General features: G+C 60.2%; 51 protein-coding genes, 1 tRNA gene and 2 pseudogenes (2 of these 54 running past the window's edge). 23 read left to right on the forward strand and 31 right to left on the reverse strand.

The window, feature by feature from the left end:
- From ACP7BE_RS02620 to ACP7BE_RS02645, 6 genes are all read left to right on the forward strand, one after another.
- A protein-coding gene (locus ACP7BE_RS02620; RefSeq protein ID WP_150628375.1) for an amino acid ABC transporter permease crosses the window boundary here: on the forward strand, positions 1-170 show its final stretch. 985 nt of this gene lie to the left of the window's left edge; the window shows 170 of its 1,155 coding nt (coding positions 986-1,155); the start codon falls outside the window, past its left edge; the stop codon is at positions 168-170.
- A 2-nt stretch (positions 171-172) separates the two neighbouring features.
- On the forward strand, positions 173-1,270 hold the full coding sequence (locus tag ACP7BE_RS02625; protein ID WP_095000505.1) for an amino acid ABC transporter permease: 1,098 nt from the start codon (positions 173-175) through the stop codon (positions 1,268-1,270).
- Positions 1,267-2,043: an amino acid ABC transporter ATP-binding protein gene (locus tag ACP7BE_RS02630; protein WP_095000504.1), complete on the forward strand. Its 777-nt coding sequence runs from the start codon at positions 1,267-1,269 to the stop codon at positions 2,041-2,043. The genes ACP7BE_RS02625 and ACP7BE_RS02630 overlap by 4 nt, the downstream gene beginning before the upstream one ends.
- Complete coding sequence (locus ACP7BE_RS02635; protein WP_095000503.1) at positions 2,040-2,999, forward strand: isoaspartyl peptidase/L-asparaginase family protein; 960 nt, start codon at positions 2,040-2,042, stop codon at positions 2,997-2,999. The genes ACP7BE_RS02630 and ACP7BE_RS02635 overlap by 4 nt, the downstream gene beginning before the upstream one ends.
- Before the next feature lie 65 nt (positions 3,000-3,064).
- Positions 3,065-3,370 (forward strand): NIPSNAP family protein, encoded by a 306-nt coding sequence (locus ACP7BE_RS02640; RefSeq protein ID WP_426104611.1) that lies wholly within the window; start codon positions 3,065-3,067, stop codon positions 3,368-3,370.
- Positions 3,371-3,399: 29 nt separating this feature from the next.
- Complete coding sequence (locus ACP7BE_RS02645; RefSeq protein ID WP_095000501.1) at positions 3,400-3,810, forward strand: SRPBCC family protein; 411 nt, start codon at positions 3,400-3,402, stop codon at positions 3,808-3,810.
- A gap of 557 nt (positions 3,811-4,367) precedes the next feature.
- On the opposite strand, the gene gudD is transcribed toward ACP7BE_RS02645, so the two are convergent.
- Both gudD and ACP7BE_RS02655 read right to left on the reverse strand, forming a co-directional pair.
- Positions 4,368-5,717, reverse strand: coding sequence for a glucarate dehydratase (gene gudD, locus ACP7BE_RS02650; protein ID WP_426104613.1), 1,350 nt, complete (start codon positions 5,715-5,717; stop codon positions 4,368-4,370).
- A 13-nt stretch (positions 5,718-5,730) separates the two neighbouring features.
- Entirely contained in the window at positions 5,731-7,071 is a 1,341-nt protein-coding gene (locus ACP7BE_RS02655; RefSeq protein WP_130871596.1) for an MFS transporter, read from the reverse strand.
- Positions 7,072-7,391: 320 nt separating this feature from the next.
- Here ACP7BE_RS02655 and ACP7BE_RS02660 point away from each other — a divergent pair, with 320 nt between their 5' ends.
- Complete coding sequence (locus tag ACP7BE_RS02660) at positions 7,392-8,102, forward strand: FadR/GntR family transcriptional regulator (RefSeq protein ID WP_095018091.1); 711 nt, start codon at positions 7,392-7,394, stop codon at positions 8,100-8,102.
- Between the two features lie 6 nt (positions 8,103-8,108).
- Here the strand turns inward: ACP7BE_RS02660 and ACP7BE_RS02665 are convergent, their stop codons facing one another.
- From ACP7BE_RS02665 to ACP7BE_RS02725, 13 genes are all read right to left on the reverse strand, one after another.
- A complete protein-coding gene (locus ACP7BE_RS02665) occupies positions 8,109-10,442 on the reverse strand; it encodes a tetratricopeptide repeat protein (RefSeq protein ID WP_426104615.1) in 2,334 nt (777 codons plus the stop codon).
- A 24-nt stretch (positions 10,443-10,466) separates the two neighbouring features.
- Positions 10,467-12,953 (reverse strand): fused MFS/spermidine synthase, encoded by a 2,487-nt coding sequence (locus tag ACP7BE_RS02670; protein WP_426104617.1) that lies wholly within the window; start codon positions 12,951-12,953, stop codon positions 10,467-10,469.
- A gap of 144 nt (positions 12,954-13,097) precedes the next feature.
- Positions 13,098-14,684: an arylsulfatase gene (locus ACP7BE_RS02675; RefSeq protein WP_426104619.1), complete on the reverse strand. Its 1,587-nt coding sequence runs from the start codon at positions 14,682-14,684 to the stop codon at positions 13,098-13,100.
- A 51-nt stretch (positions 14,685-14,735) separates the two neighbouring features.
- Complete coding sequence (locus ACP7BE_RS02680; RefSeq protein WP_426104621.1) at positions 14,736-15,821, reverse strand: HAD family hydrolase; 1,086 nt, start codon at positions 15,819-15,821, stop codon at positions 14,736-14,738.
- Complete coding sequence (locus ACP7BE_RS02685; RefSeq protein WP_426104623.1) at positions 15,818-16,870, reverse strand: hypothetical protein; 1,053 nt, start codon at positions 16,868-16,870, stop codon at positions 15,818-15,820. Before ACP7BE_RS02685 ends, ACP7BE_RS02680 begins: the two co-directional genes overlap by 4 nt.
- The gene (locus ACP7BE_RS02690; RefSeq protein ID WP_426104625.1) at positions 16,867-18,444 is read right to left on the reverse strand and encodes a VWA domain-containing protein; all 1,578 of its coding nucleotides are present in this window, start codon (positions 18,442-18,444) and stop codon (positions 16,867-16,869) included. Before ACP7BE_RS02690 ends, ACP7BE_RS02685 begins: the two co-directional genes overlap by 4 nt.
- A 1-nt stretch (position 18,445) precedes the next feature.
- On the reverse strand, positions 18,446-19,438 hold the full coding sequence (locus tag ACP7BE_RS02695) for a vWA domain-containing protein (RefSeq protein WP_095026862.1): 993 nt from the start codon (positions 19,436-19,438) through the stop codon (positions 18,446-18,448).
- The gene (locus ACP7BE_RS02700) at positions 19,425-19,913 is read right to left on the reverse strand and encodes a DUF4381 domain-containing protein (RefSeq protein WP_095000491.1); all 489 of its coding nucleotides are present in this window, start codon (positions 19,911-19,913) and stop codon (positions 19,425-19,427) included. The genes ACP7BE_RS02695 and ACP7BE_RS02700 overlap by 14 nt, the downstream gene beginning before the upstream one ends.
- A complete protein-coding gene (locus ACP7BE_RS02705; protein WP_426104627.1) occupies positions 19,910-20,860 on the reverse strand; it encodes a DUF58 domain-containing protein in 951 nt (316 codons plus the stop codon). The genes ACP7BE_RS02700 and ACP7BE_RS02705 overlap by 4 nt, the downstream gene beginning before the upstream one ends.
- A complete protein-coding gene (locus ACP7BE_RS02710; protein WP_426104629.1) occupies positions 20,860-21,840 on the reverse strand; it encodes an AAA family ATPase in 981 nt (326 codons plus the stop codon). Before ACP7BE_RS02710 ends, ACP7BE_RS02705 begins: the two co-directional genes overlap by 1 nt.
- A gap of 24 nt (positions 21,841-21,864) precedes the next feature.
- A complete protein-coding gene (locus ACP7BE_RS02715) occupies positions 21,865-22,356 on the reverse strand; it encodes a hypothetical protein (protein ID WP_426104631.1) in 492 nt (163 codons plus the stop codon).
- Positions 22,353-23,114 carry a DUF2092 domain-containing protein gene (locus tag ACP7BE_RS02720; RefSeq protein WP_426105342.1) on the reverse strand — a complete coding sequence of 254 codons (762 nt, stop codon included), beginning with the start codon at positions 23,112-23,114 and terminating at the stop codon, positions 22,353-22,355. Before ACP7BE_RS02720 ends, ACP7BE_RS02715 begins: the two co-directional genes overlap by 4 nt.
- A gap of 11 nt (positions 23,115-23,125) precedes the next feature.
- Positions 23,126-24,034, reverse strand: a complete 909-nt coding sequence (locus tag ACP7BE_RS02725) for a transporter (RefSeq protein WP_095000488.1) — start codon at positions 24,032-24,034, stop codon at positions 23,126-23,128.
- A 375-nt stretch (positions 24,035-24,409) separates the two neighbouring features.
- On the opposite strand from ACP7BE_RS02725, the gene ACP7BE_RS02730 reads away from it, so the two are divergent.
- Positions 24,410-24,763: a hypothetical protein gene (locus ACP7BE_RS02730; RefSeq protein WP_165446478.1), complete on the forward strand. Its 354-nt coding sequence runs from the start codon at positions 24,410-24,412 to the stop codon at positions 24,761-24,763.
- Between the two features lie 7 nt (positions 24,764-24,770).
- A complete protein-coding gene (locus ACP7BE_RS02735; protein ID WP_095023539.1) occupies positions 24,771-27,134 on the forward strand; it encodes a DNA polymerase II in 2,364 nt (787 codons plus the stop codon).
- Here the strand turns inward: ACP7BE_RS02735 and ACP7BE_RS02740 are convergent.
- The 3 genes from ACP7BE_RS02740 to ACP7BE_RS02750 form a co-directional block, all read right to left on the reverse strand.
- Positions 27,131-27,412: a hypothetical protein gene (locus ACP7BE_RS02740; protein ID WP_016781210.1), complete on the reverse strand. Its 282-nt coding sequence runs from the start codon at positions 27,410-27,412 to the stop codon at positions 27,131-27,133. The two genes, ACP7BE_RS02735 and ACP7BE_RS02740, sit on opposite strands and share 4 nt — an antisense overlap.
- A gap of 84 nt (positions 27,413-27,496) precedes the next feature.
- Positions 27,497-27,865: a helix-turn-helix domain-containing protein gene (locus tag ACP7BE_RS02745; RefSeq protein ID WP_095025844.1), complete on the reverse strand. Its 369-nt coding sequence runs from the start codon at positions 27,863-27,865 to the stop codon at positions 27,497-27,499.
- A gap of 3 nt (positions 27,866-27,868) precedes the next feature.
- Entirely contained in the window at positions 27,869-28,171 is a 303-nt protein-coding gene (locus ACP7BE_RS02750) for a type II toxin-antitoxin system HigB family toxin (protein WP_426104635.1), read from the reverse strand.
- Positions 28,172-28,419: 248 nt separating this feature from the next.
- Here ACP7BE_RS02750 and crcB (ACP7BE_RS02755) point away from each other — a divergent pair, with 248 nt between their 5' ends.
- Both crcB (ACP7BE_RS02755) and crcB (ACP7BE_RS02760) read left to right on the forward strand, forming a co-directional pair.
- On the forward strand, positions 28,420-28,800 hold the full coding sequence (gene crcB, locus ACP7BE_RS02755) for a fluoride efflux transporter CrcB (RefSeq protein WP_095000485.1): 381 nt from the start codon (positions 28,420-28,422) through the stop codon (positions 28,798-28,800).
- 15 nt (positions 28,801-28,815) lie between these two features.
- Positions 28,816-29,220, forward strand: coding sequence for a fluoride efflux transporter CrcB (crcB, locus tag ACP7BE_RS02760; protein WP_426104637.1), 405 nt, complete (start codon positions 28,816-28,818; stop codon positions 29,218-29,220).
- A gap of 59 nt (positions 29,221-29,279) precedes the next feature.
- Here the strand turns inward: crcB (ACP7BE_RS02760) and kch are convergent, their stop codons facing one another.
- The 11 genes and pseudogenes from kch to ACP7BE_RS02815 form a co-directional block, all read right to left on the reverse strand.
- A complete protein-coding gene (gene kch, locus ACP7BE_RS02765; RefSeq protein ID WP_095000483.1) occupies positions 29,280-30,455 on the reverse strand; it encodes a voltage-gated potassium channel protein in 1,176 nt (391 codons plus the stop codon).
- 90 nt (positions 30,456-30,545) lie between these two features.
- Entirely contained in the window at positions 30,546-31,604 is a 1,059-nt protein-coding gene (locus ACP7BE_RS02770; protein ID WP_095000482.1) for a HoxN/HupN/NixA family nickel/cobalt transporter, read from the reverse strand.
- Positions 31,605-31,631: 27 nt separating this feature from the next.
- Positions 31,632-32,612 (reverse strand): urea transporter, encoded by a 981-nt coding sequence (yut, locus tag ACP7BE_RS02775; protein WP_095018079.1) that lies wholly within the window; start codon positions 32,610-32,612, stop codon positions 31,632-31,634.
- A 190-nt stretch (positions 32,613-32,802) separates the two neighbouring features.
- On the reverse strand, positions 32,803-33,765 hold the full coding sequence (locus ACP7BE_RS02780) for an urease accessory protein UreD (RefSeq protein WP_095000480.1): 963 nt from the start codon (positions 33,763-33,765) through the stop codon (positions 32,803-32,805).
- Positions 33,762-34,409, reverse strand: coding sequence for an urease accessory protein UreG (ureG, locus tag ACP7BE_RS02785; protein ID WP_016781201.1), 648 nt, complete (start codon positions 34,407-34,409; stop codon positions 33,762-33,764). The genes ACP7BE_RS02780 and ureG overlap by 4 nt, the downstream gene beginning before the upstream one ends.
- 65 nt (positions 34,410-34,474) lie before the next feature.
- Positions 34,475-35,161, reverse strand: a complete 687-nt coding sequence (locus tag ACP7BE_RS02790; protein ID WP_095000479.1) for an urease accessory protein UreF — start codon at positions 35,159-35,161, stop codon at positions 34,475-34,477.
- A gap of 21 nt (positions 35,162-35,182) precedes the next feature.
- Positions 35,183-35,854: a hypothetical protein gene (gene ureE / locus ACP7BE_RS02795; protein WP_095018078.1), complete on the reverse strand. Its 672-nt coding sequence runs from the start codon at positions 35,852-35,854 to the stop codon at positions 35,183-35,185.
- Between the two features lie 80 nt (positions 35,855-35,934).
- A pseudogene (locus tag ACP7BE_RS02800) lies at positions 35,935-37,588 on the reverse strand (urease subunit alpha).
- A gap of 269 nt (positions 37,589-37,857) precedes the next feature.
- Positions 37,858-38,154 (reverse strand): annotated as a pseudogene (locus tag ACP7BE_RS02805) (urease subunit beta); the annotation flags it as partial.
- 159 nt (positions 38,155-38,313) lie between these two features.
- Positions 38,314-38,616 carry an urease subunit gamma gene (locus ACP7BE_RS02810; protein WP_016781195.1) on the reverse strand — a complete coding sequence of 101 codons (303 nt, stop codon included), beginning with the start codon at positions 38,614-38,616 and terminating at the stop codon, positions 38,314-38,316.
- 431 nt (positions 38,617-39,047) lie between these two features.
- On the reverse strand, positions 39,048-40,148 hold the full coding sequence (locus ACP7BE_RS02815; protein WP_095000476.1) for an FUSC family protein: 1,101 nt from the start codon (positions 40,146-40,148) through the stop codon (positions 39,048-39,050).
- 315 nt (positions 40,149-40,463) lie between these two features.
- Between ACP7BE_RS02815 and ACP7BE_RS02820 the strand changes: the two genes are divergently transcribed.
- The 8 genes from ACP7BE_RS02820 to ACP7BE_RS02855 all read left to right on the forward strand — a co-directional run bounded on the left by ACP7BE_RS02820 (position 40,464) and on the right by ACP7BE_RS02855 (position 51,370).
- Positions 40,464-41,372 (forward strand): LysR family transcriptional regulator, encoded by a 909-nt coding sequence (locus ACP7BE_RS02820; protein ID WP_095018077.1) that lies wholly within the window; start codon positions 40,464-40,466, stop codon positions 41,370-41,372.
- Positions 41,373-41,684: 312 nt separating this feature from the next.
- Positions 41,685-43,223 carry an MFS transporter gene (locus tag ACP7BE_RS02825; protein ID WP_095039068.1) on the forward strand — a complete coding sequence of 513 codons (1,539 nt, stop codon included), beginning with the start codon at positions 41,685-41,687 and terminating at the stop codon, positions 43,221-43,223.
- Positions 43,220-44,284 carry an HlyD family secretion protein gene (locus tag ACP7BE_RS02830; RefSeq protein WP_095000473.1) on the forward strand — a complete coding sequence of 355 codons (1,065 nt, stop codon included), beginning with the start codon at positions 43,220-43,222 and terminating at the stop codon, positions 44,282-44,284. Before ACP7BE_RS02825 ends, ACP7BE_RS02830 begins: the two co-directional genes overlap by 4 nt.
- Positions 44,281-45,711, forward strand: coding sequence for an efflux transporter outer membrane subunit (locus ACP7BE_RS02835; protein WP_426104644.1), 1,431 nt, complete (start codon positions 44,281-44,283; stop codon positions 45,709-45,711). Before ACP7BE_RS02830 ends, ACP7BE_RS02835 begins: the two co-directional genes overlap by 4 nt.
- 182 nt (positions 45,712-45,893) lie before the next feature.
- Positions 45,894-47,213, forward strand: coding sequence for an MFS transporter (locus ACP7BE_RS02840; protein ID WP_095000471.1), 1,320 nt, complete (start codon positions 45,894-45,896; stop codon positions 47,211-47,213).
- 84 nt (positions 47,214-47,297) lie between these two features.
- On the forward strand, positions 47,298-47,792 hold the full coding sequence (locus ACP7BE_RS02845; protein ID WP_095000470.1) for a sigma-70 family RNA polymerase sigma factor: 495 nt from the start codon (positions 47,298-47,300) through the stop codon (positions 47,790-47,792).
- 23 nt (positions 47,793-47,815) lie between these two features.
- Positions 47,816-48,793, forward strand: a complete 978-nt coding sequence (locus tag ACP7BE_RS02850; RefSeq protein ID WP_095000469.1) for a FecR family protein — start codon at positions 47,816-47,818, stop codon at positions 48,791-48,793.
- Positions 48,794-49,021: 228 nt separating this feature from the next.
- The gene (locus ACP7BE_RS02855) at positions 49,022-51,370 is read left to right on the forward strand and encodes a TonB-dependent siderophore receptor (RefSeq protein WP_426105344.1); all 2,349 of its coding nucleotides are present in this window, start codon (positions 49,022-49,024) and stop codon (positions 51,368-51,370) included.
- A gap of 50 nt (positions 51,371-51,420) precedes the next feature.
- Here the strand turns inward: ACP7BE_RS02855 and ACP7BE_RS02860 are convergent, their stop codons facing one another.
- Positions 51,421-52,572: an MFS transporter gene (locus tag ACP7BE_RS02860; protein ID WP_095000468.1), complete on the reverse strand. Its 1,152-nt coding sequence runs from the start codon at positions 52,570-52,572 to the stop codon at positions 51,421-51,423.
- Positions 52,573-52,718: 146 nt separating this feature from the next.
- Here ACP7BE_RS02860 and ACP7BE_RS02865 point away from each other — a divergent pair, with 146 nt between their 5' ends.
- Positions 52,719-53,141, forward strand: a complete 423-nt coding sequence (locus ACP7BE_RS02865) for a RidA family protein (RefSeq protein ID WP_095000467.1) — start codon at positions 52,719-52,721, stop codon at positions 53,139-53,141.
- Positions 53,142-53,254: 113 nt separating this feature from the next.
- Here ACP7BE_RS02865 and uvrB read toward each other — a convergent pair whose 3' ends face one another.
- Positions 53,255-55,270, reverse strand: a complete 2,016-nt coding sequence (gene uvrB, locus ACP7BE_RS02870; RefSeq protein WP_095020062.1) for an excinuclease ABC subunit UvrB — start codon at positions 55,268-55,270, stop codon at positions 53,255-53,257.
- Between the two features lie 323 nt (positions 55,271-55,593).
- Between uvrB and ACP7BE_RS02875 the strand changes: the two genes are divergently transcribed.
- The 3 genes from ACP7BE_RS02875 to ACP7BE_RS02885 form a co-directional block, all read left to right on the forward strand.
- Complete coding sequence (locus ACP7BE_RS02875) at positions 55,594-56,790, forward strand: amino acid aminotransferase (protein WP_095023547.1); 1,197 nt, start codon at positions 55,594-55,596, stop codon at positions 56,788-56,790.
- A 65-nt stretch (positions 56,791-56,855) separates the two neighbouring features.
- Positions 56,856-56,931: transfer RNA gene (locus tag ACP7BE_RS02880), tRNA-Asn, on the forward strand.
- 301 nt (positions 56,932-57,232) lie between these two features.
- Positions 57,233-57,331, forward strand: the beginning of a protein-coding gene (locus ACP7BE_RS02885; RefSeq protein ID WP_426104649.1) for an HpcH/HpaI aldolase family protein. The gene runs 612 nt beyond the window's last position; the window shows 99 of its 711 coding nt (coding positions 1-99); the start codon lies at positions 57,233-57,235; its stop codon lies beyond the right edge, outside the window.

Here is a 57,331-nt window from a genome sequence, read left to right on the forward strand (position 1 = left end):
TCATCGGTTTTATGGAACTGGTGTCGTCCACCGGCGGAACAACCCTGAACCAGACCGGCCAGGCCATTGAATGCATCGCGCTGGTGATGGGCACTTACTGCCTGATCAGCCTGGTGATCTCCCTGGGGATGAACATCTACAACCACCGTATCGGCCAGAGGGGGCACTGAACATGACCGCAATGAATCAGGCACTGGCAGTCCCGCTGGCACCGCCGCGCTTGCCCTGGGTACAGCGCGCCGCAGCCTGGAGCCGCAGCCAGTTGTTCCCCAGCGTGGGCCACAGCCTGCTGACCCTGGGCGTGCTTGCGCTGCTGTGCTGGTGCATTCCTGCTGCGCTGAACTGGCTGGTATTCGATGCCACCTTCATCGGCAGCAGTGCCAAAGACTGCAACCCCGGCGGCGCCTGCTGGTTGCCGATTACCCAACGCTGGAACCTGTTTGTGTACGGCTTCTATCCGCAAGCCGAACAGTGGCGGGTAAGCCTGGCGCTGGTGCTGGCAGGGGCGGCGTTTGTCTTGCTGTTTTTCAAGCGCCTGGACCGTCGCCTGCTGCTGGCGTATCTGGCGTTGCTGCCGATCGTGATGTGGTGGCTGCTCAAGGGCGGTGCCGGTTTGCCCGAGGTGTCTTCGACCAAGTTCGCCGGGATGCTGGTGACAGTATTTCTGGGCACCGCCGGGATGATTTTCGCGCTGCCGCTGGGGATTTTGCTGGCGCTGGGCCGACGTTCGAAACTGCCGGTGGTGCGCATGCTTTGCGTGCTCTATATCGAGCTGGTGCGCTCGGTGCCGGTGATTTCGCTGCTGTTTATGGCTTCGCTGATGATTCAGCTGTTCCTGCCGCCGGATTCGGCCTTCGACATCCTCTTGCGGGTGCAACTGGTGCTGATCCTGTTTACCGCCGCCTATATGGCTGAAACCCTGCGCGGCGGTTTGCAGAACCTGCCCAAGGGCCAATACGAGGCGGCCATGGCGCTGGGTTTTGGTTACTGGAAAACCATGGGCCAGATCATTTTGCCGCAAGTGCTCAAGCAATCCATTGCGCCCTTGCTCACGCAGTTTATCGGCCTGTTCAAAGAGACCACGCTGGTGATGATCGTCGGCGTACTGGACATCGTCGGTATCGCCATGAGCACCGCCGTCGCCCCGGAATGGGTTGAGTACGGCCACGAAATCTACGTCTTCCTGGCGATCTACTTCTTCGTCATCTGTTTTGCACTGTCGCGCTATGCCCGACACCTTGAACAACGTATGGAGCAAAGTCGCTCATGATCAGCAAACCCAAGGCTGATGCCGCCGCAATGGTACGCATCGAACAATTGAACAAGTGGTTCGGCAATGCCCATGTGCTGAAAAACATCTCGCTGAATGTCCATGCCGGGGAAAAAGTAGTGATCTGCGGGCCTTCGGGCTCCGGCAAGTCAACTCTGATCCGCTGCATCAACCAGCTGGAACAACACCAGCAGGGCCTGGTTGTCGTGCTGGGCGAGGAACTTGACGGCAACCTCAAGGGGCTTGAGCGCATCCGCCGCCAGGTGGGCATGTGCTTCCAGCACTTCAACCTGTTCCCGCACCTCACGGTGCTGAAAAACTGCACGTTACCGCAGACTTCCAACCTGGGCGTGCCCGAGGCTGAGGCCATTGAACGAGCGCTGGGCTTGCTGGACAAGGTCAAGATGCGCGACCACGCCAACAAGTTTCCGTCGCAGTTATCCGGTGGCCAGCAGCAACGAATCGCCATAGCCCGGGCGCTGTGCATGCAACCCAAGGTCATGCTGTTTGACGAGCCGACCTCGGCCCTGGACCCGGAAATGATCGCTGAAGTGCTGGACGTCATGACCGGCCTGGCCCAGGAAGGCATGACCATGATCTGCGTGACCCACGAAATGGGTTTTGCACGCAAGGTAGCCGACCGCATTGTCTTTATGGATCAGGGTGAAATCATTGAAGAGGCCCCCCCGGAGCGGTTTTTCTCAGCCCCTGAATCACCTCGAACCCAACGTTTTTTGAGCCAGATCATCAATCACGGAGTGCATGCCCAATGACCCAATCCATTGCGATGGCCTTGCATGGCGGTGCCGGTGTGCTGATGCCCGGTGTTTTGACCCGCGAAGACGAACAGGCGATCCACGCAGCACTGCTGCAGGCGCTCAAGGCGGGTGTCGATGTCCTGGAAAAGGGCGGCAGCAGTCTGGATGCGGTACAGGCCAGTGTGGTTGAGCTTGAAGAGTGCCCCTGGTTCAACGCCGGCAAAGGCGCGGTGTTTACCCACAGCGGTGACCACGAACTGGACGCCGCGATCATGAACGGGGCCAACCTGGAAGCCGGAGCCGTAGCCGGCGTGCATCATGTGCGCAACCCGATATGCGGTGCGCGGGCGGTGCTGGAGCATAGCGAGCATGTGCTGCTGGCCGGTGCCGGGGCGGACTTGTTCCTGTCCGAACAGGCGGGTCTCGAACATGTCAGCAATGACTGGTACGACACGCCTTTGCGTCGTCGCCAGTGGGCTGCGCAACAGCAGCAACCGGAGACGGTGTTGCTGGAGCCGGGAGGTGTGGAGAAAAAATTCGGCACTGTGGGGGCTGTCGCCCTGGACCGTCACGGCCATGTAGCAGCAGCCACCTCCACCGGGGGCATCACCAACAAACGCTACGGCCGGGTGGGTGACTCGCCACTGATTGGCTCCGGCACCTGGGCGGATGACCGCAGCGCGGCGATTTCGGCGACCGGCCACGGCGAGTTCTTTATGCGCACCGTGGTGGCCCACAATATTGCATCGCGCATTCGCCTGGTGGGTTCGAGCCTGGCAGACGCCTGCGAGCAAGTTGTACAGGGCGAGCTCAAGGAGCTCGGTGGTAACGGCGGCGTGGTCGCCGTGACACCGGGCGGGGAGACCGTGCTGAGCTTTAATACGCCGGGCATGTACCGCGCCTGGCTGGATACTGACGGCGGCCTGCACACCGCCATTTATGCCGAGGACGACTGCCTGCATCGACTTTGAGTGAATTGACCCGCGGGGCGGCTGGAGATTAGTCTCGATCTCCTTTCGCCCCGTGGAATGCATCGATGATCACCTGCTACCTGCGTTACGTGATTGACCCTTACCAACTGGCCGAATTCGAGGCCTATGCCAAAGTCTGGATCCCGCTGGTAGCCAAATTTGGCGGCCAGCATCACGGTTACTTCCTGCCCTCGGAAGGTGCCAATAACATTGCTCTGGCCATGTTTACCCTCCCCAGCCTCGCAGCCTATGAAGACTACCGCGAACGCTCAAAAACGGATGCCGAATGCATTGCCGCGTTCAAACTGGCTGAAGATAATCGCTGTATCCTGAGTTACGAGCGCAGCTTTTTCAGGCCGGTTTTCGACTAACCCCCACTTCTTCAAAGAGGCATGCCCCTATGGCAACTGCATCCGCATTTATTGATATTCCCGCTTCACCCGATCAGGTCTGGCAATTGATCGGTGGTTTCAACTCGCTGCCGGACTGGTTGCCCCTGGTTGCCGTCAGCGAAGCTGGCGAAGGCGGGCGCTTGCGCCATCTGCAGACCGTGGATGGCACGGTGATCGTTGAGCGCCTGCAAACATTCGACAATGCCGGCAAGACCTACAGCTACTCCATTGTCGAGGCGCCGTTTCCGGTGACCGACTACCTGGCGACCTTGCGCGTTGAAGCGCTGGGCGACGGCGCCCGTGTGACCTGGTCGGGGCAGTTCACCCCGGCAGGTGTAAGCACTGAAGCTGCCGAAGAGCTGTTTACCGGGGTCTATCAGGGTGGGCTGGCGGCGCTGAGCGGCAATTTCGCAGGCTGATTTGTTGTGGGAGCGGGCTTGCCCGCGATGGTATCGACGCGGTTCGACGGGCACACCGCAGCGCCTGAATCGCAGGCAAGCCAGCTCCCACAGGGCATGTTGTGCTCACATAAATGAGGTTTGCCTGATCATTATTGTGGGAGCGAGCCTGCTCGCGAAGGTATCGATGCGGTCTACCAACTGAACCGCGTCGCCTGAATCGCTCGAGCCCAGTTCCCACATTAAATGCAAGCGCAAAAGTGGGTTGAAAATACCCGTTATCCGTGCCGTGATGGCCATTTCAAATCAACTAAATCTTAAAAAGTGTGGCTATTTAATGACTTAGGTCAGTATTGCCTTGAAATAAAATGTGCAGAATCACTTGTTACTGATTGTTACGATAGGGTAAGATCGCCCTGCGTTCACCTACCACGGTTTATGCATTTTTAAGCCCCAAGTTTCCATCAGCTACTTGGGCTTTTTTTTGCCTGAAATTTGATATTGGATCCAATTTTCGGGCAATAAAAAGGCGCCAATCGCTGGCGCCTTGTGGCAGTTGCCACGCTCTAATAAGCGACTCAGCGCACCAGGCAGGGTTTTTTGTTGTCGTATTTCCAGCCGGGAATCATGTACTGCATGGCCACGCTGTCATCCCGGGCACCCAGGCCCATGCCTTTGTACAGTTCGTGAGCCTTGGCCACGGCGTCCATGTCGATGTCCACGCCCAAGCCAGGCTTTGTCGGAACCTTGATATGGCCGTCGACAATTTTCAGCGGTTCACGGGTCAGGCGCTGGCCGTCCTGCCAGATCCAGTGGGTATCAATGGCGGTGATGTCCCCCGGCGCTGCAGCCGCAACCTGGGTGAACATGGCCAGGGAAATGTCGAAGTGGTTGTTGGAATGCGAGCCCCAGGTCAGGCCCCATTCGTGGCACATCTGCGCAACGCGTACCGAGCCCTGCAGGGTCCAGAAGTGCGGGTCGGCCAATGGGATGTCCACGGCCTGCGATTGAATCGCATGGCCCATTTCGCGCCAGTCGGTGGCAATCATGTTGGTGGCGGTGCGCAGGCCCGTGGCGCGGCGGAACTCGGCCATGATTTCGCGCCCCGAATAGCCGTTTTCGGCGCCGCAAGGGTCTTCGGCATAGGCCAGTACCCGATGCTGGTCGCGACACAGGGCGATGGCTTCCTTGAGAGACCAGGCTCCATTAGGGTCCAGAGTGATGCGGGCATCGGGGAAACGCTCGGCCAGTGCAGTGACCGCTTCGATTTCTTCGCCGCCGCGCAGCACGCCGCCCTTGAGCTTGAAGTCGTTGAAGCCGTAACGGGCCTGTGCCGCTTCCGCCAAGCGCACGATGGCCTGTGGGGTAAGGGCTTGTTCATGGCGCAGGCGTGTCCAGTCATCGCCATCCGCTTCGCTGCGGTAGGCCAGATCGGTGTGTTGACGGTCGCCAATATAGAACAGATAGCCGAGCATCTTCACGGAATCCCGTTGCTGGCCTTCACCGAGCAAGGCGGCTACCGGCACGTGCAGAAATTGACCGAGCAAGTCGAGCAGGGCGGCTTCCATTGCCGTCACGGCGTGGATGGTGATGCGCAGGTCGAAGGTTTGCAGGCCGCGCCCCGCCGAATCCCGTGCGGCGAAGGTGCTGCGCATGGCGTTGAGGACAGCCTGGTAATTGCCGATGGGCTGGCCAATCACCAGGCTGCGGGCGTCTTCCAGAGTTTCGCGGATGCGCTCGCCACCGGGCACTTCACCCACGCCGGTATTGCCGCTGCTGTCCTTGAGGATAACGATATTGCGGGTAAAGAAGGGGCCGTGGGCGCCGCTCAGGTTGAGCAGCATGCTGTCATGGCCCGCCACCGGGATCACCTGCAGGCTGGTCACGATCGGAGCTTGGCTGGCGTGGTGTTGATGGTCGGCATTCATGGTCTGGTCCTTGTCAGGCAGTTTGCAGGGCGGTGGGGGTCACGGCCGTGGGTGTGGGTTTGGTTTTGGCAAAGAACACAATGAGTGCCGCAATGATCGACGTGCCGGCCAGGCCATAGAGCCCGCCCTGGATCGAGCCTGTGGTTTGTTCCAGTAACCCGAAGGTGGTGGGGGCGACGAAGCCGCCGAGGTTGCCGATGGAATTGATCAAGGCAATGACTGCCGCCGCGATACGTGCATCCAGGTAGCCTTGGGGAATGGGCCAGAACAGCGCCGAGGCCGACTTGAAGCCGATGGCGGCAAAGCAGATGGCGATAAACGCAAAGATCGGCCCGCCGGTGGTGGACATAAACATGCCGGTGGCGGCAATCACCAGGGCGGCCGCCACCCAGGCCTGCTGGAACCTGAATTTGCTGGCCAGCGAGGCAAAGGCATACATGGCAATGATTGAAATCAGCCACGGGATCGAGTTGTAGAAGCCCACCTGGATATCGCTCAGGTCACCCATTTTTTTGATGATGCTCGGTAGCCAGAACGTGGCCGCGTAAATGGTCAGCTGGATACAGAAGTAAATCGCGCAGAACAGCATGATCTGGCGGTCCTTGAGCAGCATGCCCAGGGTCGGCTTGACGGTGTTGGCGGCATCGCGTTCACGCTGTTCGCGGTCAATTTCGTTAACCAGCGCATCTTGCTCTGCAAGGCTGAGCCATTTGGCGTCATGGGGTTTTGAGTCCAGCCAGAACCACACAAACACGCATAGCACCACCGAGGCCATACCTTCGATGATGTACATCCACTGCCAGCCGTGCAGTCCCATGCCGGTGATTTGCAGCAGCAGGCCGCTCAGTGGTCCCGAGATCAGCGAGGCCAGTGCCGAGCCGCTGAGGAAGATGGCAATCGCCTTGCCGCGTTCGGCGCCCGGCAGCCAGCGGGTGAAGTAATAGATCACGCCCGGGAAGAAGCCCGCTTCGGCGACGCCAAGCAGAAAACGCAGGATATAGAAGTGGGTTTCGTTCTGGATAAAGGCCATCAGGGTGGCGGTGATACCCCAGGTGAACATGATTCGGGTGAGCCAGATGCGGGCGCCGACTTTTTGCAGCAGCATATTGGACGGCACTTCAAACAGTGCGTAGCCAATGAAAAACAGCCCCGCACCGAAACCATAGGCGGCGGCACCAATACCCAGATCGTGCTCCATGTGGCTGCGTACGAAGCCGATGTTTACCCGGTCGATGTAGTTGACGATAAACATGATGACGAAAAGTGGCAGTACATGCCTCTTCACTTTTTGGATCGCACGCGCCAGGACGGGGTCATTGGCGTACGCAGCAGACGGATTGCTGGAAGTGTTCACAATTCAAAGCCCCACTGATTATTTTTATGCGGGTTGTGTGTACTGCAGATGGCTCTGCAGTTGCCAGACATCATACGAGTTGGTTTTTTCCCTAGCAATGCCATGAAACAAACGAAAAAGTTATAAAAGATGCAGCTTTAGATACCTTTTGTGAGGTTTTATCGCTGTTTAGAGCATTTTGAAGCCAGAGGTCAGGTTCGGAAACGTATCTGCCTGGGGGGCTGAGTTCGTTCAAACCCAAGGTTTTCTGAGATTTATATAACTTGTCATACATGTTGGGGTGCTAGTATCAAGCGGTCTTGTACGAATGGATTTGCCCCATGCATGACCCCCAGAGTGCGCCGCTGCGCAAGCGTTCACCGGGCCTTGCCCACGACATCGTGGCCGAGCTGACCCAGCGAATTTTGCTGGGCCAACTGGCGCCCGGCGAGAAGCTGCCTTCCGAGTCGGCCATCGTGCGCGAACACGGTGTTAGCCGCACGGTGGTGCGTGAAGCGATTTCAAAATTGCAGGCATCCGGGCTGGTCGAAACCCGTCACGGCATTGGTACCTTCGTGCTTGAGCGCGATCCGCGCCAGGGTATCCACCTGAGCCGTGATACCGCAGCCAGCGTGCGCGGTATCGTCGAATTGCGCCTGGGCCTGGAGACCCAGGCTGCGGCGCTGGCCGCGAGGCGGCGCACGGAGGAGCAACTGCTGCAGATGCGCCAGGCGCTGGATGACCATCAAAGCTCACTGGCCAACAACGACAGCAGCGTCGAGCCGGACCTGCGTTTCCACCAGTTGATCGCTCAGGCCACGGGCAACGCTTATTTCACCGATATCATTGCCCAGTTGGGGCGTTCGGTGATTCCGCGTACCCGGATCAATAGTGAAGAGCGCGGTGATGCCGATCTCAAGCAGTTGGGGCAAATGGCTGTGCTGGAACATGAGGCGATCTTGCGCGCGATCCGCCGTCAGGACCCCGACGCCGCCCGCGCCGCCATGCTGCTGCATTTGAGCAACAGCCTGGAGCGCATGGCGGGGGGGTGAGGGCTGTCACTTCAACGCCATATCCTCAGGATTGATCTGTTTCCAGGCTTGCAGCACCACCTGCGCTTTGGGCTCCTGGCCGCTGTCGAGGTAGAACTGGATCAACGCCAATCGGGCATCGCGAAACGCCGGCTGGCGCTTGAGCAGTTCTTCCATTTGCGCGCAGGCCTGTTCGAGCTGACCGCTCTGGTGCAGGGCCACCGCCAGCACATAGCGGTACTGACTGTTGTCCGGTTCCAGTTTTACGGCCTGCTGCAAAGCTTTCATCGCTTGTTCGGGCTGGCCACCGCGAATCAATGCCAGCCCCAGACTGTGTTGCAACAACGCTGCCTGCGGTTGTGCCTTGATCGCGTCGTTGAGCAGGGTCGAGGCCTCGGCACTGCGCCCACTGGCCTCCAGCCATTGGGCCAGAGTGACCAGCGCCGGGTAGAAGTCCGGGTCGCGCAGCAGGGCGGCGCGCAGTCTGGCCTCGACCTCGGCATTGCGCCCGCTGGCCTGATACAGCATGGCCAGGTTGAGGTTGGACTCGGCCCGTTCGGCCAGGCTCAGCTGCACGCTTTCGTATTCACCGATGGCCTTGTCCCACGCCACTTGATTCGTGCCCAGGCCATTGCGCGCAGCGCCCTGCAAGTTGCGCGCGGCGATGATGCGCACTGCACGCACGCTGTCACTCAACAATGGGCTGAGCAACGCGACCCGCTCTGCCGGAGGCAAGAAAGCGCTCACTGCCCGCACCGCGCTTTCACGCACTTGCGGGGCAGGGTGGTTGAGGTCCTTGCTGGCCAGCTGCAGTGCGGATTCGCTGGGGTAGTTGGCCAGTTCAGCCAACAACGTGGCGCGTTGAATCGCTGGCAGGTTGCTGCGCCGCAATTGCTCGTAGAGCGCCTGCGCAGCACCCGGCCGGCCGCCGCGGATCAGCCACAGGCTTTCATCGTACCGGGCTGCTTGCGGTGCATCGTGGGCGGTCCAGAGCTTGAACTGCTCCGTCACCCTGTCACCGGCCTTGCCCTGATGGCAGCCCAGGCAGGCATCCGTTGTGCCCAGGGCTTTGGCCCGCACCGGGTTGGGGATGCTGAAGCTGTGGTCATGGCGATAGTCGTTGCCCATGTAGAACTTGCCGGGCATATGGCAATCCACACATTGCGAGCCCGGTTGGCCTTCGGCATGGCGATGGTGGTCGATGGCGTCATAGTTCTTCGCTTGCAGGCCCTTGCCATCAATCCCGGCAATGGCTGCTTTGCCGGCCGTGTTGTGGCATTGCAGGCACAGTGCATTGCCCGCTGCCTTGAGTTCGGTGCTGTGGGGGTTGTGGCAGTTGCTGCAACGCACGCCCTTGTCGAACATCTTGCTTTGCAGGAACGAGCCGTGTTCGAACACCTCGTCCTTGATCTTGCCGTCCAGTGCGTACAGCTCGCGGGTCAGTACGCTGGGCAGGTAGTCGTCCATCAGCCGCTTGCCCACGGTAAAGCCATCGCCCAGCGGGGCGCGGCGGGCATGGCAGCGGGCGCAGGTTTCGAGTTCTACCGTGGCGTCCTTGCTTTTAAGGTCGACGTCAAAGCCGCTGTGGGGCAACGGGTTGTTTTCCGTGACAGCGCGCAGATGGCTGGACGCCGGGCCGTGACAGGCCTGGCAACCGACGCCGAGGCTGTTCCATTGGCTGTTGAAGCTGTTGCTGGCGGCATCAAAGTTACGTTTGTAGCCGGTGGTGTGACATTCGACGCACATAAAGTTGGCGTTCTGGTTCGGTTTGCTCCAATGCAGCGGGTTCTTGAAGCTCACCCCCTGGCCTGGGTACAGATGGAACCAGCGGTGTTTTTCGGTATCCCAGGCCACCCCCAGGGCTTGCAGTCTGCCGTCGCCAACTTCGATCAAATACTGCTGCAACGGCGCAATGCCGAAGGTGTAAGCGACCTTGAAGTCGGCGGGTTTGCCATCCAGCCCCGGCGTATTGACCCAGAACTCGTCGCCCTGGCGAAAAAACCGGCTGTTTTCGCCTTCGCCCTTGAACGTGGCATTGCTGAAGTCGGCCAGTACGGTCTGCGGCGCGGCCACCTGCATGGCCAGTTGATGATGAGAGCCTTGCCAGTCCTTGACCTGGGCGTCGTGACAGCCCTGGCACTGTTGCTCGTCGACCATCTGCGCCGGGGCGACGGGCTCGGCCACCGCAGCCGTGGCCAGCACCTTTGGCTCATACACCGGCGCCGGGCGGTTGAGATAAAACCATAACCCGCCCAGCACCACCAGCAACACGGCAGCGCTTACGGGTAACAGGTAACGGCTCATCAGGGTGGGGCGCGAATCAGGTGGGTTTGCAGCTTTTATAGTTTTAGTTTTGGGCATTGCGACTTCCGTATCCAAAAGGCTCTAGCGTTCACCGACAAACCAGCGGTAATAGGGGTTGGCGCCATCGCCACGCATTACTTCACGGATATCCCGGCTCCATGCCTCGCGGTCGCCATCATAGGCATGCAGGCTGGAACGGTAAAACTGCATCAGGCGTTGCTGTTGGCTGTGCATGCGCTCGACAAACTCCGGGGCGGCGTTGAGCAACGGTATCGGTTGGCGCAGATCGAGCAGCGCCGGCAGCACCCGGCTGATTTCTTTGCTGCGCACCCACGGAGCGTACTCGATACGCGGTTGGTCGTCCGTGACGGCCGGCGCATCTGCAGCAAAGCGCACCAGCCCTTCACGGTCGGTCACCCAGGTTGCCAGCAGTGCCGCTGGCGAAGCGACGCCCACATCCTGCAGGGCGCTGCGTACACCCGGTTGCCCGAAACGGGCGCTGATGCGCGCGGCATCCAGTTCAATGGGCTGCAATGAACCCACCAGCAGCATTTCGTGAAACTCGCTGGTCCATAGCGTGGCGTAAGGGAATACGTCGAGAAAACTGCGCACCAGCGAACGCGAGTCGTCGATATTCTGCGTCGGCAACGGCAGCCATTGCGCAACTATCCCTTGCGGGTGCAGGCGCTGTGCAGCCAGTTGATAGAAGTCCCGCGAGTACAGATTGACTACGCCGGCGGCGGAGGGCGGTGGTGGTTCGAGGGTGATCAGGTCATAGCGCTGTTCGCTGCGCAGAAGTTCCTGGCGACCGTCGCGCAAACGCACCTGCAAGCCGGGGTTGGAAGCCGCAGCGAAGTTGCCTTTGAACAGGGTTGAAGCCTTGACCACCGCGGGCAGCAGCTCGGCCACCACCCGTTGCTCCAGTCCCGGATAACTGAGCAGGGCCCCGGCAGTGATCCCGGTGCCAAAGCCGATCACCAGCGCCGAGCGTGGTTCGCCGTTGTGGATCAACAGCGGCAACAGGGCCTGGATACGCATGTAGCGCAGTGAAGGCATGGCATCACCGGTGTTGGACACGCCCTGGATATACAGGCGATGGAAGCGGCGTTCACCCTTGCCCTGGGCCACGACGGCGACGGTGCCGCCGCGACCTTCCTGGTAAAACACCAGCTCACCGTTACGGGCTCCGGGCAGCAGTTCGGCGAGGCGCTCAACCGGCGTTAAGACGGCTACCAGCAGCGCTGCCAGGCTGAGCGCAACGACTGCCTGGCGATGGCCTTTCTTGACCCGGTGCCCCTGCTGTACCGCGATCAAACCTACTGCAGCGGCGATGACTGCCAGCATGCCGAGCGTATGTACCAGCCCCAGCCAGGGGATCAGGACAAAACCGCAGAGGGCAACGCCGACGATCCCGCCCAGCGTGTTGAACGCCACGACTGCACCTACATCCCGCCCGACCCGGCCGGGGCCGACGCACAGGCGCAGGGCTATCGGGAACGCTGCGCCCAACAGCAACGTAGGGATAAACACAATGCTCAGTGCGGCCACTGCGAAGCGGGCGCTCATGCCCAGCAACACACTGCCACCCAAGGCCAGTGCCGCAGTCTCTGCCTGGGTTTGCAGCAGGATCAGCCAGCGTCCGAGCAGGGCAACTTCCAGCAGGGCAACCAGTCCGGCCCCGGCAATCAGCAAGGCAAACACACCCCAGGGATCGCGTAGCCGATCAACTCGGCGCGCCATCAGGCTGCTGCCGATAAACAGTCCGGTCAGGTAAGTGGCCAGCACCACGGCAAAGGCGTAGGTACGGGTGCTCATGAACTGAACGATCGATTGCGACCAGACCACTTCGTAGCCCAGTGCCACACCGCCCGCGATGGCATACAGGGCCATGGCCAGCCGGGCCGGTTTGTGTGCCGCGCTGGTCGCCACCGGATCGGCGACAATGGTGTGCTGCCCGCGTTGCAGCCACAGGGCACCCGCGGCGGCAATCAGGTTGAGTGCGGCGGCTACAACGGCACTGGCGAAAACACCGAGGCTGGCAATCAGGAGAAAGGCGGTCAGCAGAGTGCCGACAATCGCCCCGCCGGTATTGGCGGCATACAGGCGGCCACCGGCCTGGCCCAGATGTTGCGGCTCGGATGCCAGTGCGCGTATCAGCACTGGCAGCGTGCCGCCCATCAAGAGGGCGGGCAGCCCCACCAGCAGCAATGGCAGCAACCAGGCGGGCAGGCCGATCCGTTGTTCGAGCCAGGCGAATGGCGCCGCGGCCATACCCAGCCCCAGCGTGGCGCCGATGCCGAGCACGGCCACACCCACTTCAAGGCCCGCATATAACAGCAAGGGTTTGCCCAGGCGGTCGGCGCAGCGGCCAAACAGCAGCCCGCCAAGGGCCAGCCCGGCAAAGAAGGCGCTGATGCCGGTGGTGATGGCGTACACCTCGACACCGATCACCAGCGACAGTTGCTTGATCCACAGCACCTGATAGATCAGGGCGGCAGTACCGGAAATAAATAGCAGCAAGGCAGTGGCAGACAATGCAGTACGGCTGGGCGGTAAGGGTGACGGCATTGCGCGGGAGCCTTGTGCAGAAGGAATTCGGGAAGGAGTCGTTACCCCGTGTGGGAGCGGGCTTGCTCGCGATGGAGGCGGCGCGATCTGACAGATGCAGTGCGTCGAGACAATCGCGGGCAAGCCCGCTCCCACAGGGCAGGTTTACTGCGCTGGCTGATTTTTCATTTTTTCCGCAATCTTGGCGTCTACCGCTGCCCGTACCTGATCGATACTGAAGCTTGGCGGCTTCTGGCTCGGCGGGTAATCGACGAAGGTTTCCAGGAAGTTGGCCGCCTTCATGATTGCCAGTTCGTTCAAGTAGACGTTTTTCGTGCTCCAGTCGTAATACTGATCGGAGACCATGTCAGCCCGTTCGAACGGGTCCATGCGCAGGTTGAAGATTTTCGGCACCCGCAGGCATACGAAAGGTTCGCTCCAGACCTTGAAACCGCCCGGTTCGCGTTGCTCGCAGAACACCACTTTCCAGTTGTCGAAACGCATCGATACCAGCATGCCGTCATCGTTGAAGTAGTAGAACTCGTTGCGGTTGCCCTTGGGTTGTTCGCCGGTCAGGTACGGCAACTGGTTGAAACCGTCCAGGTGCACCTTGAAGTTGTTGCCACCTGCCACCGGGGCCCAGCCCTTGAGCAACTTGTCTTTGACATCGGCATCGCCAGCCACCGCGAGCAGGGTCGGGAACCAGTCCAGCCCCGAGAACATCTCGTTACTCACTTCGCCAGCCTTGATTTTCCCCGGCCAGCGCACGATTGCCGGGACACGGAAGGCACCTTCCCAGTTGGAGTTCTTCTCGTTCCGGAACGGCGTGGTGGCCGCGTCCGGCCAGGAGAACTGGTTCGGCCCGTTGTCGGTGGTGTAGACCACGATGGTGTTGTCGGCGATTTTCAGGTCATCGAGGGTTTTCAGCAGTTTGCCGACGTCGCCGTCATGCTCAAGCATGCCATCGGCGTACTCGTTGCCGGGCATACCACTCTGGCCCTTCATCGAGTCGCGCACGTGGGTAAAGACGTGCATGCGCGTGGTGTTCATCCACACAAAAAAAGGCTTGTCGGCCTTGGCCTGCTTTTCGATGAACTCCTGCGCGGCCGCGGTGGTTTCGTCGTCGATGGTTTCCATGCGCTTGGCGGTCAGGGCCCCGGTGTCTTCAATCTTGCCGTCGGCAAAACTGTGGATCACGCCACGGGGCGAGGTGGCCTTGACGAAAGCCGGGTCATCCTTGGGCCAGTACGGGCGTTCGGGTTCTTCCTCGGCATTGAGGTGGTAGAGGTTGCCGAAAAACTCGTCAAAACCATGATTGGTCGGCAAGTACTCGTCGCGGTCGCCCAGGTGGTTTTTACCGAATTGTGCAGTGGCGTAGCCCTGGGATTTGAGCGCTTGGGCGATGGTGATATCGCGCTTTTGCAGGCCTACCGGTGCCCCCGGTATGCCGACTTTGGACAGGCCTGTGCGCAGCGGCGTCTGCCCGGTGATAAACGACGAGCGCCCGGCGGTGCAGCTGTTCTCTGCGTAGTAGTCAGTGAACATCATGCCTTCTTTGGCAATCCGGTCGATGTTGGGGGTTTTGTAGCCCACCACACCCATGGAGTAGGCGCTGATATTGGACTGGCCAATGTCATCACCAAAGATCACCAGGATATTGGGTTTTTCGGCGGCCACGGCGGTGGCGGACAACGCCATCACCGAAGCCGCCACGAGGGCTAGCCGGGGGAACCACTTGGCTGTTCGAGTCATGCAACTTGCTCCTTGTTGACCTGGTTGGTGCACTGCTGACGGCTGTTTTTCTTATTGCTGTTGCTCGTTGGCACTGGTCTCGAACGGGTAGATCCGTCGCCATTGCGACGCCATATCGACGATAGTCCAGTCCTGCTGTTTTGCCTGATCGAGCGCCTTGTCCAGGTGGCCGATTTTCGAGTCCTTGTCATAGGCCCATTCGCGTTTGGCGTCGGTGTGATGCACCAGCCCCATCAGGCGCGGGCCGTCGCCGGCGGCGGTCCACTGGAGCATCTGCAGGTCGCCGTCGGAGTTGCCGAAGGCGAGGATCGGTCGGCGGCCAATCACGCTGTCGATACTTACCGGCTTGCCGGGGCCGTCATCGTTGTGGGCAATTTTGGCGGTGCGCAGGATTGACGGTTTGCCGTCCTTGACCTGGTATTCGGTGACAAACGTGGAGCCGATCACGTGCTCTGGCGGTATGCCATAGACCTCTTCGGCAAATACGCGCATAAAGCCGGTATCGCCGCCGGACACGATGTAGGGCTTGAATCCCTGGCTGCGCAGGTAGGTCAGCACTTCCAGCATCGGCTGGTAGACCATCTCGGTGTAGGGCTTGCCGCTGGTGGGGTGGCGTGCGCTGCTTAGCCAGCGCTGGACGTTGTCGCGGAACTCATCGGTGGTGAGCCCGGCGTGGGTCGTCATGAAAATTTTCAGCAGGCCCTCCATGCCGCTTTCGGCCAGGGCCTTGTGGTCGTTTTCCAGCACCGCCTTGAACGGTTGCTGGTCTTTCCATTCCGGGTGCGCGGCGGCCATGCGGCGGATTTCGTCGAAGGCAAACAGCTCCTCGAAATAACCCGGTTGCTCGCTCCACAGGGTGCCATCGTTGTCGAACACGGCGATACGCGCTTCGGGTTGTACAAAGCCCTTACTGTCTGGCGTGGTAACCGTCTCGACAAATTCGATGATGCTTTTTTTCGCCGGCCCTTGGTTCCAGGAGGGCAACGGGTCGGCAGCCAGGGCGAACAGGGGCAGGGCGAATAGCAGAGTCGCTGCCGTTCTTGCCGAGATCCTTTTGCTCCAGTGGGAGCGAGTCTGCTCGCGAAGGCCATTCGCGAGCAGGCTCGCTGCCACGGCTACAGTTTTTTGTTTATTCATTTTTGGAAGTCCTTTTCATGTCTTGGGTTGAGCGGGCGCAAACCATAGTTTTTGCGCGGCGGGCGGTTGTGTTTCCACTGACGCATGGCATTGAAAGCGTGGAGCAAGCGCCGCCGGTTCACAGACAGGGCAACGGCCAGCAGCAATAACCCGATGCCAACCAGCAACGTGGCGGGCAGCCGCAGCCGGGTGGGTTGGCCCATTTGCCTGAGGTCGTCAACGATCGAGAACACCGGGGTGTAGCTGCTGCTGGCTGTGGCCTTGAAGGTGACGGCCGGGAGTTCGCCGAAACGGATTTGGCGGTTCACGCTGTCCCACCATTTGACGCGGATTGCCGGCAGCTCGAAATCGCCTTCGCGCTCGATGCGATAACTGACCCGGTCAATGCGCTGACCGCCATTGAAACCGCCCCGGCCGTCGTCCAGATTGCTCACCTGCGGGGTCTGCGGGTATGCACCGAGTCCGGCCACCGAGCCCCGGGGCGGAGCGGGCAGGGCCAGCCCCGGGGTACCGTCGGCCTGTAACGTCACGCTGCGGGTCAGGCTGTCACCCACCTTGAACGGGCCGCCTGGCGGGGTAAGGGTCTGGCTCAGGCGCAACGCGCTGGCCACCAGTATCGGTTCGCCGGGGCTGAACCCTTCGGGCAGACTGGCACGAAAGGTCAGCACCGGGGTTTGCCCCGACAGCTCATGGCTGGCCTGCGCCGGGGTCGCGCGCACTGTCAGTGGCGCGATCGAGAACGCTTGCGCCTGCGTCGGGGTGATTCGGTAGGTGTAGCGCAGGCCGCTGAAGGTCTGGCCCTGAATCGTCTGCGACAGGTGCCCGGCCTCACCATTGGGCGGTGTCACATCGGTACCGTCCAGGTTCAGTTCGGGTAATGACGCACCACGGGTGAACCAGCTGTCGGTGAGCACATCGACCTGCAACTGCAAGGTCTCGCCCACCACCACGGCATCACCCGGTACCAGCCGGGCCTGCACCAACAGTTGCGGTTCGTTGGCCTGTGCCAGGCCGACGCACATCAGCAGTACCAGAGCGCAGGGCTTCATGGCGCCACCTTTTGGTCTTGCAGGCTGAATTTTTGCCGCAGGAAATTGGCCGGAGAGGTGGTCAGGTTTTGCAGCCATTGTTCGTCGCTGGCCGCCTGCGGGGTTTGCAGCGGTTTGCTCTGGCCTTTGCCTGGCGGTTTGTCGAATTTGACTGCGTCGGGTTTGACCTCGGGGGTGTTCTGCTCGGCGCTGTCGGTATCTTTTTCCAGGGCAATGGCCAATGCCAGGTTGGCACTGGCTTCGGGGAACTGCGGTTGCAGGGCCAAGGCCTGGCGATAGGCGGCAATCGCCTGATCGAACTTGTAGCGGCGTACGTAAATATTGCCCAGGTAAAAGTACGCCGGGGCGGTGTTCAACCGGGCAAAGCTGGCCAGTGCCAGATCGAAATCGGCGGCGTTATAAGCTGCGATGCCTTTCCAGTAAGGATCGACAAATAACTCGGCTGCTGCAGGGTAGTGCTGTTGCTCAAAGGCCCAACGCCCTTGCTGATCCCGGGTGAAGAAGGCATCGGTCAGTGCGTTGGCCTGCGCCGGTGACGGTTGCAGGGCCAGCCCTGCCCCCAGCAGCAGAACGGCGTTCCAGTTGAGGCTCCAGCCACGGCGCACCGAGAACCAGGCAAGCAATAGCAGGGGCCCGCATAACCAGTAACCGGCGTCTTTCCATTGCAGCTCGCGCTGCTCGTCGCTGGCGGCCTGGAAGTGCTGTTGGGCGTGGCCTTCGACCCAGTCCAGATCATCGTTGTTTATGGTCAGGCTGCCCAGCGGTGCATCGGTGGCCGCGGCCAGTTGCTTGAGCGCGGCGCTGTCGAAGCTGCCCAGTTGCGGGCGACCGGAACTGTCGGTGCGCGGTTGGCCGCTGGCATCGCGAATGATCCCGCCAATGCTGCTGCCCACTGCCAGTACCAGTACTTGCAGGGCATTGTCTTGCAACAGGGCTTTGAGGCTGTCCAGTTGCGAGGTGTCGGCGCCATCGGTGATCAGCAGCAGGGTGCCCGGAGCTTTCTCGGCCTGTAGCAGGCGCCTGGCCTGTTCGATCACCGCCGCCACGTTTTTGCCGGGCCGGGCAATCAGGTCGGTGCCCAGGGCCTGGATAAAACTGTCGAGCAGCGCCGGGTCGTCGGTGGCGGGCAACACCAGATGGGCGCTGCCCGCGTAGGCGATCAGGGCCGTGCGGGCACCGCTGCGCCGGGCAGTCAGGTCATGCAATTTGTGCTTGGCGGCTTCCAGTCGGGTGGGCTGCACATCGCTGGCATCCATTGACGGTGACAGGTCGAGGGCAATGATCAACGGCGCGCGGTTTTGCAGGAATGCCGGGCGGTCCTGTTCCCAGGTGGGGCCTGAGGCCGCAATGGCGCCGATAATCAGCAGGGCAGCGGTCAAATGTACCGGGCGCAGGCGGTGGCTGTCGGGCGGGGTGACCAGCAAGTGTGGCAACAGGTGGGGAGCGATGATCGCTCGCAAACGCCGTTGCTGGTCATGGCTGCGGCGCCACATTAGCGGTAGCAGGGCACCCACAATCGCCAACAGCAGCCAGGCCGGGCGCAGAAAGTGGAAGTCACTCAGGTTGATTTCCATTTCAGGCCTCCCGCGGTGGTGAGCGCGGGTGGCGCCGTGAGGCCAGCAGTGCGAGCAGATGATACAGCGCTATCAGGCTGATGGCGGCCGCTACGGGCAACCAGAACAGGTCACGTTTGGGCTGGTGGCTGAAGGTTTGCACCCTGTGCGGGGTGAGCTGGTCGAGGGTGGCGTAGACCTGGTTCAGGCTGTCACGGTCTTCTGCGCGAAAGTACTGGCCGCCGGTGCTTTTGGCGATGCTCTGCAGGGCTGCAAGGTTGACCTTGGCTTCGCCGTCGGCATCCGGGTCGCCTATGCCGATGGTGTGGATCACTACCCCTTTGGCCGCCGCCATGGCCGCGGCACGGGGCACGGGGATGGCGCTGCTGGTGTCGTTGCCGTCGGTGAGCAGGATCAGTACTTTCTCCTGCTCGTGGGCCTGGTCGAGCAGTTTGAGGCTCAGGCCGATGGCGTCGCCGATAGCGGTGTCGGGCCCGGCCATGCCGATGCCGGTGTCGTCCAGCAGCAGCGACAGGCTGGCGTGGTCGAGGGTCAGTGGCGCTTGCGGATAGGCAGCGCTACCAAACAGGATCAGGCCGATGCGGTCGTCCTTGCGCCGGGCGATAAAGTCCTGCACCACGTGTTTGACCGCGCTCAGGCGGTCGATCCTCTGCCCGCTGGCGTCGGTGAAATCCGTGGTTTGCATCGATTGAGAGATATCGATGGCAAGCATCAGGTCGCGCACCGGTTGCTGGCGCTCGATGGGTTTTTCGACCCATACCGGTCTGGCCACGGCCACCACCAGCAATGTCCACACCAGCAGGTTGAGCAGCAATTGCCAGATGTTGTGCTGCGCACCTGCGATCTGTGGTGCTTGATCGACAGCGCGGCTCATGGCGTTGAAAAACGGTACGCGTACCGCACTGCGGGCTTCGCGGTAAGCGGGCAGCCAGCGGTAGCCGAACCACGGCAAGGGCAGCAACAGCAGCAACCAGGGATAATCAAACTGCCACATGGTGCAGCTCCACCCAGCGTGTACAGGTGTCGACCAACTGCTGGCGTTGTGCGGCGGGCAGGGCGAGCAATTGCTCATCCTGGGCGTAGGCCAGAAACGCCAGTTGCTGGCTGAAATCCTCGGGCACAGGCGGTGGGCCGTGGCGTTGTAAAAAGTCCTGCCAGGCCTCGCCCTGCAGAGGCGCCGCTGCCTGCGGGACGGGCATGGACAGTGCCACCCGTTTAAGCAGCGTGGGCAGTTCGCGCAAGGTGCCCAGCGGGTCGTTGGCCGCGCGCAGTTGTGCCAGCCGTTGCAAGGCCTCGCGCCGGTAGCGGTCACGCCGCCACTGCCAGCAGGCGCGTGCCGCCCAGACCGCCAGGCCGGTCAGCACAACCCCAAGCAAGGCCCACCAGCCCCAAGTCTGCGGCAGGTAGCTGACGGGTGCAGGCAGGGCCAGGGTTTGCAGTTGGTCAATGCTGGGGATAGTACTGCTCATGGCCGCGCCCCGCCCAGTTTGCCCAGTTCGATCCGCAGCTGGCTGTGAGTATCCTGCGCGGTGCTGAACATCATCAGCGGTACCTGGCTGCGGCGCAGCAGGCTGGCGATGTCCTTGAAGCGCCCGCTGAGGAAGTCGCCCAGCGGCTGGCGTACGTGTGCGTGCTCTACCGCCAGCTCCACTTGCAACTGGCCCTGGGTAACCAGCAAGCGCCCGGTATCGGGCAGGTCCAGCGCCAATGGGTCGTAAACCTGCATGGCGATGACATCGTTGTGCACTGCCAGTTGGCGCAGCAACTGCAGGGTGTGCGGCCCAGCCCCGGCGAAATCGCTGATCAGGCAAATCAGGTGGTCATGCCCGGCAATGGCCAGGCAATGTTGCAGGACCTTGTCCAGTTGGTCGGCGTCTTCGCAGTCCGGTTGAGTGGCATTGAGTTCCTGGTTTTGCCGGGCAATTTTGCTGCACAACGCCTCCACCCGTTTGCGGCTGCGCAGCGGGGCAATACTGTCGATGCGCTGGTCGTTAAAGATCAGCCCACCGACCCGGTCACCGGCGTTGAACACCATCCATGCGGCCAGTGCACCCAGTTCGGCAGCGGTGGCGGATTTGAAGCTGCGGCTGGAGCCAAAAAACATCGACATGCGCTGGTCGACCACGATCAAGGCCGGGCGGTCGCGTTCTTCGGTAAAGGTACGCACCACTGGCTTGCCGGTGCGCAATGAGGCGCGCCAGTCGAGGTGGCGCAGGTCGTCACCGGGTTGATAGCGGCGTAGTTCGTCAAAATTCAGGCCGCGGCCACGCAAGCGCGAAGCATGGTTGCCCGAGAGGATACTGCCGCGGGGTTGGCGGGCGACAAAACTCAACGCCCGCGCTTTGAATTCCAGCGCCATCAGTTGCGCAAGCGAGACGTACACCAGGCCGTCGGCCTCCTGCCGTTGGGCGTGCATCAGGCAGGTATCGCGACTTTGTCGAGTATGCGTTGCAGTACCTGATCAGCGCTGACGCCATCGGCCACGGCGTCGTAACTCAGTTGCAGGCGGTGGCGCAGTACCGGATACGCCACGGCGCGCACGTTGTCCGGGGTGACAAAGGCCTGGCCGCGCAGCCAGGCGTCAGCACGGGCGCAGCGGTCAAGGCCGATACCGCCGCGGGGGCTGGCGCCGATACTGATCCAGCGGGCCAGATCGGCGTCATAGTCGGCAGGACGGCGGGTGGCGTTGATCAGGTCGATCAGGTAAGCATCGATGGCGGGGGACACGGCCACTGTGGCGACTTCGCGGCGAGCCGCGAAAATCACCTCCTGACCCAGGGTAAACGGCGGGGCTGTATCGGCCGTGGCGTGCTGCACCTGTTCTTCAGCGCGCAGCATGCGCAGCACCCGGGATTCATCTGCCGGGTTTGGGTAGTCGAGCAGCACTTTCATCACAAAGCGGTCCATCTGCGCCTCGGGCAGCGGGTAGGTACCTTCCTGTTCGATGGGGTTTTGCGTAGCCAGCACCATAAACAGTGCGGGCAGCGGGTGGCTGTTGCCGGCGACGGTGATCTGCCGTTCTTCCATGGCTTCAAGCAGGGCCGCCTGCACCTTGGCCGGGGCGCGGTTGATTTCGTCGGCCAGGATCAGGTTGCCAAACAGCGGCCCGGGTTGAAAACGGATCAGGTTCTGGCCGTCCACCTGGTGCAGCACCTCGGCGCCGGTGATGTCCGATGGCAGCAGGTCAGGGGTGAACTGGATACGGCTCATCTGCGCCTCCAGGTGCCTGGCCAACGCCTTGACGGTGCGGGTCTTGGCCAAACCCGGCAGGCTTTCGAGGAGCAGATGACCGTTGGCCAGCAAGCCGACGATGATCTGGCGGATAACCTCGTCCTGGCCCAATACCGCTTCGGCGATGCTGGCTTGCAGGGCATTCAAATCGTTGAGCGCTGTCATAAAGCATTCCTTGCTTGAGCACGATTACCAGGGGGCGGGGACCACCACAAACTGCACGTTGCCACCCACATAGCGGGGCTGATACCAGGTTGGTCCGCAGTGTTGATACGCCACATTGTTGGCCACGACCGATACGCAGTCCGCAGGCACGCTGGTGACTTGCGAGCCGATGGCTATTGCCGTGGCCGTGGTTGCACCCACCACGGCGGCGGCTGCCCACGGGTGATACCAGTTGTCCGGTGGTGGTGGCGCAGGCAAGGGCCGTGGCGGAGGTGGCATGGGCCGTGGTGCCGGGTAGGAATGCGGTTGGGGGGCCGGCTGCGGGTAGGGGTGCGGCCCCGGCTGTGGATGCGGCTGTGGCTGTGGCATGGGGTGCGGCGCTGGGTGTCCGCCAGTGTGCGGCAGCACAAAAGTCCGTGCGCCGCCACCACCGCGCAGTTGCCAGGCCAGGGCGACAGAGGTGTGCAGCAGGCAGGCGCTGAGCACGCCACAGAACAGCCAGTGCAGACGCTTCATGGTTGCGCCTCCAGGCTGTATTTGCTCGGGGCCCACTGCAACGGCACTTCCTGGGCACCTGCGGGCGGATCAAAATCAAAGCTGTGGGCGCTGATTGCCGGTTTGAGCTGCCAGGTAAAGTCGACGCTGTGACGCGGCTGCTCGGGTATGTCGCGACGGGTGATGGTCAGGCGGCACGGCAGGCGCTGTTCGCCCTCACGCAGCCACAGCTGCCAGTCGATAGCATCCTGACGCAAGGCGTAATGATCACAGCGCTGGCCGTCCAGCGTCTCACTGCCAATCAGCACGGCCGAACGCAAACCGGCCTGTCTGACGGTGTTGGCGTTCCAGCGAAACAGGTCGGCCAGCGGCAACTCGATGCCATAGCGACTATTGAGCAGGTCGATCAGTGCGTTGATGTTCGCCGGGGCGGGGGCGCTTGCGTAGTAGGGGCTGGGGCTCTGGTAGAGGGTGAAGCGCTTGCCGTTGTAATAGAGGGTGCGGTGTATGCCCTGATTGTCCACCGAGACCAGCAGCTTATCCGGCTGTTGGGCCAGCAGTCGGGTGGTGTGCCGAAATTCGACGGTCTGGCCGTTATCCAGTACCTGGTCTGTCTGGCTGCGGGCCTCGACGCCAAATTGCTTGAGGCTGCGCAGGTAACTGCCCATCTGCTCCAGGGCCTGCACAGCCGCGGGCTCGATGGCGGACGGGTCGCCGGCATGGGCGTGCAAGGCCATGGCCAGTAACAGGCCTGGCACTACGCGACTTACCCGAGGCATGGTCACGACGCTTACCAGACGTACTGCATGCGCAGCGTCCAGGTGGCGATATCCGGTGAGCCTTTGCGCTCGCTCACGGTGTCGGTATAGGCCAGCAGGCCGCCGAATTGGGGGGTGAGCATAAAGCCCATGCTGGCGCCTGCCAGGGTGCTTTCCTGTTTGTTGTCCTGCCAGTCGCCGTCAATTTTTGTCTCGCCGCCCCGGCTATAGGTGGCGTCCAGCGAAGCCCACAGGGCGCGGTTGAAGTCATAGCTGTAGTGGCCTTCGATGGCATACAGGGGTTTTTGTTCGAGCTTGCTGTTGCCCTGGTATTCATCGTTGGACCCGAACAACGACACCATGGTGTTGATCTCCAGCCAGGTGGGGCCGATGGGGGTGCCGAAACCCAGTTCGGGTTTGTACACCCAGCGATTGGCACCGATATTGATCACCCGGTTCTTGTCATAGTCGCCGGTGGGGGTGGTGACTGTCAGGGCTGCCGTGAGAAAGGTCTCGGGAGTCCATTTGGCGAACTCCTCCTTGCTCAGGGCGGGGCCGCCAAAGATGTTGTGTGCGAACACCAATTGGGTGTCACCCATGCCACCGTTGTGTTTGGTACCGGTGAAATAGCGGGCGTTGTCGAATGATGCGGATAGATCGGCGTAAGGCTGCAGGATCTCGAAGGCACTGTTGCGCCCGTCGATACCGAAGCTACGGGCATAACGCAGGATATACAGGTCGGCATTGAGGGACAGACCGTCGATGGGTAGCGAGGTGTCGATGGGGGTATTGGAGTCGACGCGGTTGTAATAGCCGAACAGCATGTTCAGGTCGGTGGGGGTGTTTTGCCAGTCACGGGCGTTGTCGGCCCAGCCTGCCAGCGGCGTCAGGATCAGGGTGAGGGCGGTAAAGCTGGCCTTGCGAGCGGTACTTGCTCCCATCGTAGTGCTCCTTCAATCGCTCTTTGGCGGTTTATCGTCCGATGCCCGGCGTGTTTATTTGTTTACTGAAGCTAGCAGCAACCGCGAAATTCGCTGGCTGGAGACGCAAATGCTGCTGATTCTGTGGGCTGGGTCTCTTTTAAATGACGAGCGGTTATAGATGTTGCGCTCGGGGAGCAGGGTTGGTGTTGTTCAAATTTTTGCTTTTGCTGTAGCCACCCCCAGGAATGGATTTGTCCCCGGTGGTTTTAACTGCAATACCGGCGACATATTTTCTCTGTGGGACCAAGCCCATTCAGCGGACTACTGGTTATTTAGCCACCTATGGGCACTGGCTGCGTGATATCGTATTGACCTTTATCCAGAGGCTATCCAATGCGAATGCTGATTAGCGTCATGAGTCTGGCCATGCTGGCCGGTTGTGTGTCTCCTGCGATGGACACTGCCCGTAGCCAGGCCCCGACCCGGGTGCTGGCTTCGGAAAAAGCCACGGCGCTGGTCGCCGAATGCATCAAGTTTTCCTGGCAGGATGAAAGCGTGTTCGGGGTCGATGCCAGTGCCTATATCAATAACGACAAGGCTGGCAAACAGACCGTCTACACCCGTGGCGCCGAGTCCTTTGCCGATCTGACACCCCAGGGCACCGGCACGGCAGTGAGCTACTACGCCCAACAGCCGGGTGATGCTGCTGCCATGCGCCGCCTGGCGATGCTGGCGACATGCCTGTAACCGCGTAATGGACTTGAGGCAGGGCTTTGTCCTGACCCGGCACTGGCGTGATACGCCGTCGGGTATCGAGGTCGACTTCTGGTTGGCCACCGATGACGGGCCGCAGCAGGTGCGCCTGCCTTACCAAACCTGCACCGCGTTTATCCCCAAGATTCAGCTTGGCCAGGCCCAGGCTCTGCTGCAGAACGAGCGCGATATCGAATGGCGTGAGCTGGCGCTGTGTGATTTTCAGTCGCGCCCGGTGATCGGCCTCTACTGCCGCCAGCATGCCCAGTTGATGGACATCGCCCAGCGCCTGCGCCGCGCCGGGGTCGATGTGTACGAGGCCGATATACGCCCGCCGGAGCGGTTCCTGATGGAGCGTTTTATCACTGCGCCGGTGAGCTTTGGCGGCCGTGTACAGGGCGATGGCCCGCTGCTGGACGCCCGGATCAAGCCGCATCCCGACTACCGGCCACGGTTGAAACTGGTGTCCCTGGATATTGAAACCAGCGAGCAGGGCGACCTGTATTCCATTGCCCTCGAGGGCTGTGGCCAGCGTCAGGTGTATATGCTGGGCAAGGCCACCGCGGCCGATACCCCGGTGGATTTCGACCTGGAGTTCTGCGCCAGCCGCGGCGACCTGTTGCTGCGTCTTAACCAGTGGATGGCCCGGCATGACCCCGACGCGATCATCGGCTGGAATGTGGTGCAGTTCGACATGCGGGTGTTGCACGAGCATGCCCGGCGCCTTGGTATCCCGTTGCTGCTGGGGCGTGGCAGCAGTGAAATGCAGTGGCGCGAACACGGCACGCGCAAAAACCATTTTTTCGCCAGTGCTGCGGGCCGCTTGATCATTGACGGCATCGAGTCGTTGCGCTCAGCGACTTGGTCGTTCCCGTCTTTCAGCCTGGAAAACGTCGCCCAGACCCTGCTTGGCGAAGGCAAGGACATCAGCACGCCGTACCAGCGCATGGACGAAATCAACCGCATGTTCGCCCACGACAAACCTGCGTTGGCGCGCTACAACCTCAAGGACTGCGAACTGGTCACGCGGATTTTCGCGAAAACCGAGCTGCTGACCTTTTTGCTGGAGCGCGCCTCGGTCACGGGGCTGGAGGCCGATCGCAGCGGTGGCTCGGTGGCGGCCTTTTATCACCTGTATATGCCGTTGATGCACCGTCAGGGCTTTGTCGCCCCCAATCTGGGGGACAAACCGCCCCAGGCCAGCCCCGGCGGCTTTGTCATGGAGTCTGAGCCGGGGTTGTATGAGTCGGTGCTGGTGCTCGATTACAAAAGCCTGTACCCGTCGATTATCCGCACTTTTTTGATTGACCCGCTGGGGCTGGTTGAAGGCTTGCGCGAGCCTGGCGATGAAACCTCGGTACCGGGCTTTCGCGGTGCGCGTTTCTCTCGCACCCGGCACTGCTTGCCGGCCATTATCGAGCGCGTGGCCAAGGGGCGCGAAGTGGCCAAGCGGGACAAAAACGCGCCCCTGTCACAGGCCCTGAAAATCATCATGAATGCGTTTTACGGGGTGCTGGGCTCCAGCGGTTGCCGGTTTTTTGATACGCGGCTGGCATCGTCGATCACCCTGCGCGGGCATGAAATCATGCTCAAGACCCGCGCACTGATCGAGGCCCGGGGCTATAGCGTGATCTATGGCGACACGGACTCCACTTTTGTCTGGCTGCGCAGTCAGCACAGTGAGGAGGACGCGGCGAGTATCGGCCGTGAGCTGGTGCAGTACGTCAACGACTGGTGGCAGGCCCATGTGCGTGACGAGTATGGGCTGACCAGCGCACTGGAGCTGCAATTCGAGACCCACTACAGCCGCTTTTTCATGCCCACCATTCGTGGCGCCGAAGAGGGCAGCAAAAAGCGCTATGCGGGGTTGGTGGTGCACGCCGACGGCCGTCGGGAGATGGTCTACAAGGGGCTTGAGACCGTGCGCAGCGACTGGTCACCGCTGGCCCGGCAGTTCCAGCAGGCGTTGTACCTGCGCATCTTCAATCGTCAGCCCTGGCAGGCCTACGTGCGTGACTTTGTGCGTGCCACCCTGGCGGGTGAGCATGATGAACTGCTGATCTACCGCAAGCGCTTGCGCCGCCCGCTCAGTGATTACGAGCGCAATGTGCCGCCCCATGTGCGGGCGGCGCGGCTGGCCGATGAGTATAACGACCGGCAGGGGCGGCCCCGGCAGTACCAGAATGGCGGGACGATCAGCTACGTGATCACCGTGGCCGGCCCCCAGCCGTTGGAGAACCGCACCGCAGAAGTGGATTACGAGCACTATCTGTCGCGTCAGCTGCAACCGGTGGCCGACGCGATTCTGGTGTTTGTCGATGACAATTTCAGCGCCCTGGTGGGCGGGCAACTGGGGTTGTTCTAAGCGTCGCTGGCAGGGCTGGCGGCGGCCTTGGAGCGGGCACGATCCTTGGCGGCCTTGGCTTCGGCGGCCAGGCATTCCAGGCAGAACTGCTCGGCATAGCTCATCAGGATTTCGGTGGTGTCGCCCTTGATCGTGCGGGACCCAGCGAGGATATAGCGCATGCGTTTTTCCGTGACCCCGAGGCGCAGGGCAATCCAGGCCGGGGTCTGGCCGATACGGTCGACCAGTTTGTTGGCGTATTCGGTGGAGTGGTTGTAGCGTTCAGCATTGGGAAACATAGGGGTTCCATGGGGCGGTAGGATGAAGCCGGAGGGCATGGTACTCCTTTTCACCCGCGCCCATGATTTTGCCTGCCCCGGCGGTCACGACTTGACCGGCTTGATCAGACTCTCTGCCGGGATGCCAAACATCTCATGCAGCTTCCAGATCATGGGCAGGGTCAGGGAGCGCTTGCCGTTGAGCACTTCATACACCCGGTTCTGCCGGCCGATCGCAGGCACCAGGTCAGCCGCTGACAACCCGGACTGCTCCATCCTGAAGCGGATGGCATCCACCGGATTGGGCAGGTCGACGGGAAAGTGCTTGGCTTCGTAGGCTTCGATCAGGGTGATCATGACCTCCAGGTAGTCGCCTTCAGGTGTCCCGGGCTGCGGTTCATTGTCGAACAGCGGCGAAACCGACTTCAGTGCGTCTTTGTAGTCCTGCTCGGTGCGAATTGGACGAATATTCATGGCTTACTCCATTTCCACGGTGTTGGCATCGATGGCGTCGTACTGCTGGTGAGTGCCTGCGAATTTGATATAGATGGCGCTGAAGTGGTAGGCCACAGCTACCACGAGCCGATAGTCGTTACCTTTGATGTTGAACACGACCCGGTTGCTCTTGAGAATGCTGGCATGGCGAAACTGCGCCTTGATGTCGGCCGGCGTTTGCCAGTTCGCCTTTTTCGCTTCATCTATCCAGCAGAGGAAGGATTGCTCTGAGCCTGGGTGCTGTTGCCAAAAAAACTTGAGCTGACTGACTACGATGATTCTCATAAAACGAACCTAGTCCCATGATGGGACTTTTGCAAGTTGGCTTTACGTCCTGTGCTGCTCAAATACCCTGCAACTCTCAGGAGCGCCAGTTTGAAAGCTTGAGCAAATATGAGCTGCGCCATTCAGGCCTCACTGCCCCCGGCATGGACTCTTCTGTAACAGCGAAAGACCCGGCCCAAGTCATGCCCGCCCGCTGTTTTATGAACTAGAGTTTCCCCCACTCACCAACAGACACGAGAGGGACTTTCATGACTGCGCTGGATGTTTTCTGGGTCGGGCTGGGGGGCGGGCTGGGCTCGCTGTTGCGCTGGTGGATCGGTTTGCGGGTAGGGCAGTTCTATAAGGGGCCGTTTCCGCTGGGTACATTTTTGATCAACGTCAGCGGCGCCTTTGTAATCGGTTACCTGAGCATCCTGTTTACCGTGGACTGGCGCGACCGCTACGGCGACTTCCTCAGCGCCGCGGTGCTCACCGGTATCCTGGGCGGTTACACCACATTCAGCAGCATGCAGCTGGATGCCGCGAAACTGGCCAAGGCCAGGGATCGTGCATGGGCCGCAGGTTATCTGATCATCTCGGTACTGGTCGGCCTGGCCGCCGCCGCTTTCGGCGCCTGGCTGGCGCGCTGACTCAGGAGTCACACCATGCTCAACATGATTATTCTGATTTTCGTCGGTGGTGCGTTCGGCGCCATGTGCCGCGAGTTCGTCATGCTGTCGGTGCCGCGCCTGGCCGATGGCTTTCCCATGGATATCTTTGTCGCCAATATCGTCGCCGCGTTCCTGCTGGGCGTGGCCACGTCGCTGTTCAAGAGCAACCGCATCAACCAGTACGTGCACGTGATGGTCGGCACCGGTATCATGGGCGGGTTATCCACGTTCTCCAGTTTCGTGTTTGGCGCGGTCGAGATGATGCAAGACCCGGGCAGTGTTTTTGTCTCCATCTGCTACCTGGTGATCAGCCTGATAATCGGTTTTGCTGCCGTCGAACTGGGTCTGATTGCCGGGGCCAGGGTTACGCCGCTGCCTGCATCCGATACCCCGCAATAGGCCCTTGCAGCACCCATGAAAAAGCCCTCGTCAGAGGGCTTTTTTTATCCTGCCAAGTCTCAGGCCAAAGACGTACGCTTGCCGAAGAACATCTCGGTGATCAGATCATTGTTGATTTGATCGCCCTGCAGGGTACGCACCAGCAACTCACTGCCCAGCAACGGCAACGACAGCACCATGGTCGGGTTGACGCGTTTGACCTTGGGCATGTTCCGCGTTTCGTTGACCAGTGCGATGATCTGGGTTTCGTCGCCTGCCACTTCCTTGGCCGCGAGGATGGTGAACACGTTTTCGGCGTCGCTGTCGCACAGGGTGACGATGTACTTGGCGTCCGCTGCACCGGCCAGTTTCAGGGTCGACGCGGCCGACGGGTCACCTTCAATGATATCGGCCTTTTCCGGCAGGTCATGCTGGCTGCCGGCCGCGCATACCACCGTGACGTGTTCGCCGCGATCGGTCAGACCTTTGTAGACGTTTTGTGCCAGGGAACCAACGCCAACGAGAATGTAGTGATTTTTACGCGCCATATGGGTAATCCTGCCTTTAACAATACGTTGGATGTTGTTGCTGATCAGCGGGCCGGCAATGGACGCCACCGAAATCGCGAAGATGGTGATGCCCAGGATGATCACTGTCAGGGTGAAAAAACGCGCATCGGTGGTATGCGGGACGATGTCACCAAAGCCTACGGTGGACATCACCACGATGGCGAAGTAGAACGCCGATGGCAGGTCCGTCACCGGCGGTGCAAAGCCATCACCGATGTAGAGCGTGCCCAGCGTGCTGTAGACGATCAGTGAGGCGATGCTGACCACCGCAAAGAAGCTGCCCGAGGCCAGGCTGTAGTGGTCAAAACGGCGCCAATAGAAGGCCAGCACGGCAATGGTGACCAGCGAGAAGAAGGTCACGCCGTCAGGTTTTTTCAGAATGAAAAAATCCACGCAGACCGTGGCCACCAGCAGCAGCAGGGAAAAAAACCAGCTGATGCGTGACTTGATCAACAGCCCCAGTGACATCAGCAGGAGTACAAGCCCCACCACAAACCCGGGGATTTCCAGCAAGGCTAAAAAGCTTAATGCCTCCTTCCAGGTATCAAAGGAGCCGGATTTGGCATTGGCATGGGCAACGCCACGTTCAAGCACCGGCAGAAACAAAAGAAAGCCGTTGATCGCAACCAGCAAGGCGACCCCATAGGCAAAGGAGATCCGATTTTTTACGTCCTGTAATAAAGTCATGGCACCTACGACGCGTCAGTTAAGGGGTGAGGGGAGTGTAGGTCAGGTTTATCGGGCTGCCACCAGCAGCCCGTGTGCTTGAGCCTCTGATCAGGCGTTGGCAGGCAGTTGGTCATAGCCGCGGATGTAGTAATTGAGGGCCGAAATCAGCCAGCACAGGACAAACATCCCGATGATCCAGTAGCCAATCTCGCCGAAGTTTTCACTGATGGCATTGATCGGCGTCCATATCCCGCCGGTGAGTTGCAGTTTTTCGGCAATCAACCCCAGCGCTTCGACACCACCAATAAACAGGGCCACCACCACCGAGGCGGCAGTGATGGTGATGTTGTAGTAGAGCTTGCGCACCGGTTTGGAAAACGCCCAGCCGTAGGCACCGATCATCACGAAGTTGTCCAGTGAATCGATCAGGGCCATGCCCACCGCAAACAGCACCGGGAATACCATGATTGACCACAGGCTGATGCCGTGGGAGGCGCTGGTGGCGCTGATGCCCAGCAAGCCGATTTCGGTGGCAGTGTCAAAGCCCAGGCCAAACAGAAAGCCCACCGGGTACATGTGCCAGCTTTTGTTAACCAGGTTGAACACCCGACCAAAAATTCGCGCCATCAGGCCACCCTGGTGGGTGGTGATCAGGTCCAGTTCTTCGGGGGGCAGGGTGTGGCCGGCCTTGACCTGTTTGAACTTCTTGTACACCGAGATCAGGATGACCAGGTTGAGCACGCCGAACAGCAGCAGGAATACCGAGGACACCAGGGTGCCGATCAGGCCGCCGGTTTCATGGAACCACTCCATATCGTCCTTGAACGCCATTGCCGTGGCCGCAATCGCGAAAGACGCCAGCACCACAATGGTCGAATGCCCCAGGGAGAACCAGGTGCCTACGGCTATCGGGCGTTTGCCCTGTTGCATCAGCTTGCGGGTGACATTGTCGATGGCGGCAATATGGTCGGCGTCCACGGCGTGGCGCAGGCCGAAGCCGTACGCGAGCAATGCGGTGCCCATCAAGACCGGGTTGTTGCCGAACTCGATAAAGGCCCAGGCCCAAGCCAGCAGGTTGGCCACGATCAGGCCGGTCAGCAGATAAATGGCGCGCCGTGTGGTGTTCGACGGCTCGGCATTTGTCAGGGGGTAGGCAATCGCGGTCATGGAAAGACTCCGGCAAAGGGATCGAAATTATTGGCGGTGGGCCGGCATGACGTCTTTGTTGGGCACCAGAAACAGCCAGGAAGCCAGTACAAAGGGCATGGTCAATGTCGGGATGCCAACCGGGGCCAGTACTGTATTCAAGGCGCCTTGCACAAATACAGTGAAAACCACGCCAATCAGGGTGTAGATCAACACGCGCCAGCTGGGCTTGTTGAAGGTCGAACCCAGGGCGATGGCAGTCAGCACGGCGCTGAAGGCATACAGGCCGTTATTGATGCTGGCGTGTTCGGCTTGCAGCACCACGGCCACCAGCACCGCCAGCAGCGAGCCCAGCAGGCCGAACACCGCGGCCCACAACGATGACACCGCCAACCCGGCGAGAAACAGCACGCTGCCGATCACCGTGCTGATCAAGAACACTTCGGAGATCCCGTAGAACGTGCTCTTGAACAGGTCGATACCATCGAACAGGCTGGTGTTGTACGCGACCAGATCATGGGGCAGGTTGGGCACGGGCAGGGCGCTGGTGTTCAGGCCGCCAAAGGCATAGCTGGCCAGCAGCATGGTCCAGGTCACCAGCACGAAGGGCGCCGTGAGGGCGGCGACTTTCCAGGTCTTCAGAATATCGGCGATGCAGATGGTGACGATTACCGAGACCACGCTGCCGAGGATAATACACAGCCACAGGATGGGTGTGACGGCGAGGAAGGTAGGCAGGGCAGCGCCGACCAGGCAGCCGTTATAGCCGTAGAGGCCGGCCTTCCAGGAAGTGCGGTCCTTGAGGTGCATACCGGTAAGGGTTGCCACGACCGTGCCCAGCACACTGCCGAAGGCCATGGCCGGGTTGCCTTCGCCAAACGCGCCGACAAAAATGGCGGCAAAAAACAGTAGCCCGGTCAGCGGGTTATTCTGGAACATGACCTGAGCACAACCACGCAGGGTGACGTCGATAAACTCAAGGACGACGTTGCCATCCACGATTTTCGACCACTTGGATGCAGCTTCCATATTGACTCTCCCAATTGAGCATTTGGCCAGGATCAGCTTGCGTAGCAGCTGCCATAGGAACGAGGCTGCGTTCGGCGGCGCAGCCGTCGCAAAATCAGGCACTGCGGTGTGCCAGTCAAACCCTGCCCTCAGGAATTACGACGGCTGCGCCGCCGGACGCAGCCTCGTTCCTTCGGCAGCTGCTACACAGCTACTTCCACAAAAACGCCGGTTGCAGGGTCACGCCCAGGATTTCTTCGCGGGCCACCTTCCAGAACTCGCGGATTTGCGCCTTGACCTCGCCACTGTCGTTGCCCAGCACCTTGAATATCAGCCCGCAGTCGTTGGGCAGGCGGGTCACCCCGCTGGCCAGCCCGGCCTGCATGTCAAACAGCGCCGGGATGCGCTCGACAATCCGGTCGTGATGCTCCCTGGGCGTGAGCAATACCACGTTGCCGAACACATCGAAGGTCTGCATCACGCCAATGGCGTCCAGGCTCTCTTTTTTTGGCTCAAGAATGTACTTCTCGACAAACAGCTCGCGACCCTCGAGGTTCTCGGCGCGCACCCGGGAGGAGTACACGTCAAAGCCGAAACGCTCATCCACATGATGATACTTGCGCCCCGACATCAGGATTTCGCAGTAGATGGCCGTCGCCGTGGGGTGGATCCTGATTTGCGTGTCGGTGATAAACCGTGCATTGCGATGGGGGATCAGCGGGTCGGGCATAAACTCCAGGTAGCCGCCTTCTTCGATCGTGAAGTGCTGGATTTGCGAGGCGTAGTTGGCATTCATCGAATGCACTTTGGTCGCCGACTGGGTGGTGACGTGCCCGCAGGCACCCACCCCCACGTTGACATCTGTGGCCAGGCGGTCGCCCTGCAGCACGCAGCCCGAAGTTGAAATCATGGTCACACAGGGCAGCTCGGGCATTTCCTCGTCCCAATACAAGGCCCGTTGCACCAGCGATGGTACGCGGCGCTCCATGTCCGCCAGCACGCTGCGGTTACCGCGCTTTTCAAAACCCAGGCGCAGGTAGCCGCTTTTACCCACGGCACCGCTGTGCATTTGCGCCGGTTCGTCCTGGTACTGCGACAGCTCCGGCGCATCAATGCCGAGTGAGTGAGCGCGTAGCCGTGACGGGTTGTTCACGATCTGGCTCTGCGCTGTCATGCACTGACCCCGCTTTTGACCGCCGGTTTTTGTGCGAACAGGAACATGTGCTCGATCATGTCCACCAGTTCTTCAATGCCCTGACCGGTCTTGCAGTTGGTGAGGATATACGGGCGGTTGCCGCGTACCACTTTGGTGTCGCTTTCCATCACATCAAGGCTGGCGCCAACGTAGGGGGCGAGGTCGATCTTGTTGATGATCAGGATATCGGCCTGCACCAGCCCCGGGCCATTTTTGCGCGGGATTTTCTCGCCTTCGGCGACGTCGATCACGTAGATATAAAAGTCGGCCAGGGCCGGACTGAAGGTCAGGGTCAGGTTGTCGCCGCCGCTCTCGATCATGATCAGGTCGCTGTCGGGGAACTTCTCTTCCATTTCCTCGACCGCGGCAATGTTCATACTCGGGTCTTCACGCACGGCGGTGTGCGGGCAGGCACCCGTTTCCACACCGAGGATCTTGTCTTCATCGAGGATACCCTTGAGGGTACGTTTGACCTGTTTGGCATCTTCGGTGGTGACGATATCGTTGGTGATGATCAAGGGCTTGTAGCCACGGTTGATCAGGATCGGAGTGATCACTTCGATGATCGCGGTTTTACCTGAACCGACCGGGCCGCCAATACCAATACGAGTAATCTTTTTCACGGTTATTTCCTTACCAGATAGGGGAGCGGAAGCTGCGTCGACACATGCCGACGCAGCCCGGGGTGTCAGTTCATGAATAGCCGTACATGTGCCTTGACGTGCACGGCGGCGAGCACATCGACTATCGGGACATAGGAGGACATCTGCTCGATATCGCCGACTTCGGCGATATCGCAGAACGCTTCAATGTCGTGGTTGAGTTCGAACAGGATGTGCTGGGTGTCCAGGTGCGTGACCCGCATCAGGCGCATGGCCGCGCTGAGGATGGTCATGGCCACGCCGTACTGGTGCATCACCACGACCTCACGGGCACCGATGCCCTGGGTCGACATCACCACGGCCTGGGTGACGGGGTAGGTGCCTGCCGCGTTGCCGGCCTTGATCTGTTCAAGCCACCAGCGCACCAGCGGTTTTTCGACGACATGGATCGACATTTCCGCCAGTTTTTTGCCCATGCGCGTGGCCATCAACCGGCTTTCTTCATTGAGCTTGCGGTTATTCACCGCCCAGTCGGCGCGTAAAATGCCGTCGCGGTCTTCTGCCACGGCAGCCCGGTGCGCAGCGACCACGCCCATGCCGTCACAGCTGGCCGCCTGCTTGAGGGCGGTGAGCACAAAACCCTTCAGGGTCGGGACATCGTGGACGATGCCTTTTTGAATGGCCGATTCCACGCCGTTGGAGAACGAAAAGGCACCGACCGGCAATACGGAATCGCCAAACTGCATGATGCGAATTAGATCTGATGCGTTCATCTATGCGCCTTCTTGCCGGGTTCAGTGCTTATGGCTGTGAAACGTATGGCCGTTGTCGTGACTGTGACTGTGTGCGTCATGGCTGTGCACGCCCTGGATCTTCAGGGCGGCAGCGTCCAGCTTGTCTTGCGGGCTGGCCACGTGAACATGGGTGTCGGTTTCTTCGGCACCGCCAAACAGCAGGCGCGCCTCGGATGTGGTCAGCAGCGGCAGGATTTCGGCGCCGCCAACAAAAGCGTACGGCAGGTGTTGAAAGCCGTGGGTGCGCATCACCGAGTCCATCATTTTGGTTTCGACGGTGAGCGGGATATAGACCTCGTTGTTTTTGGTCACGGCTTTCCAGTGCTGGTTGCCCAGGGCATGGCCCAGCTCGAAGCTGGTTTTGATCAGCACGTCCAGGGGCTGTTTTTTCAGCTCCTTGAGATCGATGACCATCACGTCGCGCAGGTTCAGTTGCACCACTACGGCGGTGTTGGAGCCTTCATCCCAGAGCAGCACATCGCCGTCCGAGAGCACCACGTTACGTTCCAGCGAAATGCCCAGGTCAAGACCGCCGAGGCTGGTGCGCCGGCAGCGACTTTTTTGCGCTTCACGCTGGTCGAGCACCAGCAGGTCAACCTTGGCGCCTTCGAGTTTGTGTTGCCAGTGCGGGTCTTTCTTGGCGTTGCCGAGTATGTGTTCAATCAAAATCACGTCGCAAACTCCTTCCCTGAATCATGTGCCGGGCGTGTGCCACCGGGTGCAGGTGCCCCCGGTAGCGGCCCGTTCAGGCATTAGCCAAAGAAATAACGCTGGTTCATGGTGGCCACATCGATGGGCTTGCACGTGGCGTGTACGCCGTCGACTTTTACCGCGAAAGTTTCCGGATCAACATCGATATGCGGGGTCTGGTCATTGCGCACCAGGTCCTTTTTGGACACGGTGCGGCAACCGCGCACCGCCATGACCTGACGCTCCAGCCCGGCCTTTTCTTTCACGCCGTCTTCCAGCGCCGCTTGCGACACGAAGGTCACGCAGGTGTCTTGCAGGGACTTGCCGAAGGCACCGAACATCGGACGGTAGAACACCGGCTGCGGGGTTGGCAGAGAGGCGTTCGGGTCACCCATGGCGGCCCAGTTGATCATGCCGCCCTTGATCACCATTTTCGGTTTGGCCCCGAAGAAACGCGGATCCCACAGCACCAGGTCGGCCATCTTGCCGACTTCCACCGAGCCCAGCACATGGCTGATACCCTGGGCCAGTGCCGGGTTGATGGTGATCTTGGCCACGTAACGCAGCACCCGGAAGTTGTCGTTATCGGCGCTGTCTTCCGGCAGTTTGCCACGTGACACTTTCATCGCATGGGCGGTTTGCATCACCCGCAGCCAGTTTTCACCGACCCGGCCCATGGCCTGGGAGTCACTGGAAAACATGGAGATCACGCCCATGTCCTGCAGCACGTTTTCGGCGGCAATGGTTTCCGGGCGTACGCGGCTTTCAGCAAACGACACGTCAGCCGGCACGTTCGGGTTGAGGTTGTGGCAGACCATGATCATGTCGAACAGCTCGGCCTGGCTGTTGACGCCGTAAGGCAGGGTCGGGTTGGTCGAGCTTGGCAGTACGTTGCTCTGGCTGGCCACCTTGATGATGTCGGGGGCGTGACCACCACCGGCGCCTTCCGTGTGGAAGGTGTGAATGGTGCGACCTTCGAAAGCATCAATGGTGTCTTCGACGTAGCCACATTCGTTCAAGCTGTCAGTGTGCACCGACACCTGCACGTCCATCTCGTCGGCGGTACGCAGCGCATGGCGCAGTGCGTTTGAGGTTGCGCCCCAGTCTTCGTGAACCTTGAGCCCGGCGACACCGGCGATGATCTGTTCGGCCAGCCGGCTCGCGGCCAAAAGAGTTGCCCTTGCCCAGCATGCCGACGTTGATCGGCAGCCCTTCGAGCGAACGCAGCATCTGGCGGATGTTCCAGGGGCCGGCAGTCACGGTGGTACCGTTGGTGCCATCGGTAGGGCCGATACCGCCGCCGAAGAAGGTGGTGATGCCGTTGGACAGCCCGTGGTAAGCCTGCTGCGGCGAGATCAAGTGAATGTGGGTGTCGATCCCGGCTGCAGTCAGGATCAGGTGCTCGCCGGAGATGGCGTCGGTGCTCACACCCACGACCAGGCCGGGGGGCACGCCGCTCATGATGCCCGGGTTGCCGCTTTTGCCGATCCCGACGATCTTGCCGTCACGGATACCCACGTCGGCTTTGATTACGCCCTGGATCGCGTCGATGATGGTGACGTTGGTGATAACCAGGTCCAGTACGCCGTTGTCGCGGGTCAGGGTATTGTCGGCGCCCATGCCGTCGCGCAGGGATTTGCCGCCGCCGTAAACGGATTCTTCACCGTAACCGCGCAGGTCCTTTTCAATCTCGACAAACAGGTTGGTGTCACCCAGGCGGATTTTGTCGCCCGTGGTTGGGCCGAACAGGCCTGCGTATTCTTTGCGTGAAATGGTTGGCATCGGTGGCTCCTTTTCTAATGCCGCGCGAGCGTCAATGGTTCAACGGCGCGAGTGCAAAGTATGAGAATGCGTGGTTACTTGTCGTTGACGGGCTTGGACGGCTTGGCCGGCTCGGAGAACTTGAAGCCGCGATCGACTGCGCGCTGGATGGCCTGCAGTTTTTCCGGGCGCTCATGGTTGCTGGTGAGCTTGTCCGGTACCCAGCCATCGACCAGGTTGTTGAAGCCGTAAAGCGTTTGCTTGCCACCGTAGGGGATCAACGGCACTTCGATTTCGTCGCCCGGCTCGAAGCGGATGGCTGTGGTGGCCGTGATGTTCAGGCGCTTGCCAAAGGCGGCGGCGCGGTCGAATTCCAGGGCACGGTTGACTTCAAAGAAGTGAAAGTGCGAGCCGATCTGGATCGGACGGTCACCGGTGTTGCGCACCTTTACCTTGGTGACGGGGCGGTCTTCGTTAAAGGTGATGGGCGTGCTGGCGTAAATCGTACCGCCCAGAGGCACATCGGCTTCATTGCCCTTGCTGACGCCACCGGGGTTCTTGGCGTGGGGGATGCTGTGGTTCGGGTGAGTATCCTGGTGCGGGCCTGCTGTCTCTTTGGTGCTCATGACTGATTCCTCAAAACGTGAAAGTTTTGCGTTTACCGGGTTTAAAGCAGACGGTTACTTGATCGGGTCGTGGACCGTGACCAGACGACTGCCGTCGGTGAAAATCGCTTCAACCTGAACGTTGGGAATAAGGTCGCTGACGCCTTCCATCACGTCATCCTTGGTGAGTACTTTGCTGGCCTCGGTCATCACATCCTCAACCGACTTGCCATCGCGTGCGCCTTCCAGGGCGGTCACGGTGATAATTGAAACAGCCTCTGGATAGTTCAATTTCAAGCCGCGAGCCTTGCGCCGGAATGCGACGTCCGACAGGGTGTAAACCATCAGCTTTTCGACTTCTCTGGGGGTGAGCTGCATAAGCCCTCCTATCTACAGTGCGGTAAGAATTAACGTTCTGGAGTGCCGCTCAGGCGTGCGCGCATGCAAAACACTCCACACGATGGGTACGTGTGAAGGCGGGTTGACGAGTGAGTGGGTTTTTTTAATGCCTGTTGTCGTTTCATAAGCTCAACCGTTCAAATCCATTAATACGGGTGCGAGCAGAGCCTAGACCATAATTTCAGGCAGGCCAGGTGTTGCAGGCGTGCGGGTCAGAGGTTGTTGACACAAAATGAAATACAAGGTTTTGTTGAAAACTTCTTATAAAACAATTTGTTATATGTTTTGAGTTTGTGGTTTAAGCGTCGTTAATCGCTGAAAATTCCATGTTTATGTACGAAGAATCTTCATCTTTAGTGCGATAAGTCATCTAAATGAGTCGGATGTAACTTTTTGCTGTGGGTGTTACGTTATTTTTCGTCGGGCAACTTGTCGTTTTTAAACAAATGCCGATGGCCGCAGTGGTACAGCGCGGCATGCAACTGGTCATTGAGTTCGGTCAATTGCCTGAGCATCTCCAGGCTTAGCCAGACATAGGCATAAAAGGGTGTCTCGGTGATCTTGCCGTCCAGGCTCTTGAGCACAAGCTCCTTGAGATCGTGGGCTTTCTGGCGCAGTTCGCCGCTGATCTGGTTGTTGGAAATGCCCATACACAGCTTGTTCTGCAGCGATTCGAGCGCTTGCGGGATCAACTGGTGCAGACCGTTCAAGGCGGGCTCGCTTTCGATCAGCAGGTGGCTTTCCCGTGATGACCAATACGCATCGATCATCAGGCTCATGGTGGCCAGCAGGTTGCGGTGCAGGGTTTGCAGGGACTCGAACACTTGTGGCTTGAGGTTGCTTTCGTTGCTGGCAGGGGTGATGTAGTTGCGCAACTTGATGACCGCGTCCAGTTCGTTCTTCAGTTGATCATCCAGATTGGGGCGTTCGGGGATTCGCGGGGAGAAGTATTGCGAGTACAGGGTATTGATCTTGCCCAGGCTCTCGCTGAACTTGATCCGCAGGTCGGTATAGGCCCGCTGTGGGTAAATGCTGGTGTAGAGCATGGCCAACAAAGAACCTGCCAGCACATAGCCGCTGCGGGTGAGTGCCGACTCCATGTCATTGGGCGGGGCGCAGCTGACCACCGCCAGGGTTGCTCCGATCAGCAGGGCCATATAGGGGTGTTTGCCCAGGGTCAGGTAGCCGGCAATAAACATCATCACCGCGCACCAGAGCAGCATCAGGCTAAAAGAGTGCATCTCCAGATACAGCGCCACCAGCCCGGACAGCGCGCCCAGTACTGTGCCGCCAGTACGCTGCAGGGCCCGGGAGAATACGTTGCCCCAGTAGGGCTGTGGTCCCATGACAATGAGCATGGTGATCAGGGCATAGGAGGCGCCGTCGAGCTTGAAGAAGCGGATGACAACAAAGGTAATCAGGAACGCCAGGCTGATGCGGGTGGCGTGGATCCAGCGGTAATTTTTGCAGACCAACTGTTCCAGATTCGAAATCTTTTTACCCAGCCGCATAAAGTCCCCAATTGCTGTAGTGGATTGGGCTGGCAGCGTAGTTCAGGTCTGGCGGGTCCACCACTGGGGATGGCTCTATTGTGGGGCAGGAAAAGCGGCAGGCGTAAAAAAGGCCATTACCATCATGGGGATCCGGTAATGGCCAAAAATCTCAACCAAAGAGAGCGTCAGGCGCAAACCTGACGAGCGGCAATGTATCAATGCCACTCTTAGTTAGCTAGCTAAGAGTGAGCGAAACTGTTTTACCTGCTGCGCAACAATGGTGCATTGCTGGTTGGCTAGGCAGAGGGAGCGTTAGCCGATACCCTTTGCTCCATGCAAATACCTGACTTGAATCTGCTGGTTACCTTGAATGTCTTGCTCGAAGAGGGCTCTGTGGTGGGTGCTGCCCGACGCATGAACCTGAGTGCCCCGGCCATGAGCCGCACCCTGACCCGGATTCGCGAGGTCTTGAACGACCCCATTCTGGTGCGTTCAGGGCGTGGCCTGGTGCCCACGCCCCGTGCACTGGAGTTGCGTGAACAGGTGCGCGGTGTGGTGGAGCTGGCGCACGGGGTGTTCACCCAGAGCCAGAACAGTGATTTGCGTGAGCTGGAGCGTACGTTCAGCATTCGCGCCAATGACGTGTTTTTTGGTGTGTATGGCGCAGCACTGCGCCAGCAAATGGCCCTGGAGATGCCCAAGGCTACGTTGCGGGTGGTACCTGAGGGTTTTACTGATGACGAGGCACTGAATGAAGGTCGCATTGACCTGACTATCTGCGCCACTAACCGCTTCAGCCCGGATATCAAGGTCCAGAGGCTGTTTACCTGTCCGTTTGTGGGGTTGGCACGGGAAGGGCATCCGATTTTCGATGAGCCTGTTACGGCCCGGCGCTTTGCCAGTTTTGACCACATCAGTGTGTCCCGCAGGGGCCATGCCCGCGGGCCGATTGATGCGCTGCTGGCCGAACTGGGGCTGGAGCGTCGGGTGTCGTTTACCACGCCGACGTTCTACTCGGCGATTTTTGCCCTGGCAGGGGAGGATCTGATCCTGCCGCTGATGCCCCAGGTGCTGCTCAAAAACCTGGAGCCACTGGGCCTCAAACTGCGCCCGTTCGAGCTGCCGATCACCCTGCAGCCGGTGGATATTGTCCAGGCCTGGCATCCGCGGCTGGACAACGACCATGCCCACCGCTGGCTGCGTCGTACCCTCAAGACCTTTTGCGACAACGCGGTGATTTGACCGCAACCTCTGTAGATACTCTGTTGCAGGTCAAGCCCTATTGTGGGAGCGAGCCTGCTCGCGAACGACCTTCGCGAGCAGGCTCGCTCCCACAGTTGCAGTGTTCCTGCAGCTGCCTCGTTCCTTCGGCAGCTGCTACGGGGAGGGAGTCAACATTACAATGGTTGCGTCTGACGCACTCCACAGTTAGTTATTTATCAATTTTTATAGCTATGCCGGCTGATTAAACTTTCTGTCATCTATCAAGACGACGGAGTCAGCCATGTATTGGCGGTTTGACCATGGGCGCAGTCTGGCGCCTGGAGCTGCGCTGTGACGGCGCTGGTTGCGGGTGCCGTGGCTCCCACCCCGGCCCCGGCCAGCAGTGCGGCGTTTGGCCTGCGGATTTTTACCGGTCTGCTGGGTGTTTTACTGGCCGTGCTGGTGTCGGGGTTCAACGAGAATGTCACCAAGGTGGCCATGCCCGATATCCGCGGGGCGATGGGTATTGGTTATGACGAAAGCACCTGGCTGCTGGCGGTGTATTCGGCCACGTCCATCAGTGCCATGGCCTTTGCACCGTGGTGTGCCGCCACCTTTTCCCTGCGCCGTTTTACCCTGTGTGCCATCGGCGCCTTTTTACTGTTGGGCATTCTTTGCCCTCTGGCCCCGAATGTTGATGCGCTGATGCTGCTGCGCACCTTGCAAGGCTTTGCCGGTGGGGCCTTGCCGCCGATGTTGATGTCAGTGGCGTTGCGCTTCCTGCCGCCGGGCATTCGCCTGTATGGCCTGGGCAGTTATGCGCTGACGGCCACTTTCGGGCCCAGCTTCGGCACGCCGTTATCGGCCTGGTGGGTGGAGTACGCCGGGTGGCAATGGGCGTTCTGGCAAATCATCCCCCTGGGCCTGTTGTCGATGGCCTGCGTGGCCTGGGGCTTGCCGCAAGACCCGTTGCGTCTGGAGCGTTTCAAGCAGTTTGACTGGCGCGGCCTGCTCCTGGGTTTGCCGGGGTTGATCATGCTGGTACTGGCGCTGGAGCTGGGTCAGCGCCTGAACTGGTTCGAGTCGCCGATGATCCGTTTTTTTATCGTCGCCGGCACGGCCCTGATGGTGCTGTTCTTTATCAATGAGTGGTCCCATCCGCTGCCGTTTTTCAAGCTGCAACTGCTGAAAATCCGCAATCTTGCCCATGCATTGTTGACGCTGGGCGGGGTGTTGTTTGTATTGCTGGCAGTGATCAAGATTCCGTCCAGTTACCTCGCTCAGGTGCAGGGCTATCGCCCCCTCGAAACCGCGCCGGTGATGTTGCTGGTGGCCTTGCCGCAATTGATTGCGCTGCCACTGGTCGTTGCGTTGTGCAATCTGCGCTGGGTCGATTGTCGCTGGGTGCTGGCCATTGGTCTGGGGTTGCTGGCGCTGGCCTGCGGCATCGGTTCGCAAGTTACCTCGGTGTGGAACCGGGAAAATTTTTACAGCTTGCAGGCGATACAGATCATCGCCCAGCCCATGGCAGTGATTCCTCTGCTGATGCTCGCCACCGGCGGCCTGAACCCGGCGGATGGCCCGTTTGCATCGGCCTGGTTCAACACCGTCAAAGGGTTTTCGGCGGTGGCAGCAAGCAGTGTGCTGGGGGTGCTGACGCTCAATCGCGAGCACTACCACTCAACCATGTTGCTCGATCGGCTGGGCAACTCGCCGCTGGTCAATTCCGGCACAGACCTGGCGCGTCGGGTTCACCAGCAGGCCGTGGTGCTGACCAGTTCTGATCTTTATCTGTACATGGCCGTCCTGGCGCTTTTTCTGATTGTGTTAATTCCTTTTGGCCCCACGCGGATCTACGCGCCGGGCACAGCTGCTGGAGTTGTGAAATGAGTACAACAAACGGGCGCAAGCCCTGGGTTCTGGTCGGCGCAGTCGCGTTGGCAGTGATCGTGCTGTACGGGTTGTGGCGGTTGGTCTTTGCCACGGGCACCGTGCAGAACACCAATGATGCCTTTGTCAGCGCCGATTACACCTTGATTGCGCCAAAAGTGGCGGGGTTTATCGACGAGGTGCTGGTGCAGGATAACCAGCCGGTCAAGGCCGGTCAGTTGCTGGCGCGGATCGATCCGCAGGACTACCGCGCTGCCGTGCAGGCTGCGCAAGCCAGCGTGGCGACGGCACAGGCACAACGGGTCAATGCCCTGGCGATGCTGGAACGCCAGCGTTCGTTGATCGAGCAGGCCAAGGCCACGGTCGATGCGGATCTGGCGCAGGTCGAATTTGCCGAGCATGAGTTGCAGCGTTATCAGCATCTGGCCGGGCAGGGCGCAGGCACGCTGCAGAACTCCCAGCAGGCGAAAAACCGTTCGCTCACCGCGCGTGCCGAGTTGGCACAGCACAAGGCTGCACTGGAAGCCGCTCGCCAGCAAACCCGGGTACTGGCCGCCCGGGCTACGGCCGCGCAAGCCTCGGTGCAGTATGCCGAGGCCTTACTGGCACGGGCCGATCTGGACTTGTCGCATACACAACTGCTGGCACCGTTTGACGGTGTGGTGGGGCGTCGCAGTGTGCGCCTCGGCGCTTACGTCAAACCCGGCGACACCGTGCTGGCGGTGGTGCCGCTGGCCGACGCCTATGTGGTGGCCAACTTTCTCGAGCACCAGCTCACCAACATGCAGGCAGGGCAGCGTGTGACGATCAAGGTCGACAGTTTTCCGGGGCAGACCCTGCAAGGCACCGTGGACAGCATCGCCCCGGCCACGGGGGTGACGTTCTCGGCGATTGCTCCGGATAACGCCACGGGCAACTTCACCAAAGTGGCGCAACGTATTGCGGTGAAAGTCACTCTGGATCACGGGCAGTTACTGGCCAGCCAATTGCGACTGGGGATGTCGGTGGATGCCTCCATCGACACGGCAATGGCTCACGATCAGCAGGTCAGCACTCGATGAACAAAACTGCAGTGGCCCTGGCTGTGGCCTGTTACAGCGTACTGAGCCTGAGTGGTTGCGTGGTCGGCCCGGACTTCAAGGCTCCCGTGCCCAAGTTGCCTGCGAACTGGGCGTCGGTACCCACTGAGGCGGGGCACAACCATGCGCTGCAAACAGCGGTGGACCTGCACTGGTGGGACCGTTTCGGCGACAGGCAATTGTCGGCGCTGGTGCGCGAGGCGCAGCAGCGCAACTTTGATGTGCAGCTGGCTGCAAGCCGCTTGCAGCAAAGCCTGGCTATCCGCCGTCAGATCAACGCCGACACCTTGCCCGAGTTGGGTGCAACGGCGGCTTACAGTCGGAGCCGTAACAGCCAGAAAGGTTTGAGTGACCCTTCCGGGCACAGTGGCAAGCAGGCTTTCAACCTGTGGAATGGTGGCCTTGGGGTCAGTTGGGAGGCTGACCTCTGGGGCCGGGTCAAGCGTTCGGTGGAAGCGGCTGATGCCTCGGTACAAGTGGCGGTGCAGGACCGCAACGCGGTGCAACTGTTGGTGATTGTGCAGACCGCGCAGCACTATATTCAGTTGCGCGGCACTCAGCAGGCATTGGCCGTGGTGGAGCAAAACCTGCAAATCGCCCGCCGCAGCCTGCAACTGACCCGGTTGCAGCTGCGGGAGGGCGTGGCTACGGATTTGCAGGTGTCTGAAGCTGGCGCCCAAGTGGCCGAGATCGAAGCACGTCAGGCCCCCTTGCAGCAACGCAGTGCACAGTTGATCAATGCTCTCGGCTTGCTGCTGGCCCGCGAGCCGAGAGCCTTGCAGGCGCAATTGAGCGCAGCGGCAGGGGTGCCGGCCTATGGCGCCGATGTGCCGATCGGTCTGCCCAGCGAATTGGCGCAACGGCGGCCCGATATTCGTCGTGCCGAGGCCCGATTGCATGCAGCCACTGCAGCGATCGGCATGGCCGAGGCGGACTTCTATCCGCGGATTACCCTGTCCGGCAGTATCGGTTTTCAAGCCACGCAGCTGTCGGATCTGGGCAGTTGGGGCTCGCGCAATTTTGCATTCGGCCCGGGCTTGAGCGTACCGGTGTTCGAGGGCGGGCGTTTGCAGGGGGCCTTGCAGTTGCAGGAAGGGCGCCAGCAGGAGGCGGGCATTGCCTACCAGCAAACCGTATTGCGCGCCTGGCATGAGGTGGACGATACGCTGGTGGCGTATCAGGCCAGCCAGCGCCGGCGCGACAGCCTGCAGCAGGCGGTGATGCATAGCCAGCGGGCGCTGGACAGCGTGCACCAGCAATATGCCCAGGGTACGGTGGACTTTCTCAACGTACTCACGGTGCAAAACGCGTTGCTGGCCAACGAAGCGGCGCTGGTGGACAGCACTGCGCAGGTCTCGTTGTCCCTGGTGGATGTGTTTGCGGCGCTGGGTGGGGGGTGGCAGGGCTAGCTGCTTGCAGATTCTGGTGGGAGCGGGCGCATCGACCAAGTTATCCCGGCAAACCGCAGTGACGGCATCGCAGGCAAGCCAGCTCCCGCAGGTAATGAGTGATTGCCCACAGGTTTTGCTATGCTCGCGCCTTCGACCGCAAACGCCAATATAGGCGTGCCCCGTTCATATTGAGCCTATTTATGTCTGCCGATACCCAAGCCACAACGGTGCGTTTTTCCCGTTCCGACTACAGAACCCTGGGCCTTGCTGCCCTGGGCGGGGCGCTGGAGATCTACGATTTTATCATTTTCGTGTTCTTTGCCCTGACTCTCAGCCAGCTGTTTTTTCCCCCGGACATGCCCGAATGGCTGCGTCTGCTGCAAAGCTTCGGGATTTTTGTGACCGGTTATCTGGCGCGTCCGCTGGGCGGGATTCTGATGGCGCACTTTGCCGATCACCTGGGGCGCAAACGGGTATTCAGCCTGAGCATCCTGATGATGGCGCTGCCCTGCCTGCTGATCGGCATCATGCCCACTTACGCCGAAATCGGTTACTTCGCCCCGCTGATCCTGCTGGCCCTGCGCATCCTGCAGGGCGCAGCGGTCGGTGGCGAAGTACCCAGTGCCTGGGTGTTTGTGGCCGAACATGCGCCGGCCGGTCGCCGCGGCTTTGCCCTTGGTTTTTTGCAGGCCGGGCTGACTTTTGGCTACTTGATCGGGGCCTTGACCGCCACACTGCTGGCACAGCTGTTTACCCCGGCAGAAATCCTCGATTACGCCTGGCGCTTTCCGTTCCTGCTCGGTGGCGTGTTCGGCGTGATTGGCGTGTGGTTGCGCCGTTGGCTCAGTGAAACGCCGGTGTTTCTGGCCCTGCGTGAACGTAAAGAGGGCCGGGCCGAGTTCCCCTTGCGCACAGTATTGCGCGAGCACCGGGCTTCATTGCTGCCGGCAGCGCTGCTGACCTGCGTGCTCACCAGTGCCGTTGTGGTGTTTGTGGTTATCACGCCGACCGTGATGCAGCAGCGCTTCGGCATGACTGCCAGCCATACCTTTGCGTTGAGCAGCCTGGGTATCGTATTTTTGAATATAGGCTGTGTGCTGGCCGGGTTGATCGTTGACCGTATCGGCGTATGGCGCAGCATCGCACTGTACAGTGTGCTGCTGCCGCTGGGCATTGGCGTGTTGTATGCCAGCCTGGTCGGGGAGTGGGTTTTGCCCGGCCTGGCCTATGCGTTCGCCGGCTTGACCTGCGGGATTGTCGGGGTGGTGCCGTCGGTGATGGTCGGACTGTTCCCGGCCCCGATCCGGGTTTCGGGGATTTCCTTTACCTATAATATCGCCTATGCGCTTTGGGCCAGTACCACGCCGTTGCTGCTGATCGCGCTGATGCCGTGGAGTCCCTGGGTGTGCCTGGGGTTTTGTGCGCTGATGGGGCTGGTGGGCCTGTCAACTGCATGGCGTTACGGTTTCAGCGGTGTTACAGCGGTTGAGAGGCGTTTGCTGGCCAAGGCCGAAATGTAGTGCGAAGACCTTCTGTCATCCGGGTGATTGCTGGCTCTAATAGGAAGCATTACTATTCGCGCCCCACCTGTGCAGTCCTGTGCGATGACTCAGAAAGTGCCCCGTAGAACGGGCTTCTTTGAACACTACGAAGAGTTGATCGGCACCTGGACCCGGCGCCTGCGCAATCGGCAGCAGGCGCAAGACCTGGCCCATGACACCTTTGTCCGCGTGCTTGAATCCAACCCGGATGCGGTTGAGCAGCCACGCGCCTATTTGCATCAGACTGCACGCAATATTGCGGTGGACGGTTTTCGCCGCCAGGAGTTACGCGACGCCAAGGAGCTGGCTGCCGTTCCCCCAAGTTCGTCGCAAACCGGCGATCCGGAGCAGTATATGCGCGCTATCCAGTTGGCTGAGTCGGTCGAAAGGGCTTTGCAGGAACTGCCGCTCAATTGTCGCAAGGTTTTCGTCTGGCAGAAAATCGAAGGCCTGACCCAGGCCGAGATTGCCGAACGCCTGGGGCTGTCCAGGAACATGGTGGAAAAGTATATGATCCGCACCCTGCGCCATCTGCGTGAACGGGTGGAGGCGCCGTGATGACATCGGTAAAGGATTGCAGGATGGATACACGAGACTGTACCTGTGGCAGCGCCAACGTGCGTGATGCGGCGGCCACCTGGTTTACCCGCGTGCAAGCACAAACCCTGGGTGCGTGCGAGCAGGCCGAGTTTGAAGCCTGGCGTACGCAGCATGCCAGCCATGAGGCGGAGTATCAGTGGCTGGCCAGCCTGTGGTCAGCCGCCGATCTCTTGCCCCGGGCCCGCATGCGGGCGCTGTGTGAAGTGCCGGTGGCGAAACCGACACGCCTTTCGTTACTGGCTTGCGGGCTGGCCGCAGGTATTGTGGCCGTGGCGGCGGGGGCGGGTGTATGGATGCAACTGCAGTCGTCGGCGGGTTATCACGCCGAATTTGCCACGGTGTTGGGAGAGCAGCGCACCCTTGATTTGCCTGATGGCTCGAGCATTGAACTCAATGGTCGCAGCCGTGTGCGCGTCAGCTTTGCGCGTGAGCAGCGCAATGTTGAACTGGAGCAGGGCGAAGCCATGTTCAGTGTGGCCCATGATCCGGAGCGGCCATTTGTGGTGCAGGCCGGGGCCGGCAGGGTAACGGTGACCGGTACCCGTTTTGATGTGCTGCGCGAAGCCGAGCAGACGCGGGTTGCGGTGGAATCAGGGCATGTGCGGGTCCAGGGAGGCAATCCGGATGCACAGGTCAACCTGACTGCCGGGTTGGGTACCGTGGTCGATGCCCGGGGCCATGTAGCGGCCGCGCAGGCAGTCAATACCGGGGCGCTGACGGCCTGGCGCAAGGGGCAACTGGTATTTGAAGATGCCAGTCTGGGCGAGGTGGCCGCCGAGGTCTCGCGCTATCGCGACAAGCCGCTGCACGTCAGCACCCCAGCGCTGGCGCAAATGCGGCTTTCCAGCGTATTCAAAACCGATGACACCGATGCCCTGCTCAAGGCGTTGCCGCAGATCCTCCCGGTGGCTATCAAAACCCGCGCAGATGGCAGCCAGGAGATCATTGCCAGAAAATAATTGCGCTGGGGATTCAGGTTTTTTTCGAGTTCTTCGTCTTCTTGATCAACTGCAACTGGTTTGTATTAACAGTTGCACTCAAGTGCGATCCATAGGGCAAGACTCGACGTGAAAAACAACAATCTTCGTGGGCGACTATCCTCGCTTGAAACACCCCTGAGCATTCCATCTTCTGTCGCCCGGACGCGCCTGCTACCGCTGGCGTTGGCCCTGGCGGTGAGCGCGGCAATGCCCTGTGCTTTTGCTGGCGAATCTGCGCCGGCTGTGATCCATATTCAATCTCAGCCCCTGGGCTCGGCCCTGAGCCAACTGGCGCAGCAAACGGCATTGCAAGTGTTTTTCAGCCCGCAGCTGGTGGCTGGCAAGCAGGCTCCGGCGGTGAATGGCAACCTGTCGCCAGAACAGGCGCTGGCCCGACTGCTGCAGGACAGTGGCTTGAGCTACGAGGTTGACGGTGATGCTGTAACCCTGCGTGCGGCGCCCACGGTCAGTGCTGCTGCGCCAGCGTCCGGGCCGCTGGAACTGGGGCCGGTGGATGTAAAGGTGGTCGGCAACTGGCTGAGCGATGCCAATGACGCGGTGGTGCAGAACCACCCGGGGGCGCGGACAGTGGTGCGTCGCGAAGCGTTGGTCGAGCAGGGTACGATGAACGTCAGTGATGCCCTCAAGCGTATCCCGGGTGTTCAGGTGCAGGAGTCCAACGGCACGGGCGGCAGTGATATCTCGCTGAACGTGGGGGTGCGGGGTTTGACGTCGCGTCTGTCACCGCGCTCCACCGTCCTGATTGACGGTATTCCGGCAGCGTTTGCACCCTACGGCCAGCCACAATTGTCGATGGCACCGATTTCATCGGGCAACCTGGACAGCATCGACGTGGTGCGGGGTGCCGGCTCGGTGCGCTACGGGCCGCAAAACGTGGGCGGGGTGATCAACTTTGTGACCCGGGCCATCCCCGAGACCTTCCAGGGCGAGGTCGGCACAACCCTGGAAACCTCCGAGCGTGGTGGCTGGAAACATATTGAATCGGCATTTCTCGGCGGCACGGCGGACAACGGTATCGGTGCTGCATTGCTGTATTCCGGAGTCAAGGGTGATGGCTATCGCGCGCGCAACAACGACAACGATATCGATGACGTCTTGCTCAAGACCCACTGGGCACCCACCGACCAGGATGATTTCACCCTCAATTTCCACTACTACGACGCCACCGCGGACATGCCCGGCGGCCTGACCCAAAAGCAGTTTGACGCTGACCCGTACCAGTCGCTGCGTGACTACGACAACTTTACCGGGCGACGCAAGGATGTGTCCTTCAAGTACCTGCGTCAGATCGACGACCAGACCCAGTTTGAAGTCCTGACTTATTACACCGACAGCTTCCGTGGCAGCAACATTGCAGCCCGCAATCTGCAAACCCTGGCTTCGTATCCGCGCAGTTACCACACCTTCGGTATCGAGCCGCGGGTGTCCCATGTGTTCACCCTGGGGCCGGTCACGCAGGAAGTGGGGCTGGGCTATCGCTACCTCAAAGAGGCGATGCATGAAGAGGCCAGCCAGGTGTACCTGGTCAATAACGTGCCTGTGCCGGGGCCCGGGGCAGACGGTCATGTGTATCAGGATCGCACAGGTGGCACCGAGGCCAACGCGTTCTATATCGATGACAAGATCGATGTGGGCAACTGGACGGTCACCCCGGGTATCCGCTTTGAGCGGATCAGCACCAACTGGCACGACCGCCCGGTACTGGGCAATAACGGCAAACCAGTGCAGGAAAAAAACCGCAGCATCGACAGCAGCGAAGCACTGCCGGCCCTGAGCGTGATGTATCACCTGTCGGACGCGTGGAAACTGTTTGCCAACTACGAGACCTCGTTCGGCAGCCTGCAGTACTTCCAGCTGGGCCAGGGCGGTGTCGGCGATGCGACCGCAGCGGGTTTGCGTCCTGAAAAGGCCAAGACCTATGAGCTGGGTACGCGTTACGACAATGGTGTGTGGGGCGGTGAAGTGACGCTGTTCTACATCGACTTTGCCGACGAGCTGCAATATGTGAGCAACGATGTGGGCTGGACCAATCTGGGCGCGACCAGGCACCAGGGTATCGAGACCTCGGTTCACTACGATATGTCGGCACTGGACGCACGCCTTGACGGCCTGTCGGTCAATGCGGGCTTTACCTACACCAAGGCGACGTCCGAGGGTGACATTCCCAACTTCAAAGGGCGTGATCTGCCGCTGTATTCGCGCCAGGTGGTCAACCTCGGGGCGCGTTACGTGGTCAACCGCTGGACCTACAACCTGGACATGTTTGCCCAGTCCCAGCAGCACGCGCCGGGCACTGGCGGGGTGTACATCACTGATCCGACCCCGGATGGCCAGTACGGCGATATTCCTGGGTATGCGACCTGGAGCACCCGAGTCGGTTACGACTTCGGCCCTGAAGCGTCAAACCTGAAAGTGGGAGCGGGGATCAAGAACCTGTTCAACCAGGAGTACTACACCCGCTCCAGCGACAACAACGCGGGGATTTACCTGGGCGAGCCGCGTACGTTCTTTGTGCAGGCGAGTGTGGGTTTTTAACCCAAAAGCCCCCTCTCCTGCCGGGAGAGGGCTGGGGTGAGGGACTCGCTCTAAACCCGCAAAATCCGCCCGCTGATGGCTACGGCTATCAGCATGGCGGTGATCAGCAAAAAGGCCGCGCCCAGGCTGCTGGCATGGGCGATAAAGCCGATGGCCGCAGGCCCTGCCAGAATCCCCGCATACCCCAGGGTGGTAATGGCTGGCACGGCGATATGTTCCGGCATTACGGTCTGTTTGCCCACGGCGGTGTACAGCACCGGCACGATATTCGAACACCCTGCGCCCACCAGCGCATAACCGAGCAATGCTGACTCCCAGTTCGGTGCCAGGGTTGCCAGGGCCATGCCTGCGGCGGCAAACAACCCACCCAGGACAATCACCAGTCGCGCACCCAGGCGCTTGACGATGGTATCGCCCATCAGTCGGCCCGCGGTCATGGTCAAGGCAAACGCGGCATAACCCAGCCCGGCATAGGCATCGCCAATGCCTTTCTCGGAGGTCAGGAATACGGCGCTCCAGTCGAGCATTGCGCCTTCGGCCAGGAACACGGTAAAGCACAGCAAGCCGATAAAGAGCACCACGCCGTGGGGCACGGCAAACGCCGGACCGTTGCTTTCGCTGCCATAAGGCAGCAGGTGCGGAGCAGCCTTGAGCAGGGCTGCGAGGATCAATGCAATCACCACCACAATCGCCCACAGCGGCGTCAGGCCCAGCGCCAGCAGGGCGCTGACCCCGGCCGCACCGGCAATTCCGCCGACACTGAACAGCCCATGAAAACCCGACATCATGGTGCGCCCGCTGGCACGCTCGACGATCACGGCCTGCAAGTTGACGGTGGAGTCGACGGCGCCGAGCCCAGCGCCAAACAAGAACAGTGTGGCGATCAGTAGCGGTATGGCACTGACCGTCGCCAGCAGTGGCAGCGCGAGGCAGATCAACAGCGTGCCGCCCACCAGCACCCGGCGGCAGCCATAACGGCTGGCGAGGATGCCGGCAATGGGCATCGCCAGGATTGAGCCCGCGCCCAGGCACAGCAATAACAAGCCCAAAGTGGCCTCGTCCAGTCCCGCACGGGCTTTGGCGTAGGGCACCAGTGGCGCCCAGGCGGCGAGGCCAAAACCGGCGATGAAAAAGGCAATGCGGGTCGACATTTGTTCGAGGCGCCCCGGCACAAGGGGCATTTGGGTGGTGATGGCAGTCATGGTCATCCTTGGGAAACGGCTTTGGTGCGCTGCGGCGTAACATCCTTGCATATTTGCGGCCTGTGTCGCGAGGGCGCTGGCGTACGGCTTGGCGAGAGTGGTTGAATAGCGCGCTTGCTTATCCCACTGCCACTGGTGCGTATTTTATGGACAAGAATTCTGACTCCGCAGTGCTATTGCTCAACCCCGCCGGGCTGTATGACCCTGCGCCCAACGGTTACTCCCATGTTGCCCGTGTGGCCGCGAATGTGCGGCTGGTGTACACCGCCGGCCAGGGCGGCGAGAACGCCGACAGTGAGCTGTCGACGGACTTCGCCGAGCAGGTGCGCCAGGCCTTTGCCAACCTGCAGATCGCCCTGGCAGCGGCCGATGCGCAGATCAAGGACGTGGCCAAGATCACCGTATTGATCGTGGATCACAGCCTGGAGCGCTTGCAGATTCTGGGCGCCGAAGTGAAGCGGGTATGGGGGGAGCTGCCGGCCCCGGCCTGCACCTTGATCCCGGTGCCGCGTCTGGCGCTGGATGAGATGTTATTTGAGGTCGAGGCGGTAGCGGCGGTAGCCGTCTGAGAGATTGCCCTGTGGGAGCGGGCTTGCTCGCGATAGAAACGGCGCGGTTTACCTGATACACCGCATCGATCCAATCGCGAGCAAGCCCGCTCCCACAGGGACAATGTGGGGCGTTAAACCTGCAATAACCGCTCGCGCAGTTTGCCGATTTCGTCGCGCATTTGCGCTGCCGCCTCGAACTCGAGATCGCGGGCCAGGGCGTACATTTTTTCTTCCAGTTGGCGAATGCGCTTGCTGATCTCGCTGGGCGAGCGCAGCTCGTTCTCGTACTTGGCGTTTTCTTCCGCGGCCTTGGCCATGCCTTTGCGCTTTTTGCTGCGCGAACCCGGCACCACCGCACCCTCCATGATATCCGCGACATCCTTGAACACGCCTTTGGGCGTAATGCCGTTGGCGAGGTTGAAAGCGATCTGTTTCTCGCGCCGGCGTTCGGTCTCGCCAATGGCGCGTTCCATCGAGCCGGTGATGCGATCAGCGTACAGAATCGCCCGGCCATTGAGGTTACGCGCCGCCCGGCCAATGGTCTGGATCAACGAGCGTTCGGAGCGCAGGAAGCCCTCCTTGTCGGCGTCCAGGATCGCCACCAGCGACACCTCGGGCATGTCCAGCCCTTCACGCAGCAGGTTGATCCCCACCAGCACGTCAAATACGCCCAGGCGCAGATCGCGGATGATTTCGACGCGCTCCACGGTGTCGATATCCGAGTGCAGATAGCGTACCCGCACGCCATGGTCGGCCAGGTAATCGGTGAGGTCTTCGGACATGCGTTTGGTCAGGGTGGTGACCAGCACACGCTCTTCCAGCGCCACGCGCTTGGCAATCTCGGAGAGCAAATCGTCGACCTGGGTGAGGGCCGGACGCACTTCGATCTGCGGATCGACCAGGCCGGTGGGGCGCACCACCTGCTCGACCACGCGGCCCGAATGCTCGGCTTCGTAGTTGCCGGGGGTGGCGGAAACAAAAATGGTCTGCGGGCTGATGCGTTCCCATTCGTCAAAACGCATCGGCCGGTTGTCCAGTGCCGAGGGCAGGCGGAAGCCATATTCCACCAGGGTCTCTTTACGCGAACGGTCGCCTTTGTACATGGCGCCCACTTGCGGCACGCTGACGTGAGACTCGTCGATCACCAGCAGCGCGTCGGCCGGCAGGTAGTCGAACAGGGTCGGTGGCGGGGCCCCGGACTCGCGGCCCGAAAGGTAGCGCGAGTAGTTTTCGATGCCGTTGCAGTAACCCAGCTCCATGATCATTTCCAGATCGAAGCGGGTGCGCTGTTCCAGGCGCTGGGCCTCGACCAGCTTGTTGTTGGACCGCAGGTATTCGAGCCGCTCCTTGAGTTCTTCCTTGATCCCTTCCACGGCGTCGAGCAGGGTTTCGCGCGGTGTCACATAGTGGCTCTTGGGGTAGAAGGTAAAGCGCGGCATCTTGCGGATGACTTCGCCGGTCAGCGGGTCAAAGGCACTGATGCTTTCGACTTCATCATCGAACAGTTCGATGCGCACCGCCTCCAGATCCGATTCGGCAGGATAGATGTCGATCACATCGCCGCGCACGCGGAAGGTGGCGCGGGCAAAGTCCATATCGTTGCGGGTGTATTGCAGATCGGCCAGGCGGCGCAGCAACTCGCGCTGGTCGAGCTTGTCGCCACGGTCGACGTGCAACACCATCTTCAGATAGGTCTCGGGGCTGCCCAGGCCATAAATGCACGACACCGTGGTAACGATGATCGCGTCCTTGCGCTCCAGCAGGGCCTTGGTTGCGGACAGGCGCATCTGCTCGATATGGTCGTTGATCGAGGCATCCTTCTCGATAAAGGTATCGGAGGAGGGCACGTACGCTTCGGGCTGGTAGTAGTCATAGTACGAGACGAAGTACTCCACCGCGTTGTTCGGGAAGAATGACTTGAACTCGCCGTACAGCTGGGCAGCCAGGGTTTTATTGGGCGCCAGCACCAGGGTGGGGCGGTTCACATGGGCGATCACGTTGGCAATGCTGAACGTCTTGCCCGAACCGGTTACCCCGAGCAGGGTCTGGTGCGACAGGCCGGCTTCGATGCCTTCAATCATCTGGCGAATGGCTTCGGGTTGATCGCCTGCGGGCTTGAAGCGGGTAACAAGCTGAAAATCGGGCATGAAGGACCTCAGGGTTTGCTTCTATAAAAGCAGTAGCCTTTATAAGTGCATGCGACTCAGGCCGCAGGAAAAAACAGGATACGGCTAAATATGGAGGTCATGTCCGACTGTTTCAAGGTACAGCTCTGATACGGGCATATCGGCAAAGATTGCAATTAGACCAGTGGCCTGAAAATAAACTCAAATACTTGGGTAAAACCGGCAATAGGCTGTTGCCCGAATCCTGATCGGGCTTATACTTGCTCCCCGTTTGTGCACCGCTCTAGTGCAATCGGCTGGAGCGTTGTCACCCCCTCCATTCCCCATTCAGAGCCGCCGTAATAATGAGCCTGTTCTCCGCTGTCGAAATGGCACCACGCGATCCTATCCTGGGCCTCAACGAAGCATTCAACGCCGATACCCGTACCAGCAAAGTGAACCTGGGGGTTGGTGTTTACTGCAACGAAGAGGGACGAATTCCGCTCTTGCGTGCCGTTGTCGAAGCCGAAACGATCCGGGTTGCCCAGCACGCGTCGCGCGGTTATTTGCCGATCGATGGTATTGCCGCCTACGACCAGGCCGTGCAAAAGCTGTTGTTCGGTGCCGAGTCGCCGTTGCTGGCAGCTGGCCGGGTGATCACCACTCAAGCCGTTGGCGGTACGGGCGCGCTGAAAATCGGTGCTGACTTCCTTAAGCAACTGCAGCCAGGCGCAGTAGTCGCGATCAGCGATCCAAGCTGGGAAAACCACCGTGCACTGTTTGAAGCCGCCGGTTTTCCGGTGCAGAACTACCGTTACTACGACGCCGCCAGCCATGACGTCAACCGTTCCGGCATGCTCGAAGATCTGAATGCCTTGCCCGCCGGCTCCATTGTTGTGCTGCACGCTTGCTGCCACAACCCGACCGGTGTCGACCTGACCCCGGCCGACTGGCAGAACGTGCTGGACGTGGTCAAGGCCAAAGGCCTGATCCCGTTCCTGGACATGGCCTACCAGGGTTTTGGCGACGGCATCGACGAAGACGCAGCAGCAGTACGCCTGTTCGCCGGCTCGGGCCTGAGCTTCTTTGTTTCCAGCTCGTTCTCCAAGTCGTTTTCTCTGTACGGCGAGCGTGTCGGTGCACTGTCGATCATCACCGAATCGAAGGAAGAGAGCGCCCGTGTGCTGTCCCAGGTCAAGCGCGTGATCCGTACCAACTACTCCAACCCGCCGACTCACGGTGCAACCATTGCTGCAGCCGTGCTTAACAGCCCTGAGCTGCGTGCGATGTGGGAAGACGAGCTGGCAGAAATGCGCCTGCGCATTCGTGGCATGCGTCTGCAAATGGTTGAGCTGCTGTCGAAAAAGGCTCCTGGGCATGACTTCAGCTTTGTTGCACGTCAGCGTGGCATGTTCTCGTACTCCGGTCTGACCGTTGAACAAGTAACGCGTCTGCGTACCGAATTCGGTATTTATGCCCTTGATACCGGCCGAATCTGCGTGGCTTCTTTGAACCAGCGCAACATTGAGGCGGTAACCGACGCCATTGTCCAGGTCATCTGAATAATGCAGGGAGAAGTCAGCAAAAGTGTTGACTTCTCTTTTTATATCAGTAAGATAGACGCCATTCCGCGATAGCTCAGTTGGTAGAGCAAATGACTGTTAATCATTGGGTCCCTGGTTCGAGTCCAGGTCGTGGAGCCAGATAGTAAAAAAGCCGCTAGCGATAGCGGCTTTTTTTTGCCTGAAATTTGGCAAGGTACAGATTCTCCCTCCTGGACCTCGACCTCAGCAAAACAATGGCTTATGGCCATTTTCCTACAACCTGAAACGTTTTTTTTAAGATGTTCGTCACGAATATCGCTATTCGATAATAAAAATCGTTTACCTATATCTGAGAATGATTATTATTGGCGCCAGTGCTGCCTCGCTAAAAGGACCTGTGTCAGTGATAAAAACTTCTCCGGTTTTTTCCCGGCTACAAGACGGGAAAGTTGTTTACGGCATGCTCAACTCCCTACCTTCACCCATGCTTTGCGAGATGCTCGCGTTTGCCGGCTACGACTTTGTAATTCTTGATCTGGAGCACTTGCTGCGCTCCGAA

It is taken from the genome of Pseudomonas sp. TWR1-1-3, from assembly GCF_049896805.1.
GTDB classification, from domain to species: Bacteria; Pseudomonadota; Gammaproteobacteria; order Pseudomonadales; family Pseudomonadaceae; genus Aquipseudomonas; species Aquipseudomonas bubulae.

Coding starts and splice junctions, on each gene's coding strand:
- ACP7BE_RS02820 (WP_095018077.1), top strand. CDS start 40,464: ATGCAAATACCTGACTTGAATCTGCTGGTTACCTTGAATGTCTTGCTC.
- ACP7BE_RS02810 (WP_016781195.1), bottom strand. CDS start 38,616: ATGCAGCTCACCCCCAGAGAAGTCGAAAAGCTGATGGTTTACACCCTG.
- yut (WP_095018079.1), bottom strand. CDS start 32,612: ATGGAAGCTGCATCCAAGTGGTCGAAAATCGTGGATGGCAACGTCGTC.
- ACP7BE_RS02635 (WP_095000503.1), top strand. CDS start 2,040: ATGACCCAATCCATTGCGATGGCCTTGCATGGCGGTGCCGGTGTGCTG.
- ACP7BE_RS02720 (WP_426105342.1), bottom strand. CDS start 23,114: ATGCCTCGGGTAAGTCGCGTAGTGCCAGGCCTGTTACTGGCCATGGCC.
- gudD (WP_426104613.1), bottom strand. CDS start 5,717: ATGAATGCCGACCATCAACACCACGCCAGCCAAGCTCCGATCGTGACC.
- ACP7BE_RS02730 (WP_165446478.1), top strand. CDS start 24,410: ATGCGAATGCTGATTAGCGTCATGAGTCTGGCCATGCTGGCCGGTTGT.
- ACP7BE_RS02715 (WP_426104631.1), bottom strand. CDS start 22,356: ATGAAGCGTCTGCACTGGCTGTTCTGTGGCGTGCTCAGCGCCTGCCTG.
- ACP7BE_RS02830 (WP_095000473.1), top strand. CDS start 43,220: ATGAGTACAACAAACGGGCGCAAGCCCTGGGTTCTGGTCGGCGCAGTC.
- ACP7BE_RS02725 (WP_095000488.1), bottom strand. CDS start 24,034: ATGGGAGCAAGTACCGCTCGCAAGGCCAGCTTTACCGCCCTCACCCTG.
- crcB (WP_095000485.1), top strand. CDS start 28,420: ATGACTGCGCTGGATGTTTTCTGGGTCGGGCTGGGGGGCGGGCTGGGC.
- ACP7BE_RS02855 (WP_426105344.1), top strand. CDS start 49,022: ATGCCCTGTGCTTTTGCTGGCGAATCTGCGCCGGCTGTGATCCATATT.
- ACP7BE_RS02745 (WP_095025844.1), bottom strand. CDS start 27,865: ATGAATATTCGTCCAATTCGCACCGAGCAGGACTACAAAGACGCACTG.
- ACP7BE_RS02625 (WP_095000505.1), top strand. CDS start 173: ATGACCGCAATGAATCAGGCACTGGCAGTCCCGCTGGCACCGCCGCGC.
- ACP7BE_RS02815 (WP_095000476.1), bottom strand. CDS start 40,148: ATGCGGCTGGGTAAAAAGATTTCGAATCTGGAACAGTTGGTCTGCAAA.
- ACP7BE_RS02680 (WP_426104621.1), bottom strand. CDS start 15,821: ATGAATAAACAAAAAACTGTAGCCGTGGCAGCGAGCCTGCTCGCGAAT.
- ACP7BE_RS02660 (WP_095018091.1), top strand. CDS start 7,392: ATGCATGACCCCCAGAGTGCGCCGCTGCGCAAGCGTTCACCGGGCCTT.
- ACP7BE_RS02640 (WP_426104611.1), top strand. CDS start 3,065: ATGATCACCTGCTACCTGCGTTACGTGATTGACCCTTACCAACTGGCC.
- ACP7BE_RS02835 (WP_426104644.1), top strand. CDS start 44,281: ATGAACAAAACTGCAGTGGCCCTGGCTGTGGCCTGTTACAGCGTACTG.
- ACP7BE_RS02630 (WP_095000504.1), top strand. CDS start 1,267: ATGATCAGCAAACCCAAGGCTGATGCCGCCGCAATGGTACGCATCGAA.
- ACP7BE_RS02860 (WP_095000468.1), bottom strand. CDS start 52,572: ATGACTGCCATCACCACCCAAATGCCCCTTGTGCCGGGGCGCCTCGAA.
- ACP7BE_RS02845 (WP_095000470.1), top strand. CDS start 47,298: ATGACTCAGAAAGTGCCCCGTAGAACGGGCTTCTTTGAACACTACGAA.
- kch (WP_095000483.1), bottom strand. CDS start 30,455: ATGACTTTATTACAGGACGTAAAAAATCGGATCTCCTTTGCCTATGGG.
- ACP7BE_RS02695 (WP_095026862.1), bottom strand. CDS start 19,438: ATGTGGCAGTTTGATTATCCCTGGTTGCTGCTGTTGCTGCCCTTGCCG.
- ACP7BE_RS02850 (WP_095000469.1), top strand. CDS start 47,816: ATGGATACACGAGACTGTACCTGTGGCAGCGCCAACGTGCGTGATGCG.
- ACP7BE_RS02780 (WP_095000480.1), bottom strand. CDS start 33,765: ATGACAGCGCAGAGCCAGATCGTGAACAACCCGTCACGGCTACGCGCT.
- ACP7BE_RS02740 (WP_016781210.1), bottom strand. CDS start 27,412: ATGTTTCCCAATGCTGAACGCTACAACCACTCCACCGAATACGCCAAC.
- ACP7BE_RS02645 (WP_095000501.1), top strand. CDS start 3,400: ATGGCAACTGCATCCGCATTTATTGATATTCCCGCTTCACCCGATCAG.
- ACP7BE_RS02665 (WP_426104615.1), bottom strand. CDS start 10,442: ATGCCCAAAACTAAAACTATAAAAGCTGCAAACCCACCTGATTCGCGC.
- ACP7BE_RS02690 (WP_426104625.1), bottom strand. CDS start 18,444: ATGGAAATCAACCTGAGTGACTTCCACTTTCTGCGCCCGGCCTGGCTG.
- ACP7BE_RS02675 (WP_426104619.1), bottom strand. CDS start 14,684: ATGACTCGAACAGCCAAGTGGTTCCCCCGGCTAGCCCTCGTGGCGGCT.
- ACP7BE_RS02865 (WP_095000467.1), top strand. CDS start 52,719: ATGGACAAGAATTCTGACTCCGCAGTGCTATTGCTCAACCCCGCCGGG.
- ACP7BE_RS02685 (WP_426104623.1), bottom strand. CDS start 16,870: ATGAAGCCCTGCGCTCTGGTACTGCTGATGTGCGTCGGCCTGGCACAG.
- ACP7BE_RS02705 (WP_426104627.1), bottom strand. CDS start 20,860: ATGCACGCCCAACGGCAGGAGGCCGACGGCCTGGTGTACGTCTCGCTT.
- uvrB (WP_095020062.1), bottom strand. CDS start 55,270: ATGCCCGATTTTCAGCTTGTTACCCGCTTCAAGCCCGCAGGCGATCAA.
- ACP7BE_RS02735 (WP_095023539.1), top strand. CDS start 24,771: ATGGACTTGAGGCAGGGCTTTGTCCTGACCCGGCACTGGCGTGATACG.
- ACP7BE_RS02840 (WP_095000471.1), top strand. CDS start 45,894: ATGTCTGCCGATACCCAAGCCACAACGGTGCGTTTTTCCCGTTCCGAC.
- crcB (WP_426104637.1), top strand. CDS start 28,816: ATGCTCAACATGATTATTCTGATTTTCGTCGGTGGTGCGTTCGGCGCC.
- ACP7BE_RS02875 (WP_095023547.1), top strand. CDS start 55,594: ATGAGCCTGTTCTCCGCTGTCGAAATGGCACCACGCGATCCTATCCTG.
- ACP7BE_RS02710 (WP_426104629.1), bottom strand. CDS start 21,840: ATGACAGCGCTCAACGATTTGAATGCCCTGCAAGCCAGCATCGCCGAA.
- ACP7BE_RS02770 (WP_095000482.1), bottom strand. CDS start 31,604: ATGACCGCGATTGCCTACCCCCTGACAAATGCCGAGCCGTCGAACACC.
- ACP7BE_RS02700 (WP_095000491.1), bottom strand. CDS start 19,913: ATGAGCAGTACTATCCCCAGCATTGACCAACTGCAAACCCTGGCCCTG.
- ACP7BE_RS02750 (WP_426104635.1), bottom strand. CDS start 28,171: ATGAGAATCATCGTAGTCAGTCAGCTCAAGTTTTTTTGGCAACAGCAC.
- ACP7BE_RS02670 (WP_426104617.1), bottom strand. CDS start 12,953: ATGCCGTCACCCTTACCGCCCAGCCGTACTGCATTGTCTGCCACTGCC.
- ACP7BE_RS02790 (WP_095000479.1), bottom strand. CDS start 35,161: ATGAACGCATCAGATCTAATTCGCATCATGCAGTTTGGCGATTCCGTA.